The following is a 57,671-nucleotide window of genomic DNA, read 5'->3' as shown; positions in this document are numbered from 1 at the left end:
AAGCGGTGACGATCGGGCCGGTACGGGTTGCTGCGGGGGGTGCCCCCGCGGTTACGGTCGACCTCGGAACAGGCGCCGTCCGGCTGGGCGGCGCCCAGCGCCGGGACCCGGCCCGCACAGCCTGCGACGCGCAGCGGCGGGACCGACGGCGCCCCAGCGGAGCGATGTCCTCCGCACTCCTGGATCTGCGAACCCCGGACCGGGCAGGCGACGCCTGCGCCGGTCCTCGCCCTGCCCCCGACGAGAGGACCAGCTGCCTGTGCTGCACGCACGAGGTCTGTACAAGGTGTTCGGCCGACGGCCCGAGGACGCCGTCCGCCGGCTGCAGGAGGGCGCGACCGTCGCCGACGTCCGGGACGACGGGGCGACCCCCGCCGTGGTCGACGTCGGCTTCACCGTCCGGCCCGGGGAGATCTTCGTGGTCATGGGCCTGTCCGGGTCGGGGAAGTCGACCCTGCTGCGGATGCTCAACGGGCTGCTGCCCCCGACGGCGGGCAGCGTCACCCTCGACGGCGAGGAGCTCACCGAGCTCGACCGCGCCGGGCTGCGACGGGTCCGGCAGGAGCGCATGAGCATGGTGTTCCAGCACTTCGCGCTGCTGCCGCACCGGTCGGTGCTGCAGAACGCCGCCTACGCCCTCGAGGTGCGCGGGGTCGACCGGCGCACCCGCAGCGACCGCGCCCGCGAGGCGCTGTCGCTGGTCGGGCTCGCCGACCGCGCCGACGCCTCACCGGCCCAGCTCTCCGGCGGCATGCAGCAGCGGGTCGGGCTGGCCCGCGCGCTGGCCGCCGACACCGACCTGCTGCTCATGGACGAGGCGTTCAGCGCCCTGGACCCCCTCATCCGGCGGGGCATGCAGGACCAGCTGCTGGACCTGCAGCGCGACCTGGGCAAGACCATCGTCTTCATCACCCACGACCTCAACGAGGCCATGCGGCTGGGCGACCGGGTCGCGGTCATGCGCGACGGGCGCATCGTGCAGTGCGACACCCCCGAGCAGATCCTCACCGCACCGGCCGACGACTACGTCGCCCAGTTCCTCGCCGACGTCGACCGCTCCCGCGTGGTCACCGCCGGCAGCCTGGCCGAACCGGTCGCGGTGCTGCCGCCCTCGGCCGGGCCCGGTGAGACCGGCGCCGAGCTGGCCCGCACCGGGGCCGACCACCTCGTGCTCGCCGAGCCCGGTGGCCCGGTGCACGGGGTGCTGGCCGCCGCCGACGCCGGGAGCGGCTCGGCGGGCCAGGCGGCGCCCCCCGCCGCCTGCGTCCCGGCGGACGCGCCCCTGGCCGACCTGCTGGGCCCCGCCGCCGCCACCGGGCACCCCGTCGTGGTGGTCGACGAGGCCCGGCGGCCGGTGGGCGTGGTCCCGGTGACCGCGCTGCTGGCCGCGCTCAGCCCGGCTGCCGGCGAGCCCGGCGCGCACGACGGCGTCCCCGCCGGCGCCCCCGACGCCGAGCTCGCGGACAGGCGCGCCGGCGACGACCACGACGACCGCCACGACGACGACAGGGAGGTCGCCGGTGTCTGAGGCCACCGTGCACGCCGCCGATGCGCTCGACGACCTGCCCCGCATCCCGCTCGGGGACTGGTTGGAGACCGCCTTCGACTGGTCCACCGACACCTTCGGCCTGGTCTTCGACGCCGTCGGCGCGGCCGTGGAGACGTCGGTCGAGGGGCTCACCGACGCCCTGCTGGCCGTGCCGGCGCTGGTGCTGTCCCTGGTCTTCGCGCTGCTGGGCCTGCTGGCCCGCTCGGCCGCCTTCGCGGTCGGGTCGGCACTGGGCTTCGCCCTGGTCGTCAGCATGGGCCTGTGGCCCGAGGCCATGGAGACCCTCGCGCTGGTCGGCTTCGCCGCCGCCGTCGCCGCGCTGGTCGCGGTGCCGGTCGGCATCCTGGCGGCCCGCCACGACCGGGTCAGCGCCCTCCTGCGGCCGGTGCTGGACTTCATGCAGACCATGCCGGCCTTCGTCTACCTGGTGCCGGCGGTGACCCTGTTCAGCATCGGGCTGGTGCCCGGCGTGGTCACCACGATCGTCTTCGCGCTGCCGCCCGGCGTGCGGCTCACCGAGCTGGGCATCCGGCAGGTCGACGTCGAGACCGTCGAGGCCGGGCGCGCGTTCGGCAGCTCGCCCGGGCAGATCCTGCGCGGCATCCAGCTCCCGCTGGCCCGCCCCACCATCCTGGCCGGCATCAACCAGGTGATCATGCTGGCCCTGTCCATGTCGGTCATCGCCGGCATCGTCGGCGCCGGCGGGCTCGGCCAGGCCGTCGTCACCAGCATCTCCCGGCTGGACCTGGCGCTGGGGTTCGAGGCCGGCATCTCGGTCGTCGTCCTCGCCATCTGGCTGGACCGGCTCACCGCCGCCCTCGGTGCCGGCGGGTCCCGGCTGCGCCTGCCCCGCCGCGGCGGGCAGACCACCGCCGACGCCGAGCTGACCACCGCCCCCGGCCGCGCCTGAGCGCTGCCCCACCCACCTGCCGCCGGCGCCGCCGGCGGACCACCCCCGACGAGAGGACCCACCATGACGACGTCGACGACGACCAGGACCGCCCGGCTGGTGGCCGGCGCGGCCGCCCTGGCCCTGACCATGACCGCCTGCGGCGGCTCCGACGACGACGCCACCACGTCCGCCGACGGCGCCACCACCGAGACCATCACGCTGGGCTACCTGCCCTCGTGGACCGACGGGCTGAGCACCGCCTACCTGTGGCAGCACGTGCTCGAGGAGCGCGGCTACGACGTGGAGATGCAGGAGCTCAGCGAGGCCGGGCTGCTCTACGCCGGCCTGGCCGGGGGTGACTTCGACGTCTACCCCTCCGCCTGGCCCGAGGTCACCCACGCCGACTACATGGAGACCTACGGCGACGACATCGAGGACCTCGGCGCCTACTACGACGGGGCGGTGCTGACCCTCGCCGTCCCCGAGTACACCGACATCGACTCCATCGCCGACCTGGCCGCCGACCCGGGCCGCTTCGACGGCCAGATCTACGGCATCGAGCCCGGTGCCGGCCTGACCCGGGTCACCCGCGAGGAGGTCATGCCGACCTACGGGCTGGAGGAGGACTACGAGCTGGTCGAGTCCTCGACCACCGCGATGCTCGCGCAGCTGCAGTCGGCCACCGACGCGCAGGAGGACATCGTCGTCACCCTGTGGCGCCCGTTCTGGGCCAACAGCGAGTTCCCGGTCAAGGACCTCCAGGACCCCGAGGGCGCACTCGGTGACCCCGAGGGCCTGCACGAGCTGGCCCGCGACGGGTTCACCGCCGACCACCCCGAGCTGGCCGACCTCATCGGCGGCCTGTCGCTGACCGACGAGCAGTACGGGTCGCTGGAGGACATGGTCGTCAACGAGTACGGCGACGGCCGCTACGACGAGGCCGTCGAGGCCTGGCTCGAGGCCAACCCCGACATCCGGGACACCCTGATCAGCTGACCGACCGCAGCTCCGCGGGGCCCGGCGTCCGAGCGGACGCCGGGCCCCGTCCGCGCGTGCGGGGCAGGATGGTGCGGTGAGCGACCGCCCGTACGACCTCGTCCTGTTCGGTGCCAGCGGCTTCGTGGGCCGGCTGGTGGCCGGCTACCTCGCCGAGCACGCCCCCGCGGGTACCCGCATCGCCCTGGCCGGCCGCACCCGGGCCAAGGTCGAGCTGGTGCGCGCCGACCTGCCCGAGGCCGGCCGCGGCTGGCCGGTGCTGGTCGCCGACTCCGGCGACGACGCGGCACTGGCCGACCTGGCCGCCAGCACCCGGGCCGTCGTCACCACCGTGGGGCCCTACGCCCGGTACGGCCTGCCGCTGGTGCAGGCGTGCGCCCGGGCCGGCACCCACTACGCCGACCTCACCGGCGAGGTGCTCTTCGTCCGCGACGCCATCGACGCCGCCGACGCCGTGGCCCATGAGTCCGGGGCGAAGATCGTGCACGCCTGCGGCTACGACTCCATCCCCTCCGACCTCGCCGTCGCCGAGCTGGCGCGGCGGGCCGCCGCCGACGGCGCGGGCGGGCTGACCGACGTGCAGACCGTCGCCACCGCCAAGGGCGGCTTCTCCGGCGGCACCATCGACTCGATGCGCGCCCAGGTCGCCGCGATCAAGGACCGCCCCGAGCTGCGCCGGATCGCCGGCCACCCCTACGCGCTCAGCCCCGACCGGGCCGCGGAGCCGGCCACCCGGCAGCCGCGCGACGCCGCGCCGCCCACCCGCACCGCCGACGGCCGCTGGGCCGCGCCGTTCGTGATGGCCCCGTTCAACACCCGCATCGTGCGCCGCAGCAACGCGCTCGCCGACTTCGCCTACGGCCGCGGCCTGTCCTACGGCGAGGTGATGGCCACCGGCGGCGGCATCGCCGGCGCGGTGACCGCCGGGGTCGTCACCGGTGGGCTGGGCGCGGTGCTGGCGGGCATGTCGTTCGGCCCGACCGCGGCACTGCTGGACAAGGTGCTGCCCGCGCCGGGGGAGGGCCCCGACGCCGCGGCCCGCGCCCGCGGGTTCTTCCGCATGGTCACGACGGGTGCGACGGAGTCGGGGCGGCGCTACCGCTCGGTCGCCGCCGGCCAGGGCGACCCCGGCTACGCCGCCACCGCCGTGATGCTGGGCGAGGCGGGGTTGTCGCTGGCCCTGGACGACCTGCCCGACCGGGCCGGCTCGCTCACCCCTGCCACCGCGTTCGGCGAGGTGCTGGTGCAGCGCCTGCGCGCGGCCGGGCACACCTACGAGGTCACCGAGCTGTGAGCGTCCGCTGCGCCGAGGACGCCGACCTGCCGCTGCTGGCCGCCGTCGAGCGCGCGGCCGACCAGCTCTTCGTGCCGCTGGGCATGACCGACTTCCCGCCACCGGCCACACCGCAGCAGCGGGCGGCGGCCTGGCGGGTGCTGGTCGAGGGCCGGCCGCCGCGCGGGTTCGCCGTCCTGGACCGCTTCGGCCGCCGGGCCGCCATGGAGCGCCCGGTCTGACCACGAGGTGCGGGGTTGCGGCCCTCTCGGAGCGGGATGCGGGGGCGACGACCCCGCAACCGGTGCGCGGGGCGCCGCCGCCCACCAGCAGCCGGGCGCCCCGGCGAGTACCGCGTCCTGGTGCAGCTGCGCCTGCTGGACCCCTGACCCGGCTCAACCCACCGGCGTCGGGCGACGGACGGCGGCCAGCAGGACGGCGGCCAGGGCCTCCGGGTCGTCGCCGGCGCCGTAGAGCCAGCCGTCGGGCCGCACCAGCACCGCCGTCGCACCCAGCTCGGCGAACCACCGGCCGTACGTGCCGTCGACGTCGCCCACCGTCACGACCCCGGGGGACCGGCCGCCGAGCGCGGCCACGCGCACACCCAGCTCGGCCAGGGCCGCGGCGTCGACGTCGGCGAGCGCGGCGGCGTCGCGGGCCAGCAGCACCCCGGGGCCGCCGAGGACGTCGTCCAGCAGGCTCGGCGGCCCGCCGTCCACCCGAACCCGGCCCTGCCGCGACAGCCGACCACCGGCCGGGCCGGTGTGCGCGCCGGGGCCCAGCGCCGGCCGCGGGGGCGCGGGCGGCTCCATGCCGCGGTCCCAATCGGCGGTCATCCGGGCATCGCGCGCGGCCGCCTCGGCCGGGTCGGAGATGCAGATGACCCGGCCCAGCTCCATCGAGAACCGCACGAACGCCTGCACGTGCGGCAGTCGCTCGCTGCCGTAGCTGTCCAGCAGCTCCTCACCGGCCGCCCCGCGCAGCACCGCGTCGAGCTTCCACGCGAGGTTGGCAGCGTCCCGCACGCCGGCGCCCAGGCCCTGCCCGGCGAAGGGCGGCATGAGGTGCGCGGCGTCACCGGCCAGCAGCACCCGGCCCGCCCGCCACGCCGTGGCCCACCCGGCCTGGAACGTGTAGACCGAGTGCCGCTCGAGCTCGGCGTCGGCCGGGGTGAGCCCGAAGGGGGCGAGGAGCTCCCAGGCAGCCTCCGGGCGGTCGAGCTGCTCGCGGGTCTCGTGCGGCAACCGCATGAACTCCCACCGCCGCCGCCCCGGCCCGCCGGGCACCATCGTCGCCGGGCGGGCGACGTCGCAGGTCTGCTCGGCGACGTGCGGGAAGCGCAGGTGCGGCTGCGGCCGGACGTCGACCACCAGCCAGTCGTAGAAGTAGCCCTCGTCGTGCCACGCCAACCCGGCCCAGCTGCGCACCCGGCTGTTGGCGCCGTCCGCCCCGACCACCCACGCGGCGCGCAGCGAGCTCGAGGTGCCGTCCGTGCCGACGAGTCGCAGGGTCGCTCCGTCGTCGTCCTGGTCGAGGCCGACGGCCTCCTGCCCGCGCAGCACCCGCACGGCGGGCAACCCGGCGACGACCCGGTCCAGGGCGTCCTCCAGCGAGGGCTGGTGGAAGAACCAGGTGTTGAACCACCCCGACTCCCCGCGGCCGGTCCAGTCGACCTCGACCAGCGTGCGGCCCTCGCCGTTGCGCCAGACGTAGCGGGCGTCGTAGGGCTCGGTGACCTCGGGGATGGTGTCCGGGGGCAGCCCGACCGACTGCAGCACCCGGGCGAACTCGCTGTCGTGGGTCACCGCTCGGGGCAGCGGGTAGCCGGCCTCCTGCCGGTCGACGACCACGACGTCGTGGCCGCGGCGGCCGAGCTGGATGGCCAGCAGCTTGCCCACCGGGCCGAACCCGACCACCGCCACCTCGGCGGTCATCGCGCTCACCACGGGTTCCGCGGGGGACGGGTGTCGCGGTGCTCGGCGACGAACAGTGCCGGCAGGTCGGGGGCCTCCGCGGCGTCCTGCTCGGGGGAGAGGCCCAGGTCGGGCAGGTCCGGCCCGACGCAGGAGTGGCTGCGCCGCGCCGCCGCCACGTAGGCCTCGACGTCGGAGCACCCCGACGGGTCGGGGAACTGGACCGACGGCAGTCGCTCCCACCCGGTCTCCAGCGGCAGCGGCGCGGGGTCCAGCAGGGCCCCGACCTCGTGCAGTTCCACCCTCGGCTCCTCCGGGTCGGTGTCGTGTGGGCAGCAGTCCAGCCCACGGTGTGGCTCGCGTCACTGCTTCCGTCCCGGGAACCGGGACGGCGTTGTTCCCTCGGTCACAGCCGACTCCCACGATGACCGCCACCTGCCGCACCGACGCGGCGCCGAGTCGCCAGGAGACCCCATGTCCGCACCTCCCACCCCCCGCGCGCACCCCGCGGTCATCGCGCTGTGCATGGTCATCACGGTGATCGAGGGCTTCAACCTCATCGTGTTCGGCTCGGTCGTGCCGCTGCTGGTGGCCGATGCCGGGCTCGGCATCAGTGACCAGCAGATCGGGCTCATCGGGGGCTTCGTCTACATCGGGGCGATCCTCGGCGCGCTGCTGGCCCCGGCCCTGGCCGAGCGGGTGGGCCGCAAGCGGGTGCTGCTGCTGGCCATCACGGTCTTCGCCGCCGGTGCGCTGCTCACGGGGTCGTCGACCAGCGGCGGGATGCTGGCCGTGGCCCGCTTCCTGACCGGGTTCGGCGTCGGTGGGGCGCTGACCACCGCGATGACCGTCGCCCGCAACAGCGCGCCGCCGCAGCGCGGGTCGCTGGTCGTCACGATCACCATGGCCGGGATCCCGCTCGGCGGGGTGGTGGCCGCCCTGCTGGCCATCCCGGTGCTGCCGGCGTTCGGGTGGCGGCCGATGTTCTTCGTGGGCGCGGGGCTGGCGCTGGCCATCGTCGTCGCGGTCGCCGTCATGACCATCCCGACGGACACCCCGCAGGAGGTGGCCAACCGGGCCTGGTCGGGCCGGGACAAGCTCCGGGCGCTGTTCGCCGGCCGGGGTGCCGTCGTGGCGGTGGTGATCGCCGTCTGCGCAGTCGCCAACATGGTCGCCTGGCAGGGCCTCAACGTCTGGGCCGCGCAGGCCATGGTGGACCTGGGCTTCCCGCTGACCACCGCGCTGCTGCTCACCTTCGTGCTCACCGCGGCCGCCGTCCTGGGCTCCTTCGCCACCGCGTCGGCGGCCGACCGGCGCGGCTCCGCCGTGGTCTCGGTGGTCACGAGCGCCTGCACCCTGGCCGGCCTGGTCGCGCTCCTGCTGCTGCCGGTGTCGCTGCCCGGCGTCGTGGTCGCGGTGGCCCTGATGGGCATCGGCGGGCACTCGACCATGAACCTGGTGCACACGACGACGTCGGACATCTACCCGCTGCCGGCCCGGGCCGCCGCGCTGGGGTGGTCGAACGGCACCTCGTTCATCGGCGCGTTCCTCGGCCCGGCGCTGGGTGGTGCGGCGATCGCCGCCGGGGGCGCCCGCGGGGTGTTCTCGACGTTCGCCGTCGCCGCGGCCGTCTGCCTGGTCGCCGTCGTCGCGTTGTGGGCCGCCGACCGGCGGGCCACCGCCGGCAGCTTCCGGGTGCCGGCGGGGGCTGCCGACGTCCCGCTCGTGCCTGCCTGACCTGCGCCCCCCGGGACCCGGGCCACCGAGCGTGGCCCGGGTTCAGCGCACCCGGGGGTTGATGCGGCGCAGGCCCTCGACCGCAGCCGGCAGCTTGGCGCGGAACCGCTGCGTCGGCACGACGACCGCCACCGCCTGCAGTGCCCCGGTGGGCCCGGTGAACCCGGTGGCCACCGCGCAGATGCCCAGGTCGTGCTCCTCCTCGTCGACCGCGACACCGGTGCGGCGAACCTCGGCCAGCTCGGCGAGCACCGCGGCGTGGTCGGTGACGGTGTGCTCGGTGAACCGTCGGAGCACCGGGGGCAGCAGCTCGGCGATGCGCTGGTCGGGCAGCTGGGCCAGCAGCGCCATGCCGATGCAGCTGGCGTGCAGCGAGAACGACCGGCCGACCTTGGTGACCCCGCGCAGCCGCTCGGGGGAGGCGATCTGGTCGACCACCACGACCTCGCGGCCGCTGAACACGGCGAGCTCGACGTTCTCGGCGACCTCGCGGGCCAGGGTGGCCAGCGCCGCCCGGTTGGCCGACAGCAGCCGCAGGTGGGCGTTCATGCCGAACTTGAGCAGGCCGGGCCCGAGCACCCACCCCGGCCGCTCGGGCACGCGCACGACGTAGAGCTCGCGCTCGAGGCCCTGCAGGGCGCGGTGCACGGCCGAGCGGGGCAGGCCGGTGCGGCTGGTCAGGTCGGTGACGGTGAGCGGGCCGCGGCTCTCCGCGAGCGCGTCGAGCACCTGGGTGGCGCGGCCCAGGTCGGTCACGCCTGCGCAGCCTGCCACTGCCGCACCCAGGCGCGGCCGTAGTCGTTGCCGTGCGGGGTCCGCAGCACGGTGTGCACGTGGAAGGGCTGCGGGGTGCGGTAGTCGAGGAAGACGCCGCAGTGGTGGTCGAGCTCGGCGATGACCACCGGTGACTGCAGCCGGGCGTAGAAGACGTCGTCGGGCCCGTGGCCGCCGATCCAGCTGAAGGTGGTCTCCGCCCAGTGCGCGGCGATCTCGCGCATCCGGGCCGCGCGGGGCCCCTCGGGCAGCAGCGCGACGGCGGTCGCCGCGACCGCACGGGCGGCGTCCTGGGGGGCGTCGGGCAGGTCGGCGACCCGCACGCCCTCGACCGGGATGACCCGGTTGTCCTGGAAGGCCCCACCCAGGTGCCGCTCGTCGCCGGGGTGCACCCGGCCCGGGGGCATGGCGGGGTCGACCATCTCGGCCCAGACGGTGGCCGCGGCGCGCTGCTCGGCGGTCATCCCGGCCATGACCGCCCGCCACTCGGCGATGCGGCCGGCGAAGGCCCGCGGCGAGGTGTACGGGCCGTCGTCGATCACGTCGGGCTCGGCGCCCAGGAACACCGGCGACACGACCATGCGGCCCTCGACCACGAGGCAGTTGACCGCGCAGTGGTGGCCGAACAGCTGCCAGCCCCACGGCGCGTGCCGGTCGGGCTCGCCGTAGAGCGCGATGTTGTAGCTGAACTCGCCCAGCACCTCGGGCAGGCCGACGACCTCGCCGAGGAAGCCGTTGATCCGCATCATCAGCTGCACCTGCGCGAACCCCTCGGGTGACAGCGACGCGGCCATCAGTGCGAGAGCGGCCCGGCGCACCTCGGCGGGCTGGAACTCCAGCCGCAGGCCGGTGTCGAACTGCATGAACTCCGGGTTGGCCCAGGTCTGCCACTCCACGGCGTCGACGTCGTGCTGCACCCGGGCGCGGTCGTCGGCGGGGAGCAGGTCGACCAGCGCACGGGCGGCGTCGACCATGGCCGCCACCGGTGCCTCCTCGCCCGGTTCGGCGGGGGTGAGGTCGTACAGGCCCGCGCGGAGGACGCCGTCCTCGGTGATGCCGCGGAAGGGCTGCCGGTACAGCGGGGTCCAGCCCTCCACCAGACCGCCGGTGAAGGTGCCCGGGGTGCGGGCGTGCTCCCGGTAGGCGTACGGGTCGAGCCCGGCGACCTCGGTGAGGCGCGGGTGGTCGGGCGGGAAGAGGTACTGCCGGAACTCGGACATCGTCGTCCCCCTCAGTCGTTGTGCCGGGCGACGGCCGCCCGGACGGCGGTCTCGTCGCCGCCGGCGATGGCCTCCACCAGATCGCGGTGCACCTGGACCCGGCGCTCGCGGTAGGCCGCGTCGGGGTGGGCGGCGACGTCGTCGGGGCGGGGGTCGGTGGTGTCGAGCTGGCCGAGCGTCGCGGTGTAGACGGCGCGGGCCATGGCGTTCGGGCAGATCGCGGCGATGCGGGCGTGCAGCGCCCAGTTCGCGTGCAGGAACGCCGGCCAGTCGGGGGCGGCGGCCAGCTCGTCGACCAGGGCCCGCAGCTCGGCCGTGTCGCCCGCGGTGCGGCAGCGGGCGGCGCCGAGGTCGACGAGTTCCTCGAGGTGCTGGCGCAGCTCGACGGCGTCGGCGACCGCGGTCGGGTCGTCGCCCACCCCGAGCAGGGTGTGCCGCAGCCGGACGACGGGTCCGCGGTCGGCGACGAACAGCCCGCCCCCGCGCCCGGGCCGGATCTCCAACAGGCCGCGGTCGCGCAACAGGCGCACGGCCTCGCTGACCGTGGAGTAGGCGTAGCCGGTCTCGGCGCGCAGTGACTCGAGGGTGCCCACCGGTTCGCCGGGGCCCATGGCGCCCACGCGCTCGCCGAGGGAGAGCGCGAGCTGCTCGGCGCGGGTGGGCACGAACGCTTGTACCGCACCGGGTCGCCGTGCCATGGTGCGCAGTGAAGCGCAAACCTCCGAACCTTTCAAGGGTTCCGACCGAAGGGTTCTCCGTGCGACTGGTGGGCATCGCGACAGACGACGGCGTGATGGTCGGCACGCTCACGGCCGACGGCGTGGGCGTGCAGGTCATCGCCCCGCTGGCCCGGTTCTGGGCGGACCCCTCTCGGCACCTGGCGGCCGGGGCCACCGGCCCGCAGTACGCGGTGGCCGACGTCGAACTCGTGCCGCCGGTGCTGCCCGCCGCGCGGGTGCTGTGCATCGGCCTGAACTACGCCGAGCACGTCGCCGAGGGATCGTTCGCCGGGGCGGGGATGCCCGAGCACCCCACCCTCTTCGCGCGGTGGACTGCGTCGCTGTCGGCCGGCGACGGCACGGTGCCGGTGCCCCCCGACGAGGCCGGGCTCGACTGGGAGGGCGAGGTCGTGGCCTGGGTGGGGGAGACCCTGGTCGACGCCACGCCCGAGCAGGCCCTGGCCGGGGTCCTCGGCTACTCGACCTTCAACGACCTCACGGCCCGCCGGGCGCAGAAGCTGACCAGTCAGTGGATCCTGGGCAAGAACGCCGACCGGTCGGGCCCGCTCGGGCCGATGGTGCCCGCGGCCGAGGTCGGCGACCTGCGCGACGGCCTGCGGATCAGCACCCGGGTGAACGGCGAGGTCGTGCAGGATGCCCGCACCGACCAGATGGTCTACGGCGTCGGCGAGACGCTGTCACTGGTGTCCCGCACCCTCACCCTGCGCCCCGGCGACCTGCTGGCCACCGGCACGCCGTCCGGGGTCGGGTACGCCCGCGACCCCCAGTGGCTGCTGCAGCCCGGCGACGTCGTCGAGGTCGAGGTCGAGCGGCTCGGCGTGCTGCGCACCACGGTGGTCGCCGACGACCGGGCGGGCGCCCCGCACCGCTAGGTCCGCCGGTCAGGGGGGTGACCGGCGCGGCGCGGACGGGGCAGCTGACCACCGCCCGACGGTCGGCAGACCTACCCCGCTGAGGACCCGGCGACGATCGACTGCGGGGTTCCCGCCCCCTCGACCGGCCCGCAGAGGGCGAGAACCCCGCACCCTGGCGTCAGAACCCGGTGGATCGGGCGCGCCACCCAGGAGGCCCCGGTGGACGGCGTCCGCTGACGGCCGGCGGGCGTGGGTCGCGGGGCATCGGGCAAGGTCATGGGCATGGCCTACGAGGCGGCGCAGAACCGCTACGACGACATGACCTACCGCCGCACCGGGCGCAGCGGCACCGACCTGCCCGCGATCAGCCTGGGGCTGTGGCACAACTTCGGCGACGACGTGCCCTTCGACCGGCAACGCGACGTGCTGCGCCGGGCCTTCGACCTGGGCATCACGCACTTCGACCTGGCCAACAACTACGGCCCGCCCTACGGGTCGGCGGAGACCAACTTCGGCCGGCACCTGCGTGAGGACTTCCGCCGCTACCGCGACGAGCTGGTCATCTCCACCAAGGCCGGCTACGACATGTGGCCGGGCCCGTACGGCCAGGGCGGCGGCGGGCGCAAGTACGTGCTGGCCAGCCTGGACCAGTCGCTGCAGCGGATGGGACTGGAGCACGTCGACGTCTTCTACAGCCACCGGCCCGACCCGACCACACCGCTGGAGGAGACGATGGGTGCGCTGCACACCGCCGTCACCAGCGGGAAGGCCCTCTACGCCGGCATCTCCTCCTACGGGCCCGAGGACACCCGGCGGGCCGCGGCGATCCTGGCCGACCTGGGCACCCCGCTGTTCATCCACCAGCCCAGCTACTCGATGCTCAACCGCTGGATCGAGACCGAGGGCCTGCTCGACGTCCTGGCCGAGGTGGGCGCCGGCTGCATCGCCTTCTCCCCGCTCGCCCAGGGCATGCTCACCACGAAGTACCTGGACGGCATCCCCGAGGGCTCGCGGGCCAGCCAGGACAAGTCGCTGTCGCCCGACCTGCTCACCGACGAGGCGCTGGACCACGTGCGGGCGCTGAACGCGATCGCCGAGGGCCGCGGCCAGACCCTCGCCCAGCTCGCGCTGGCCTGGGCGCTGCGCGACGAGCGGGTCACCACGGTGCTGATCGGGGCCAGCAGCGTCCGCCAGCTCGAGGACAACGTGGGCGCCCTGCAGAACGTGTCGTTCGGCGAGGACGAGCTGGCCGCCATCGACCGGCACGCCGTCGACTCCGGCATCGACCTCTGGGAGGCACCCCGCACCGCGGCGGGTTGAGCGGTCACCCGGTACGGCGAGGTGGGGGCAGCAGCACCCGTGCGCACGCCATCAGCCACACCCCGCCCAGCACGTAGCCGGCCAGCACGTCCGAGGGGTGGTGCGCCGCGACGTACAAGCGCGCGGTGCCCACCCCGAGGGCGACCAGCACCGCCAACGCCGGCACCGCCCAGCGCCACCGGCCGCGGGCACACCGGAGGACCAGCAGCGCCAGCGCACCGTGGACGGCGACCGCGGCGCCGGCGTGCCCGGACGGCCAGCCGGCCCCCACGGGCAGCCCGGTGGTCAGGTCGACGACGTCCGGGCGGGCGCGGCCGACCACCTGGGACACCACGAGGTAGAGCAGCAGCTCGCCGGCCACCGCCACGAGCACGAAGACGGCCGGGCGCAGACTCCGGGTGAGGGCCACCGCCAGCGTCGCGGTCGCCACCGAGACGGCCACGAACACCTGGGTGCCGGCCAGCGAGCCGACCAGGTCGGCCAGCACGGTCCGGTCGCCGGTCCGCTGCTGCACGAACCACGCCGCCACGGCGTCGTCCGCCTGCAGCAGCGGGGTGCCCTGCAGGGGCCCGACGACAAGCAGGCCCAGCCCGATGAGTGCGCCGCCCAGCAGCACCGCGACCGGGCCCAGACGGCGGGCGCTGGGCCACACCGCCGGTGCCGTCGCGGCCGGCACCCGCAGCTCCCGGGCCTGCCGCCGGTCGACCTCCAGGCCGTCCCACGGCTCCCGCGACCGGCGACCCGTGTCGTGCTGCCAGCCGCGGAACGCCAGTGCGGTCGCGGCCAGCCAGCAGGCCCCCAGGGCCCACCCGGCGAGCACGTCGGAGACGAAGTGCACCCCCAGGGCCAGCCGGGTGACCCCCACGGCCACCACGACGACGGCCAGCACCGCCACCAGCCACGGCCGCGCCCGGCGGTGCACCACCGGCAGGGCGACCAGCGCCACGACGCCCCAGGTGACCAGCGACGCCATCGCGTGGCCGCTGGGGAAGCTGGCGTTGGCGGGCACCGCGACGACCGGGACGTCGACGACCGGCCGGGCCCGGTCCACCACCGCCTTGGTGAGCGGCACCAGCACCCACAGCCCGAGGCCGGTGACCGCCACGAACGCCGCCAGCCGCCGCTGGTCACGCACGAGCAGGGACGCACCGGTCAGCAGGAGCACGACGACCGACGTCCCGGTCCCGCCGAGGTCGGTCGCCGTCCGCAGCACGTCGACCGTCCCCGGGGACCGGCGCACCACCTCGTTGAGGCCGGCGGCGACGTCGCCGTCCAGGGCACCCAGCGGGGCCCAGGCGCGGACCACCAGCAGCCAGAGCACGCCGAAGACGGCCGCCAGCCCGACCACCGAGCCCCAGCCCAGGGCGACCCGGGTGCCGAACCGGGCCCCCGCGCCCCTCACGGGTCCTCGCCGGTGCGGACCTGGGCACGGCGGACCATGAACCGGTAGCCGACCAGCAGCACGGCGTTGCCGATCAGCAGCCAGAAGGCCAGCAGCACCAGGGTGGCCAGCGAGCTGGCGCCGTACCGCTCGGTGAAGTCGGCGAACCAGGTGAGGTAGCCGAGGTAGACCCCCGTGCTCAGGCCCACCAGGCCGGCGGCGACGAGGGCGCCCAGCACGACGTCGTCCCACCGGGTGTCCCGGACCTGGAACAGCCAGTAGAGCAGGCTGATGATCCCCACCAGGAGGACGAGGACGCCCAGGGCGAGCAGGACGGTGAGCTGCCACCCGGAACCCAGCAGCCGCGGGACGACGAACAGCGCGGCGAGCCCGGAGAACACCGCCACGGGCAGCACGGCGATGACCGCCAGGGCCAGCAGCCTGCCTCGCAGGCCCCGGATCTTCTCCTTGGTCTGCGGCGTGACCTGGCTGAAGGCGCGGGCCAGTGCCGCCCCGTAGGCGGTGGCCGGCCAGACGGCCGACAGCACCGCCACCGGCCCGACGCGGGAGGCCACGTCGATCAACCCCCGCAGCACCGCACCGACCGGCAGCTGGTCCGGGGTCCGCCCGGAGACCTGGTCGCCCAGGCCCTGCAGCGTCGCGTCGTCCACCACCAGCCCGGCGACCCAGAAGGCGATGAGCACCATGGGCGGCAGCGAGATCAGCGAGTAGAAGGCCAACGCGGCGCTCACCGTCGAGAACTCCGGGCTGGTGAGCCACCGGCCGAAGGTCACCACCGGTCCGGGCAGGCGGCCGACCGCCGTCCGCCACCGTCGTCCGGCCCGGTCCAGCCCCCGATGGAGCGGCCGGGTGGCGGTGGCGAACCGCGCGCGGTCGCTCAACAGCTGGGTCCGTCCTGCCCCGCCGCCACCAGCGGCTCGGCCGGCGGGGTCGTGCGGGCCACGGCCGGCCGGTCCGACCCGGCGGTCCGGCCGAACTCCTGGGTGGCCCACACCGAGCCGTCGGCGGCGCACACGACCCCGATGCCCAGCCGGTCCCAACCCGGGTCGAGCAGGTTGGCGCGGTGCTCGTCGGACCGCATCCACTCCACGTGCACGGTGCCGGCGGGGACCGGGCCCGACGACGTGAAGATGTTCTCGCCCAGCGCGACCAGGCCCGGCAGCCGGTCACCCTGCAGCACCGGACGCAGGTCCTGGTGGACGAACTCGCCCGAGCCGGCCATCTGCTCGCTCCAGTCGCGGGCGAGCGTGGCCAGGCCCTCGTTCCACGACACCTCGGCCAGGCCGCGTTCGACCCGCTCGGCGTTGACCCGGTCGAACACCGCTCGGGCGATCTGGTCCTCGGCGGGGGCGTCGGGCCCGGCGGCGGGAGCGGACTGGGGGGCGGGTGCTGCACCGGGGTCCGCGCCGCCGGGGGCCGGTGCCCGGGAGACCGCGCAGCCGGTGCCCATCAGCACGGCCAGGACGAGCGGTGCAGCGCAGGGGGCGAGTCGTCGCATCGGGTCGGGCTGCCCGGGCCCACGGGGGTCCGACGCGTCGGCGGGCGGATCGTCACCGTTCTGCGACCTGCCGACGGCGTGACCCGCGTGACGGGTTCGGGACCCGCGCCCGCGGGCAGGTCATCGACGGACCCGCACCCGCACCGCAGAGGAGAACCCCATGAGCCGCCCCCGCATCGTCGTCGTCGGTGGTGGCTTCGCCGGCTACCACGCCCTGCGCCGGCTGGAGCGCACCCTGCCCGCCGAAGCCGCGGAGCTGGTCCTGGTCAACCCCAGCGACTACCTGCTGTACAGCCCGCTGCTGCCCGACGTCAGCGCCGGCGTCGTCGAGCCCCGCCACATCGCGGTCAGCCTCCGCCAGCAGCTGCGCCGCACCCGGGTGGTGCTGGGCAGCGCCACCGACGTCGACCACCAGGCTAAGACCGTCACGGTCCGGACGACGGACGACGGCGGGGCCACCGAGGAGGTCGTGACCCTCTCCTACGACCGCCTCGTGCTGGTGCCGGGGTCGATCACCCGGCAGTTCGACATCCCTGGTGTGGCCGAGCGCGCGCACGGGGTGAAGACGCTGGTGGAGGCCCAGTTCCTGCGCGACCACCTGCTGCGCCAGCTCGACCGCGCCGACGCCCTGCCGGCCGGCCCCGAGCACGACGCCGAGCGCCGGGCGCGCATGACCGTCGTCGCGGTCGGTGCGGGGTACACCGGCACCGAGATCGTCGCCCAGCTGCAGTACTGGCTGGGCACCATCGCCGCGCGCTGGTCGACCGTGCGCCCGGAGGACATCTCCTGGGTGCTGGTCGACCTGGCGGAGAGCGTGCTGCCCGAGCTCGGTCCGGAGCTGGGGGAGCGGGCCCTGGGCGCGCTGCGCCGCCGCGGCATCGACGTCCGGCTCGGCGTGACCGTGAAGGAGGCGAGGGAGGGCGAGACGGAGCTGACCGACGGCTCGACGATCCCCAGCCGCACGCTGGTGTGGGGCGCCGGCGTCGCGGCCAGCCCGCTGGTGGAGACGCTGGACCTGCCCCTGCAGAAGGGCCGCCTCGTCGTCCGCCCGGACCTCTCGGTGCCCGGTGCCGACGGCGTGTTCGCCGGCGGCGACGCGGCCGCCGTGCCCGACCTCACCCAGGAGGGCGCCCCGCTGACCCCGCCCACCGCGCAGCACGCCCAGCGGCAGGGCACCGCGCTGGGCCGCAACGTCGCCGCCAGCCTGGGCTTCGGGACCGCGAAGGAGTACCGGCACCACGACCTCGGCCTGGTCGCCGACCTGGGCGGGCGCGATGCGATCGCCAAGCCCCTGGGCCTGAAGCTGCACGGCCCGCTGGCCAAGCTCGTCGCCCGTGGCTACCACCTCTACGCCCTGCCCTCGGTGGCCAACCGCGTGCGGGTGGGCACCGACTGGCTGCTGGCGGCGCTGCTGCCGGCCCAGTCGGTCGAGGTCACCCGGATCCGCCCCGACCAGGCCCTGGTCAGCACCGCCCAGCAGTCCGCGGCGCACCTGCGGGACTGAGGCCGCCGCCCGGCGGTCAGCCCGCCGTCGCCACCGGCCCCACGAGCAGCTCGCCGGCCCGGTCGGCCGGCAACGGACGGCCGAACCACCAGCCCTGGGCGTGGTCGCACCGCTCCTCCTGCAGCCGCCCCAGCTGGTGGACGTCCTCGACGCCCTCGGCGACCACGGTGAGGCCGAAGGTGTGCGCGGCCTTGATCATCAGGGCCACGAGCTGGTCGTGGCCGGGTTCGGTGGAGGCCACGAAGCTCCGGTCGATCTTCAGCGTGTCCACCGGCAGGCTGCGCAGCTGGCCGATCGAGGTGTAGCCGGTGCCGAAGTCGTCGATGGCGATCGAGACCCCTAGCCCGCGGAGGGCGGTCAGGTGCTCGGCGGCGACCGGGTCGTCCACCAGGACCGTCTCGGTGACCTCCAGGACCAGCCGGTCGGCGGGCAGCCCGGCGGCGGCCAGGGCGGCGGCGACGTCGTCGACGACCCGGCGGTCGGTGAGGTGCCGGCCGGACAGGTTGACCGCCACCGTCACGTGGTCGGCCGCCCCGCCGGCGGCGGCGCGCCAGGCGGCGAGCTGGCGGGTGGCGGTGCCGAGCACCCAGCGGTCCAGGTCGCAGATGAGGCGGGTGGACTCCGCGACCGGGATGAACTCGTCCGGGGGGACGAGCCCGAGCCCGGACCGGTTCCAGCGGACCAGCGCCTCGTAGCCGGCGATCGACGCCGATCCCACCTCGACCACGGGCTGGTAGTGCACCTCGAACTCGCCGGCCCCCAGCCCGGTGGCGATGGCCCGCTCCAGGGCGGCCTGGGCGAGCAGCTGGGCGCGGAGCGCGTCGTCGAAGACCTCTGCCCGCCCGCGGCCGTGCGCCTTGGCCCGGTAGGCCGCGGTGTCGGCCTCGGCGAGGAGCGCGTCGGCGTCCACCGCGGCGTCCCGGCTGACCCCGACGCCGATGCTGGCGCCGACTGTGATCCGGTGGCCCTGCGCGGTGATGGGCCGGGACACCGCCTCGATCAGCCGCCCGGCGAGCTCGACGAGGTCGGCCTCGAGCTCCACCGGCTCGACCAGGACGACGAACTCGTCGCCGCCGAGCCGGCAGACCACGTCCCCGCCGCGCAGCTGCCCGCGCAGTCGGCGGGCCACCTCGCGCAGCACCTCGTCCCCGCACGCGTGCCCGTAGCCGTCGTTGACGGCCTTGAACCCGTCGAGGTCGACGAACAGCAGACCCACCATGTCCCCGGACCGGCGCCCGCGGTTGAGCGCGGCGGCGGTCAGCGCCAGCGCCTGGGCCCGGTTGGGCAGGTCGGTGAGCGGGTCGTGCGCAGCCTGGTGGGCCAGCGCCGACTGCAGTTCCTCCCGCTGGCGGACCGAGCTCACGATCTGCTGGACCGAGGCGTGCACCACCGCGCCCAACGGGCCGGGCAGCGGCTCCTCCAGCAGCACGTTGGTCAGGTCGCCCTCGGCCACCGCCTGCGCCTGGTCCTGGATCCGGCGCAGGCTGCCGACCGCCGTCCCCAGCGCCGCACCGACCGTGCGCACCTCCCGCGGCCCCCGACCGCCGACCTCGACCAGCGCCCCCTCGCTCACCTGCGCGGCCTGCGCCGCCAGCCGGCCCAGCGAGCGCCCGATCGACCGGGCGAGCAGGACGGCGCCGAGCGCGGCCGCGGCGACCAGGGACCCGGCCAGCGCCAGGGTGGTCGTGGAGCGGTCGCTGGCGGCGTCGGCGTCCTGCGCGGCCAGCACCTGGGCGTGCGCGAAGGTCCCGCCGACCAGCTCCGCGGTGGCCACGTCCCGGGTCGTGCGCTGGGTGACCAGGGAGACCACCTGCAGCACGGTGGGCACCGCACCCGGCGCCGTGGCTGCGGGGTCGAGCGCGGCGTCCAGCCCCAGGACGACGGGGAGCACCGAGAACTCGCGCCACCGGGCGACGTTGACGGGGTCGGCCAGCTCGTCCAGCTGGGCGCGGGCCCCGGTGTAGGTCAGCCAGCCGGTCTCCCACCCCAACCGGGTGCCGATCGTCGAGCCGGCCTCCTGGTCGATGAGCGATCCCAGGTAGAGCGGCAGCTGGCGGCTCGCCGACTGCGCGTACTGCGCCACCAGCGCGGCGTCGGCGACGGCGGCGCGGGTGGGGGCGGGGGTGCCGTCGGCCAGGGCCGCGGCGGTCGACTGGCGCTCGGCGGCCCACAGCTGGTCGGACAGCTCGACGTAGTCGAGGAACAGGTCGTTCAGCCTCGTGGCGCGGGCGTCGGCGATCGCGCGCGCCTCCTCGAGGGCGCCGCGCGCGGACCGGGCGAGTTCCGGCCGGCGTGCGGCCAGGCCGGCGAACGCGGCGTCGGTGGCCTCGCGGTAGCTGGTCCGCAACCCGTCGATGAGCGGACGCTGCGCCTGCACCTGCGCCGAGGGGAGCCCGATCCCCTCGATGATGACCGGGTCGTCCATGGCCCACAGCAGCAGCGACCAGACGACCTCGTTCTCGGCGGTCCGCCGCGCCTGGTCCAGCAGGACCGTCTCCTGGACGGCGTCCGCGGCCCGGACCGCGCTGCGCGCCTCGGCGCGGCGGGTCTCGACGATGATCGAGCTCAGCGCGACCACGCCCACCAGCGGGACGCCGACCAGGGCGGTCAGGTACACCCACAACGGCACGCCGCGGTGGGGTGCGCGGGTGCGGTGCAGGAGGGTGTCGAGGGTCGGCACCGGACCTCCGGGGGACGTCGGACGGGCCCGCGCTGGGCGGCCCGCCCTCCCCATCGGGCAACGGAACCAGATCGTCCACCCCAGGAGGCGCTGACCCCTCCTTCCGGGTGAGGCCGCCGCTGCCACCCCGGGCACGACCGGCGCGACCTGCGTGGTCGTGCCCGGGGCGCCAGACTGGACGGGTGACCGACCTCCGCTTCTGGTTCGACCCGGTCTGCCCCTTCGCCTGGCTCACCAGCCGGTGGGTGGAGGAGGTGGCACGGCAACGCGAGTACACCGTCGAGTGGCGGTTCATCTCGCTGCGGCTGCTCAACGCGCACGTCGACTACGCCAGCCACTTCCCGCCGGAGTACGAGGCCGGCCACACCGCCGGCCTGCGCCTGCTGCGGGTGGCCGCCCGGGTCCGCGACGAGCACGGCACCGACGGCGTCGGCCGCTTCTACGCCGCGGTCGGCACGGAGATCCACGACGCCGAGCCGGTCGGTGGCACCCCCGGGCACGACCGTCGCGGCACTGCCGACTTCCTGGCACCGGTGCTGTCCGGGCTCGGGTTCGCGGGCGACCTCGCCGACGCGCTCGACGACGACACCCTGGACGCCGGCATCCAGGCCGAGACCGACGAGGCCCTGGCGCTGGCCGGCAAGGACGTCGGCACGCCGATCCTGCAGTTCGACCCGCCCGACGGGCTGGCGTTCTTCGGGCCGGTCATCAGCCGGCTGCCCGCGCCCGAGGACGCCGTCGCGCTCTGGGACCACGTCATCGGCCTGGCGTCGTTCCCGGGCTTCACCGAGCTGAAGCGGTCGCTGCGCGAGCGGCCGCAGCTGCGCAGCTTCGGCGTCGCCCCCGGTGAGGTGGGGCAGACCGAGGACTGGCACGGGGGCAGCCGCCGCCAGAAGCGCTGACCGCTCGGCGGGACCCCGGGGGCCGACCCCCGGGCTCACGACCGGGCGCGAGTGGTCAGCCCCGCGACCCGGTGCCCTGCTCGGCGATCTGCTTCAGGGCGGCCAGCGTGGCCGGGATGCCGGTGCGGGCGGCCTCCTGCCGGGTGCCGATCTCGTGCTGGGCGTCGGCGCCGTACTTCTCGGCCATGAACGCGAGGCCGGCGTCGGCGAACTCCCAGGACTCCGTCAGCCGGGTGCCGCCCTCGACCGCCTCGAGGTCGTACCGCCAGAACACCTTGCGGTCGTTGACGCTCCACGCGAACGCCCGCGGCCGGTCGGCCTCCTCCACCCGGGACCTGGTCTCCCAGGTGCGCTCGGGCGTCTCCTGCCGGCCGCCGAACACGTCACCGACCGCGCCCGTGGCGCCGGCCTCCCACCAGCACGCGCGGCACTGCGGGCTCCACTCGCCGGTGCGGGTGACGTCGGAGACCAGGTCGTACACCTCCTCGGGGGAGGCGGCGACGACGATGGAGTCCGACAGGCGCAGGCTGCTCACGCCCCGAGTGTGGCTGCCCGCACCCCGGCGGGCGAGGCCACCCTCCGCTGGACCGCCGCCGCGCCGCCGCTGGACCGCTGCCGGTCAGGCGACGGTGCGGTCGGCAGGTGCGTCGATGCGGACCGGGTCGGCTGCCGACCCGTGCAGGCCGCCGGTCTGGGCCACCTCGAAGTCGGGGCCCAGCTTCTCCAGCGCCAGCCGGCCGTAGACCTGCTGCTGGGTGGCCACCCGCTGGGCCCGGCCCTTGCCGAGGAAGGAGACGACCCAGCTGAAGGTGGTGGTGAGCCGGCTCTTGAAGCCCACGATGTAGACCAGGTGGACCAGCAGCCACATCGCCCAGGCCAGGAAGCCGGTGACCTTGATCTTGCCCAGGTCGGCGACGGCCTTGTAGCGGCTGATGGTGGCCATCGAGCCCTTGTCGAAGTACTCGAACTTCTCCTTGTGCTTGCGACCGGAGACCGTGGCGGCGATGCGGTCGGCGGCGAAGCGGCCACCCTGGATGGCCACCTGCGCGACGCCGGGCAACCGGTCCAGGCTCATCATGTCCCCGACGACGAACACCTCGGGGTGCCCGGGCAGCGTGAGGTCGGGCTGGACCTCCACCCGGCCGGCCCGGTCGACCTGCACGTCGCACTGCTGGGCCAGCAGCGCGCCCAGCGGGCTGGCCTGCACGCCGGCCGCCCAGATCTTGGTGGCCGCGGTGATCCGGCGGGTGCTGTCGCCCTCCTTGACGTCGAGACCGTTGGCGTCCAGGCCGGTGACCATGGCGCCGAGCTGGATCTCCACGCCGATGCCGCGCAGCTGCTCGGCGGCGTTCTTCTGCAGCTTCTCGGCGAAGGGGGGCAGCACGACCGGGGCGGCGTCGAGCAGGATCACCCGGGCCGACTTGGGGTCGATGTTGCGGAAGTTGTTCTTCAGCGTGCGGCGGGCCAGCTCGGCGATCTGGCCGGCCATCTCCACGCCGGTCGGGCCGGCGCCGACGACGACGAAGGTGAGCAGCCGGTCGATCTCGGCCGGGTCGGTGGCCGCCTCGGCCATCTCGAAGGCGCCCAGGATGCGGCCGCGCAGCTCGAGGGCGTCGTCGACGCTCTTCATGCCGGGGGCGAACTGGGAGAACTGGCTGTTGCCGAAGTAGGACTGCCCCGCACCCGCGGCCACGATCAGGTGGTCGTAGGCGTGCACGGTCTCGCGACCGAGCAGCCACGAGGTGACCGTCCTGTCGGCGAGGTCGATGTCGACGACCTCGCCCAGGATGACGGTGGCGTTCTTCTGCTTCTTGAGGATGTCGCGGGTCGGCGGGGCGATCTCGCCCTCGCTGATGATCCCGGTGGCCACCTGGTACAGCAGCGGCTGGAAGAGGTGGTGGCCGGTCTTGGCCACGAGGGTGACGTCGACGTCTGCCTTGCGCAGCCGCTGCGCGGCGAAGAGGCCACCGAAGCCGGAGCCGATGATGACCACGCGGGGACGGCGGGGGGCGGTCGGGGTCGTCGTCACAGCAGCAGCTCCGGATGTCGTCATGATGTCTCCATCGTCCCACGCCGGTCGCCGGCCGCGGCGCACTGCCCGCGCGCGTCGTCGCCGGTGCCGCCCAGCCTGCCCGCCCCGGCCGGGCCCCGCCACCGTGCAGCCGCCGACCCGGCCCGACCGGCCCGGCGGGGTCAGCCCGAGGTGGTCGCCGGGCGCTGCTGCTGGTGCCGCTTGACCGCGGGTCCCTGGGCGCGGTTGCGGCGCAGGAAGAAGACCAGCACCAGGACGCTGGTGAAGGCCGCCCACACGCACCAGATCGAGGCGAAGGCCTCGGCGAGGACGACGAGGGTCGCGGTGAGGCCCACGGCGTTGACGACGCCGAAGGCGATGATCGACCGGTAACCGGCCAGCAGCGCGGCGCCCACCGTCGCCAGCACGTAGCCGACCGCGGCGACGCCGAGCAGCGGGGCGTGCGCGGTGTAGGCGATGGAGTGGTGCACCTGCTCGTAGTCCACCGGGTGGGCGACCGTGGCCCAGAACAGGTACACCGACGTCACGACGCCGACCACGACGAAGGGCACCATGTGCAGCCGTCGGCGGCCCGGCGGCTCGATCAGCAGCAGGGCCGCCGGGACGAGGAAGGGCAGCAGCCCGTAGGCGAACAGCGCGTAGAGCCAGGCGGCGACGTCACCGACCCCGGTGGGCACGTGGCCCTCCAGGGCCAGCCACACCCAGCCCTCGGTGAACTGGTGCGCGGCGAACAGCATCGGCAGCGAGGCGAAGGGCACGTCCCGCCGGGTGCGCACCTGGGTCAGTGTGGCGACGCCGACCGGGGCGAGCACCCCGGCGGCGACGAAGTCGGCCGTGGCCGAGAAGCACACGGGGGCGGGCTACTTCGCCCGGCGGTCGCGCACGGCCTGGGTGAGCAGGCCCAGGCCGATGCCGAGCATCCACACGTCCTTGGAGACCGGCAGACCGTCCTGGGTGGGGGCGACGGACCTGCCGGGCTTGGTCAGCCCGGGGGTGCGCAGGTACAGCCCGAGCAGGCCGCCGGCGAACCCGGTGAGCGCCGCACCGGCCACGGCGGTGGGCACGAACGGGGTGAGCAGGGCGGCGCCGATGGCGATCTCGGCGGTGGACAGCGCCTTGGCGAACGATGCCGGGGAGGTCCTGCCCAGGAACGGGTAGGCGCCGGAGGCGAACCCGTGCAGGCCGGCGGCGGTGGCCTCGTCGGCGTTCCGCTTGCCCAGCCCGGAGTTCAGGATGAACGCCCCGGTGGCCAGGCGCGGCGCGATCTCGGCGGGGGTGATGGGCAGGCGCATGGGACCTCGTTCGTCGGTGCGGGTGGGGGAGGGTTCGATCCTCCCCCACGGCGGAGCGGTCCGCCCGGGGGCCGGTGCGGCCCCCGGGCAGACCGGTCAGCGACCGCTGCTGCGGCGCGGGCGGGCCGGCTGCTGACCCGCCCGGGCGGCGAGCTCGGCCCGGGTGCGCGCCGGGCCGGTGGAGCGGCCGGTGCCCGAGGTGGCGCGGGCACCGCCGCCGTGGGCGCCACCCGTGGTGCCTCCGCGGGAGCCACCGGTGCCGCCCCCGGCCCGGCCGGCGCCCCGGCGCCGTCCGCCCCCGGTGCCCTGGGGCTGCTCGACGACCGGCGCCGGCTCCACGTACGGGGCGGCCGGGCCGGTCAGCGCGGTGATCTCGCGGGCACCGGGCTTGATCGCCGACACCTCGGGGGTGATCCCGGCCTGGCGGGCCAGCAGGCGGACCTCGCCGGCCTGGTCGGGCGTGGCGATGGTGACCACGGTGCCCCCGGCCCCGGCGCGGGCGGTGCGGCCCGAGCGGTGCAGGTAGGCCTTGTGCTCGGCCGGCGGGTCGACGTGGACGACGATCGCGACGTCGTCGACGTGGATGCCGCGCGCGGCGATGTCGGTCGCGCACAGCACCCGGGTGGAGCCGGTGGTGAACGCCTCGAGGTTGCGCTCGCGGGCGTTCTGGCTGAGGTTGCCGTGCAGGTCGACGGCCGGAACACCGCCGGCCGTGAGCTGCTTGGCCAGCTTCTTCGCCTGGTGCTTGGTGCGCGTGAACAGCACGACCCGCTCCAGGCCCGACGCCAGCTCCTTCACCACCTGGGCCTTGTCGGCGGCGTCGACCCGGAAGACGTGGTGGGTCATGGTCGCGACGGGGGCGACGGCGGGGTCGACCGAGTGGGTCGTCGGCCGGTCCAGGTAGCGCTGCACGAGCACGTCGACGCCGTTGTCCAGGGTGGCCGAGAACAGCAGCCGCTGGCCCACCTTCGGCGTGCGGTCCATCAGGCGCTTGACGCCGGGCAGGAAGCCCAGGTCGGCCATGTGGTCGGCCTCGTCGAGGATCGTGATCTCGACGGCGGACAGGTCGCAGTGGCCCTGGCCGATGAGGTCCTCCAGCCGGCCGGGGCACGCGATGAGCACGTCGAGGCCGCCGGCCAGGGCCTGCACCTGCGGGTTCTGCCCGACGCCACCGAACACGACGGCGGTCTTCATGCCCACGGAGGTGGCGAGCGGGGTGACGACCGCCGCGACCTGGTTGGCCAGCTCACGGGTGGGCACGAGCACCAGCGACCGCGGCTTGCGCGGCTGGCGCCGGCTGTCGGAGGCGGCCAGCCGGGCGACCAGCGGCAGGGAGAACGCCAACGTCTTGCCCGACCCCGTCCGTCCCCGGCCGAGGACGTCCCTGCCGGCGAGGGTGTCGGGCAGCGTGGCGACCTGGATCGGGAACGGCGCGGTGATGCCGCTGGCCTCGAGCGTCTCGACCAGGGGCGCGGGGACGCCGAGCGCGGCGAACGTCGTGTCGGTCGCCAGCACGGTGGCCGGGGCCTGCGCGGGGACCACCGCCGGGCGGGGCGCCGGGGTCGCCGCGGGCGCGGGGGCGGACGCGGTCTGCGCCACGGCCTGCTCGACCGGCTGCCCGGCGGTCTGCTGCTCGGGGCGGGGGCCGTAGCCGCGGCCGCGGCCACCGCGGCGGCGGCGCCGTCCGGTGCCGGGTTCACCCGGGGTCTCGGGCCGCGGCGGCTCGTGCCGGGTGACCAGCGGCTGGGCGGGGGAGCCGGCGCCCGGGGCGCGGAAGGCCGGGGCCTGCCGGCTGCCGCCGGGCCCGGCCGGGCTGGTGGCCCGGCGGCGGGGGCGTGCGGGGGTGTTCGCGGGGTCGTGCTCGGTGCTCACGGGTGTCCTCACCAGGTCGGTGGCCACCGTTCATCGCCAGGGCGGGGCCCGGGGAGGGCCGCACCGTCCGGTCGGACGTCGGGTCGCCGGCGCGCCTCTCTGGCGCTGCCACTGCGCCGACGTCGGGTCCACCCGCTCCGGACGAGCGGGGGGCGGCGCCGGTGATCACCACTGTGCCACGCCGGGGGTCCAAGGACGGCGACCGGAGGGGAGTTGGTCGTCACACCGCGCGGCGATGTTCCCGCGATGTTCCCGCGAGCGGTCGGTGGGGTAGGGCGAACCTCCGTGACTGCCGCGTGACCGCCACCGACCGGCGCCCCGCCGCCGACGACACCTACGAGCCCGACCCCCGCCGCTGGCGCGCGCTGTCGGTCACCCTGGTCGCGGGGTTCATGACCCTGCTCGACGTCAGCATCGTGTCGGTCGCGCTGCCCTCCATGCGCGAGGCGCTGGGCACCACCCCGGCCGGGGTGCAGTGGGTGGTGTCGGGCTACGCGCTGACCTTCGGCCTCGTCCTGGTGCCCGCGGGCCGGCTCGGCGACGCGTTCGGCCGCCGCCGCATCTTCCTGGTCGCCCTCGCCGGTTTCGTGCTGGCCAGCGCCGCGGCGGGGGCCGCACCGAACATCGAGTCGCTGGTGGCGGCCCGCCTGGTGCAGGGCGTGGCCGCGGGCTTCCTGGCCCCGCAGAACTCGGCGCTGATCCAGCAGCTGTTCCGCGGCGCCGAGCGGGGCAAGGCGTTCGGGCTCTTCGGTGCCACGGTGGGCCTCTCGACCGCCACGGGGCCGGTGGTCGGCGGGCTGCTCATCGGGCTGTTCGGCGAGGACCTCGGCTGGCGGGCCATCTTCTTCGTCAACGTGCCGATCGGCGTGGTCGCCCTGCTGCTGGCCGCCCGGCTGCTGCCGAAGGGGCGGCCCTCGGGCACCAGCACGGACATCGACGTCGTGGGCACGCTGCTGCTGGGCGTGGGTGCCGTGCTCGTGCTGCTGCCGCTGGTGCAGGCCGAGGCCGGTGGACTGAACCGGTTGTGGTTCCTGTTCCTGCTCGGGGCTGCGGCGCTGGCCGCCTTCGTGGTGTGGGAGCGCCGGGTGGTCGCCCGGGGCAGGGAGCCGGTGTTCGACGTCCGGCTGCTCACCCGGACCCGAGGCTACGGCGCCGGCGTCGCGGTCGGCACCGTCTACTTCATCGGCTTCAGCGGGATCTGGCTGGTGTTCGCGCTGTACTTCCAGACCGGGCTGGGCTGGACGGCGCTGCACTCGGGGTTGTCGGTCATGCCCTTCGCCGTCGGCGCGGCCGGCTCGGCGGCGGTGGCGGGCCGGCTGGTCAGCCGGTTCGGCCGGCTGCTGACCGTGGTCGGGCTGTCGGTGGTGTCCACCGGACTGCTGCTGACCGCCTTCCTGGTCGCCACCCTCGACCCCGGCACGCTCACCTGGGCGGTGCTGCCGGCGCTGTTCGTCGCCGGCCTGGGCGGCGGGTTCGTGATCAGCCCGAACATCACGTTGACCCTCCGCGACGTCCCGGTGCGGATGGCGGGCGCGGCCGGCGGGGGCCTGCAGACCTCCCAGCGCTTCGGCGCCGCGCTGGGGTCGGCCGTCCTGCCCGGGTTGTTCTACGTCGTCCTCGGCGCCACCGAGGAGGACTACCCCACCGCCGCGGGGGTCGCGATCGGCGTGGCGGTGCTCGGGGCGGTGGGCGCGCTGGTCATCGCCGTCCCCGACTGGTTGCGCGACCGCCGTAACGACCGCGGTGACGACCCGGACGACCGGGAACCCGCCGGGCACCACGGGCACGCGGCGCTGGACTGAGGGTCCCCGGCCCGGCCGGGGCGCTGGACCGGCAGCGAGGTCAGCGACGCCCGCCGCGGCGGGCGTCCCGGCGGGCGCCCCGGCGGCGGGAGTCGATGAACTCCCCGCCCTTGCACAGCGCGCGGGACAGCGTCGTCGGGCCGGTGCGGCGCTCCAAGGAGCTGCCCACCCGCTGCAGCAGCTTGGCCAGCAGCGGGGCGCCCACGCTCAGCAGCAACCACATGCGCAGGCGACGGGTGAGGAACAGCCACACGGAGAGCCTCCAGGGAGTCGGGGAGTGCCCACTCTGCCGGTGACCGGGCCACCCCGCTCGCCGACGCTCACCAGGGCACGGGACCGTCGTCGTCCGCCCGGGGCGTCAGGCCGGGACGGCGGTGCGTGCGCCCAGCTCGGCCCGGATGAGCTCCGCGGCGCGCTCGGCGATCATGATCGTCGGCGCGTTGGTGTTGCCGCGGACCAGCGTCGGCATCACCGAGGCGTCGACCACCCGCAGGCCCTCGATGCCGCGCACGTGCAGCCGCGGGTCGACGACCGCGGTGTCGTCGGTGCCCATCCGGCAGGAGGACACCGGGTGGTACAGCGACTCCATGGTGTCGCGCACCGCCTGGCGCAGGCCCGCCCGGGTCGACACCGTGCCACCCGGGGACCACTCCGCACCCAGCACGCCGGCCAGCGGGCCCACCGCGGCGATGTCCCGGGCCATCTCGACCCCGGTGACCAGCGCCTCCAGGTCACGGTCGTCGGTGAGGTAGCCGGCGTCGATGGCCGGCGCCCAGGTCGGGTCGGTCGAGCGCAGCCGCACCGACCCGCGGGACTCCACCCGCACCAGGACCGCGCAGGCGGTGAACGCGTCGACGTCGGGGTCGACCCGCGCCTGCTGCCAGTACTTCACCGGCAGGAAGTGGAACTGCAGGTCCGGCTCGGCCAGCGCGTCGTCGGACCGGGTGAACAGCCCGGCCTCGGCCAGGTTGGACGTCAGGGGTCCGCGCCGGGCGCCGAACCACTGCGCGTAGCCCGCCGGGGACTCCCCGCGGAACAGCGACCTGCCGCTGCGGACGTCGAAGATGGTGGGCACCAGCGGGTGGTCCTGCAGGCCCTCGCCGACGCCCGGGAGGTCGTGGGCGACGTCGACGCCCACCGAGCGCAGGTGGTCGGCCGGTCCGATGCCCGACAGCTGCAGCAGCTGCGGGGTGCCGATGGCGCCGGCGCTGAGCACCACCTGGTCGGCGTGCACCTGCTGCAGCCTGCCGTCGGCGAGGTACTCGATGCCGGTGGCGCGGTCGCCGTCCAGCAGGACCCGGGTGACGTGCGAGCCGGTGCGCACGGCCAGGTTGGGCCGGCCGGCGGCGGGGTGCAGGTAGGCGTCGGCGGCCGACCAGCGGCGGCCGCGGCGCTGGGTGACCTGGTACATCCCGACGCCCTCCTGCCGGGCACCGTTGAAGTCGGGGTTGCGCGGGTGACCGGCCGCGACGGCGGACTCCACGACCGCGCGGGTCCACGGGTGCGGGGAGCGCAGGTCCTCCACGCGCAGCGGGCCGCCGGTGCCGTGGTAGGCGTCGGCGCCGCGGGCGTTGTCCTCCATCCGACGGAACAGCGGCAGCACCGACTCGTAGGACCAGCCGGGGTCGCCGGTCAGCTGCGCCCACTCGTCGTAGTCGGCGGCAGCCCCGCGGATGTAGATCATCGCGTTGTTGGAGCTGCAGCCGCCGAGCATCTTGCCGCGCGGCCAGAACACCCGACGGTCGGCGGCGGCCGGCTGCGGCTCGGTGGCGTAGTTCCAGTCGCGGCGGGTGCGGAAGGTCTTGTAGAGCGCCGCCGGGATCTGGACCTCGAGCACCTTGTCCGAGCCGCCGGCCTCCAGCAGCAGCACCCGCAGCGACGGGTCCTCGGTCAGCCGCCCGGCCAGTGCGCACCCGGCCGAGCCGGCCCCCACGACGACGACGTCGAAGGCGTCGGCGCCGCTCACCGGTGACGTCCGTGCACCAGGCCCATGACGCGGGCGAGGGCGTCGGCTGCCTTCTCGGGCCGGGCGAAGCTCATCAGCGGCACCGGCAGGGCGAAGCGCTGGCGGGTGATCGCCTTGGCGCGGGTGAACTCGCGCAGGCCGTCCTCCCCGTGGATGCGGCCGAAGCCGCTGTCACCCACCCCGCCGAACGGGAGCGAGGGCACGCTGGCGAAGGTGATCACCGAGTTGATGCTGGTCATGCCGCTGCGCATGCGCCGGGCGAGGTCCATGCCGCGCCTCGCCGAGCCGGTGAACACCGAGCCGCCCAGGCCCAGCGACGTCCCGTTGGCGAGCTCGAGGGCCTGCTCGGCGTCGTCGACCCGCGTGATGGTGATGGTCGGCCCGAAGGTCTCCTCCTGCACCGCCGCGGAGGTCTCGGGGACGTCGAGCAGCACGGTCGGGGCGACGTAGCCGTCGGTGAGGGTGCCGCCGGTGGCGGCCCGGCCGCCGTCGGCGGTGGCGGCGTCGAGGTGCCGGCGGACGACGTCGGCCTGCGACGGCATCGTCATCGGACCGTAGGCGGCTGCCTCGTCCGAGCCCGGCCGCAGCGCGCTGACCTTCGCGGTGACCGCGGCGACGAAGGCGTCGTGCACGGCGGTCGTGGCGTACACGCGCTCGATGCCGATGCAGGTCTGCCCGCCGTTGCTCATGGCGCCCCACACCGCGGCGTCGGCGGCGGCGGCCACGTCGGCGTCGTCGTCGACGATCATCGCGTCCTTGCCGCCGCACTCCATGAGCACGGGGGTGAGGGTCTCGGCGCAGGTGGCCATGACCTTCTTGCCGGTCGCGGTGGACCCGGTGAAGGCGACCTTGCCGACGCCGGCGCGGCAGAGCGCGGCGCCGGTCTCGCCCAGGCCGGTCACGACCTGCAGGGCGTCGGGCAGGTCGGGGACGGCGGCCGCCCACGCCTCGGCCAGCCACATGCCCACGGCGGGGGTGAACTCGCTGGGCTTGAACACCACGGCGTTGCCGGCGGCCAGCGCGTACGCGATGGAGCCCATGGGGGTGAACACGGGGTAGTTCCACGGGCCGATCACGCCGACCACGCCGAGGGGCTGGTACTCCAGCACCGCCTGGTGGTTGGCCGCGAGCAGGCCCGGGGCGACGGAGCGGGGGCCGAGGGTCTTCTTCGCGTGGGCGCCGGCCCAGGCCAGGTGGTCGACGGCGAGGGTGATCTCCAGCAGCGCGTCGGCGTGCGGCTTGCCGTTCTCCCGGTGCACCAGGTCGGCCAGCTCGTGCATCCGCCGGGCGAGGTAGCCGCGGTAGGCGGCCAGCCGGGTGCGCCGACCGGAGAACCCGAGTGCGCCCCAGGCCTGCGCGGCCTCGCGGGCACGGGCCACCGCGGCGGCGACGTCGTCGGCGGTGTGCACGGGCAGCTCGGCGACGAGCGAGCCGTTGGCCGGGTCGGTGGAGTGGAAGGTGTCGGCGGGGGCGACGGTGCCCCGGTCCTCGACGAGAGACATGGCGCGGATCCTACCCGCCGGTAACGGTTGTCTGTAACCGGAGTTGACACGCACACCGCCGTCGATGATCACGGACTCCAGGACACCCGTGGACGGCGTGTCCCGCGCACGAGTCCGTGATCATCGGGAGGGGGGTGCTCAGGACCAGCGCGGCGAGCTGTCACCCGCTCCTGCGCGCCTCCCGCTGCGCCTTGCGGGCCTGGGCCGCCTCCCAGCGGGCCCGGTCCTTCGCCCGCTTGTCGGCGTTGGCCTCGTACTTGGCCTGGCGGCGGCGTGCCCGGGCCAGCTCGCGCTCCTCGAACGTCGTGCCCTCGCCCCAGTGGCTGGCCAGGTGGGCGACCACGACGAGCACGCCGCCGAACAGCAGCACGGCCGACCCGAGGATGGGGCCGACCAGGAACGCCGCTGCCGTCAGCAGCACCCAGACCCCGGCCCCGATCAGTACCCGCTTGTCCACGCCCCGAGTATCCGCGCGGCTGCGGGTGGTGCCCCGGTGGGCCACGATCAAGGGATGAGCACCCCATCCCCGGACGGCCCGCCCTTCCGCGCCGACCACGTCGGCAGCCTGCTGCGCCCGGAGTTCCTGCTCACCGCCCGCGAGCGCTTCGCCGCCGGCGAGCTCGACGCCGACGGCCTCCGCGCGGTGGAGGACGAGGCGGTCGACGAGGTCGTGCGGATGCAGGCCGACGTCGGGTTGGCCACCGCCACCGACGGCGAGTTCCGCCGGGCCTCGTGGCACATGGACTTCATCTACGCGATCCAGGGCATCGAGAAGGTCGCCGAGAACATCACCGTCCACTTCCGCAACGCCGACGGCTCCCTCGACTACACCCCGGCCGGCCTGCGCGTCACCGGGCCGCTGTCGATCGACGAGCCCGTCTTCGCCGACGACTTCGCCCACCTGCAGGGCGCGGTGCAACCGGGCCAGACCGCGAAGCTGACCATCCCGTCGCCGTCGATGGTCCACTACCGGGGCGGGGCGGCGGCCATCGACCCGGCGGTCTACCCCGACGAGGACGCGTTCTGGGACGCCCTCAGCGCGGCCTACCGCCAGCAGGTCCAGGGCATCGCCGTGCAGGGGTGCCGGTACCTGCAGCTCGACGACACCTCGCTGGCCTACCTCAACGACCCGGCCCAGCGGGCGCAGCTGGCCGCCCAGGGCCGTGACGCCGAGCACCAGCACGAGCGCTACATCCGCCAGATCAACGCCGCGCTCGCCGGCCGGCCCGAGGGGCTCACCGTCACCACCCACATGTGCCGGGGCAACTTCCGGTCGTCGTGGGCGGCCGAGGGCGGGTACGACTTCGTCGCCGAGGCCCTGTTCGGCTCCCTGGAGGTCGACGGGTTCTTCCTGGAGTTCGACGACGCCCGGTCCGGTGGCTTCGAGCCGTTGCGGTTAGTCCCGCCGGGCAAGCGCGTCGTCCTCGGGTTGGTGACCACCAAGCGCCCCGAGCTCGAGAGCGCCGACGACCTCAAGCGCCGCATCGACGAGGCCGCGCAGTACGTGCCGCTGGAGCAGCTCGCGCTCTCCCCGCAGTGCGGGTTCTCCTCGACCGTGGAGGGCAACGCGCTGACCCGCGACGAGCAGGTCCGCAAGCTCGAGCTCGTCGTGGAGACCGCCGCCGACGTCTGGGGGTGAGGATGCGGGGGTGAGCACCCCTCCGTCGCTGCCGCCGCACCTGTCCGCCCTCGCCGACCGGCTGGCTCCCCTGCTGGGTCCGCCGGCCCGGGAGGTCGGGCTGGACGTCGCCCGGTCCCGCTTCGGCGAGGTGCTGGCGCTCGGGCTGGCCGGCGCGCCGGCGGTCGAGGTGGACTCCGTCGAGCTGGGCGACGGGCTGACCGCTGAGCGGCACACGCCGCCGGCCCCGGGTGGGGCGACCGTGGTGTTCCTGCACGGCGGCGGGTGGACGGTGGGGACCGCGCGCGAGTACGCCGGGTTGGCCGCGCGCCTGGCCGTGGGGTTGTCCGCCGTCGTCCTCGCCGTCGAGTTCCGCCGCGCCCCGGAGCACCCGTTCCCGGCCGCGGTCGAGGACGCCGTCGCCGCCGTCCGATGGGCGCTGGCGCACGCCCCGGACCCGGCGCGGGTGGTCGTCGCCGGGGACAGCGGGGGAGGCAACCTGGCGGCCGTCGCGTGCCGGGAGCTGCGCGCCGCCGGCGGCCCGCAGCCGGCCGCCCAGCTGCTGCTCTACCCCTCGGTGGGGGCCGGGGTGGACTGGCCCTCGGTCGTGGCGCACGGCGCCTCGCCGTTCCTCGCCCTGGCCGACATGGGTTGGTACACCCGCAGCTACGTGCCCCGCGGCCACCCGCTGACCGATCCGCGGATCAGCCCGCTGGAGGACGACGACGGCCATGCCGGGCTGCCCCCGGCGCTCGTGGTCACCGCGGAGCTGGACGCGCTGCGCGACCCCGGTCGGGCCTACGCCACCGCGCTGGCCGGTGCCGGGGTGCCGGTGACCGCGCTCGACCTGCCCGGGGTGCCGCACGGCTTCGCCCACCTGGTCGCGCTCGACGAGGCCTGCGTCGCTGCCCTCGGGCGGGTGCTCGAGGCGGCGCGGGGGTTGCCGGTGTTCAGCTGAGCCGAACACAGCCGGTCCGGTCGTAACGAGCGGATAACGAAACACCGCATCGGATGCCGAAACGTCCTTCGGCTCTTCCGCTGGCTCACAGGTGGCCCCTAGTGTCCCGGATCACGCCGTGGCTGTGAGCTGCCTCACCGTCGTTGGCGTGCGCAACCTCCACCGGCGAAGGGCGGCACGTGCTCGCGGTCAGCAATCTCGAGGTCGTCTACGACGACGTCGTGCTGGTGCTCCGGGGGGTGAGCCTCGAGGTGCCCGACGGGAAGATCGTGGGCCTCCTGGGTGCCAACGGCGCCGGCAAGACGACCCTGCTCCGGGCGTTGTCCGGGCTGCTCGGCATCCACCACGGCGCGGTCACCCGCGGTCAGATCACCCTCGACGGCGAGCGGATCGACCACCTGGACCCCCAGCAGGTGGTGGCCCGCGGCATCAGCCAGGTGCTGGAGGGCCGGCGCGTCTTCGGCGAGTTCTCCGTGGAGGAGAACCTGCGCGTGGGGGCGCACACCCGACCCAAGGAGCGGGCGGCGAACCTGGAGCGGGTCTACGACCTGTTCCCGCGGTTGCTGGAGCGGCGCACCCAAGCCGCGGGCTACCTGTCCGGTGGCGAGCAGCAGATGCTGGCGATGGGCCGGGCGATGATGAGCTCCCCGCGCTACCTGCTGCTCGACGAGCCGAGCCTGGGCCTGGCCCCGCAGCTGGTGGGCAGCATCCGCGACCTCATCAGCCAGATCAACGAGCAGGGGACGACGGTCCTGCTGGTGGAGCAGAACGCCTCCATGGCCCTGTCGATCTCCGACCACGGCTACGTGCTGGAGACCGGTCGGGTCGTGATGGACAAGCCCGCGGCCGAGCTGCTCGACGACTCCGACATCCAGGAGTTCTACCTGGGCCTCGGTGGCGAGGGCGAGCGCAGCTTCCGCGACGTCAAGCACTACAAGCGGCGGAAGAGGTGGCTGTCGTGACCGCCGGGTCCCAGCACGCAGCAGCGAGCGCACCCGTGCTCGAGGTCGAGGGCGTGACCCTGCGGTTCAAGGGCGTCACCGCGATCAACGGGGCGACCTTCACCGTCGGCGAGCGCGAGCTGTTCGCCATCATCGGCCCCAACGGTGCGGGCAAGACGTCGGTGTTCAACGTGCTGTCGGGGGTGTACCGGCCGCAGGAGGGCTCGGTTCGCTTCCGCGGCGAGGACATCCTCGGCCAGCGGCCCAACAGGATCGCCGCCAAGGGCATGGCCCGCACGTTCCAGAACATCGAGCTCTTCGAGAACCTCACCGTCGTCGACAACCTCATGCTCGGCCGGGCCCACCAGGTCCGCTACGGGATGTTCGCCGCGATGGCCTGGCTGGGCCCGGCCCGGAAGAGCGAGCTGGCCGACCGCGCGGCGGTCGAGGAGATCGTCGAGTTCCTGGAGCTGGAGCCCTACCGGCGCTTCCCGGTCGGCCTGCTGCCCTACGGGGTGCAGAAGCGGGTCGAGCTCGGGCGCGCGCTGGCCATGGAGCCCACGCTGCTGCTGCTGGACGAGCCGGTGGCCGGGATGAACCTCGAGGAGACCGAGGACATGGCCCGGTTCATCCTCGACATCCGCGACGAGCTGGGCCTGTCGATCCTCATGGTCGAGCACGACATGGGCCTGGTGATGGACCTGGCCGACCGGATCATGGCCGTCGACTTCGGCGTCCCGATCACCACCGGCACCCCGGCCGAGGTCCAGCGCCACCCCGACGTCATCAAGGCCTACCTGGGCGAGGACCACGACACCGGTGGTCGTCGCAAGAAGCGCACCGCGGACGAGGGGACGCCGGCATGACCACCACGCTCGAGCCGAGCACGCAGGGCACCGGGACCACCACGGTGGTCACCCGCGTCCGCGACCGGGCCCGCGACACCCCCACCGGGGTCGCGATGCGGTCCAAGGAGAAGGGCCTGTGGCGGGAGACGTCCTGGTCGCAGTACTGGGACGACGTCCTCGACGTCGCGCATGCCTACCTCGACCTGGGCATCTCCCGCGGTGACCGGGTGGCCATCCAGTCGGAGAACCGCAAGGAGTGGCTGGTCGCCGACCTCGCCGCCGTCGCCGTCGGCGCGGTGACCGTCGGGCTCTACCCGACCAACCCGCCCGCCGAGGTCGTGCACGTGCTGCGCGACTCCGGAGCCCGGTTGCTGGTCGCTGAGGACCAGGAGCAGCTGGACAAGGCACTGGAGGTCTCCGCCGAGCTGCCGGGCCTGGAGCACCTGGTCTACCTGGAGCCCCGCGGCATCCGCGGCCGCTACACCGACGGCCGGCTGCTCTTCTGGGACGACCTGCTCGACCGCGGGCGGGCGCACCGCGCCGCCCACCCGGGTGCCGTCGAGCAGGCCATGGCCCAGACCCAGCCCGGCGACCTGATGACGCTGATCTACACCTCGGGGACGACGGGGGCGCCCAAGGGCGCCATGCTCACCGTCGGCAACGTCGAGGCCACCATCGCCTCGCTCACCGGCCCGGCCGGGCTGCTGGACCCGCCGGCGGGTCCGAAGGACCTGTCGCTGTCCTACCTGCCGCTGTGCCACGTCGCGGAGCGGATCTTCACCACCTGGAACAACGCCGCCACCGGCATTCAGGTCAACTTCGCCGAGTCCATCGACACCGTCCCGGAGAACCTGCGGGAGATCCAGCCGACCTTCTTCTTCGCCGTCCCGCGGATCTGGGAGAAGCTGCTAGCGACCGTGCAGGTCAAGCAGTCGGCGGCCAGCACCCTCAAGCGCAACGCCGGCAACCTGGGCCTGGCGCTGTCGAGCAAGGTGGCCGCGACCATGGAGGCCCACGGCGGCAAGCACACCGCCGGCAGCCGGGTGCTGCACGGCATCGCCTGGGTGCTGGTCGTGCGAGCGCTGCGCGACCGGCTCGGGCTGCGCCGGGTGCGGTGGGCCGGCTGCGGCGCCGCACCGGTCTCGGTCGACGTGCTGCGGTTCTTCATGGGCATCGGGGTGCCGGTGCACGAGGTCTACGGGATGACCGAGAACACCGCCTCGGCCACCGCCAACCGGCCCGGCCGCATCCGGCTGGGCACGGTGGGGGAGCCGCACGACTCGGTCGAGCTGCGCATCGACGAGACCACCGGCGAGGTGCTCACCCGGGGGCCGGCGACCTTCGCCGGCTACTGGAACCGGCCCGACGCCACCGCCGAGGCCATCGACGCCGAGGGCTGGCTGCACACCGGCGACGTCGGCGTGCTGGAGGACGGCCGGCTGCGGATCACCGACCGGATGAAGGACATCATGATCACCGCCGGCGGCAAGAACGTCGCGCCGTCGGAGATCGAGAACGCCGTCAAGGTGTCGCCGCTGATCAAGGAGTGCGTGGTCATCGGGGACCGTCGTCCCTACCTGTCCGCCCTGATCGGCATCGAGCCCGACACGGTCGGGGACTGGGCGCAGAAGCAGCGGATCGCCTTCACCACCTACCGCGACCTCACCGAGCGCGCGGAGGTCAAGGAGCTGGTGCAGGGCATCGTCGACGGCGTCAACGCCGGCCTCAACCCGGTCGAGCAGATCAAGACCTTCCGGTTGCTGCCCAAGCTCCTCGACCACGAGGACGGCGAGCTCACCGCCACCCAGAAGGTCCGCCGCTCGGCGCTGGCCGAGCGCTACTCCACCCTCGTCGAGTCGATGTACAGCAAGGGAGCCCGCTCGTGAGGGACGTCCTGCTGACCGTGGTGCGCGGGCTGGGCTTCGGCTCGGTCTACGCGCTGCTGGCGGTCAGCTTTGTGATCATCTACAAGTCCTCCAAGGTGGTCAGCTTCGCCCAGCCGGCGCTGATGCTCGCCGGCGCGGTGGCGGTCAGCTACCTGTCCGGTCCGGTCGGGTTCTTCCTCGCCGTCCCGCTGGCCGCGATCGCGATCGCCATGCTCGGGTGGGGGCTGGAGCGCACCACCATCCGGCCGATGATCGGCCGCCCGGTGTTCGTCGTCGCGATCATCACCCTGGGCCTGGACATCGCCATCCGCGTGGTGGTCAACGTCTTCATCGGGCCCGACGTGCGCAACGTCGGCGACCCGTGGGGGCTCTCGACCGTGGACCTGTTCGGGCTCCCGGTGCAGGAGCGCTACATCGCCATGGCGGTGGTGCTGCTGGTGGTCGGGGCGGGGCTGTTCGCCTTCTTCCGCTACAGCCGGTACGGCCTGGCGATGCGGGCGTCGTCCCTGGACCAGGAGACCGCGCTCGTGCAGGGGGTGCCGGTCGGCAACATGACCGCGCTCGCCTGGGCCATGGCCGCGGGCATCGCCGCGGTGGCCGGCGCGTTCGTGGGCACCGGCGGCGGCGTGGACCAGTCCACCTGGGTGATCGCGCTCAAGGCGCTGCCGGCGATCATCATCGGCGGCCTGGACTCCATCGGCGGCGCCGTCGTCGGCGGCCTGCTCGTCGGCCTGGTGGAGAGCTTCTTCGCCACCTACCAGGGCGAGTACCTGCCCTTCCTCGGCCAGAACTTCTCGCTGGTCTCCCCGTACGTCCTCCTGCTGGTCGTCCTGCTCGTGCGCCCCTACGGGCTGTTCGGCACCCGAGAGGTGGAACGCGTGTGACCGCCGTCCGAGAACCGTCGAAGTCCCCGTCGGGGTCCACGGCCCCGGCGCAGACCCCGGCGCCGGCGGAGGCCAAGGGCCGCCGGCCGCTGGGTCGGCCGATGCTCTACACGGCCTACGGCCAGGACATGGCACTGCTGAACACCGGCGCCAAGAAGGTCGCCGTCGGCGCGCTGCTGGTGGTGGCGCTGCTGCTGCCGTTCCTGCTCGAGGACGACCTGCTGCGGCTGCTGGCCACCGGCTGCGTGCTGGCCATCGGGGCCATCGGGCTCAACCTGGTCACCGGCTACGCCGGGCAGGTGAGCCTGGGGCACGCGTTCTTCCTCGGCATCGGCGCCTACACCGCCGCGGTGGTGTCCGGCGACCCCGACGACGACCGGCTGTACGGGCTGGGCATCACGTTCCTGCCGGTGTGGCTGCTGGCCGGCGGGCTGGTCGCCGCGCTCGTCGGGCTCGTGGTCGCGCCGCTGGCCAGCCGGCTGCGCGGGCTGTACCTGGCCATCGTGACCCTCGGCCTGGTGTTCCTGGGCACGCACGTCTGGAACGAGTGGGACGCCGTCACCGGCGGCGTCGGGGTGGGCCGCCCGGCCGCGGACCCGGTGCTGTTCGGGGTCGACCTGTCCCGGCGCACCGAGTCCTTCAGCGCCGACCAGCAGCTGTACCTGCTGATGTTCGTGCTGCTGTGCGTCTTCGCGCTGCTGGGCCGCAACATCGCCCGCTCGGCCATCGGGCGCAGCTTCGCCGCCGTCCGCGACCGGGACATCGCCGCGGAGGTGACCGGCGTCGACGTCCGCAAGGTGAAGCGGCGCGCCTTCGTCATCAGCGGGTTCTACGCCGGCTGCGCCGGGGCGCTGCTGTACTCCATCACCGGGTACCTCGATCCCTCCAGCTTCGGTCTGCTGGTGTCGGTGCAGTTCGTCGCGATGGTCCTCATCGGCGGGGTGTCGACGATCTCCGGGTCGATCATGGGCGCCTTCTTCATCGCCCTGCTGCCGCGGCTGACCCGCGAGCTGCCCGAGTACCTGCCGTTCCTGTCCTCCTCGGCGACGCAGACGCCCAACGTCTTCCAGGTCGAGACCCTGCTCTACGGGTTGCTGATCGTCGCGTTCCTGCTGCTGGAACCGCGGGGGCTGTTCGGGCTCTGGATCCGCATCCGCAACTACTGGAAGGCGTGGCCTTTCAGCTACTAGACGGACCCCCTCGCCCTCGGCGAGGAGGCCGTCCCACCACCTTCCGTTCGACGACGAACGGGATCGCCCGCCCGGCACGGGAAGCCGGCACGAAGGGAGCACCACGGATGAGCAGCACACGCACGCGACGGCGGGTCGCGGCGGCCGGTCTGGCCGGTCTCGCGGTCTTCGCCGCGGGCTGCCGCGGCGGCGGCGAGGACCCGGCCGACGGCGGCAGCGGCGGCGGCGACGGCGGGATCGCCACCGACGTCGGCGTCACCAGCGACCCCTGCCCGGAGGCGGTGAACCCCGACAACGGCTGCATCTACCTGGGCACGCTGTCCGACCTCACCGTCGGCCCGTTCGCCCCGGCCGGCCCGGTCATCGTCGCCGGCCAGGAGGCCTTCTGGCAGCGGGTCAACGAGGACGGCGGCATCGGCGGCTACGACATCAACGTCACCGAGTACGTGCGGGACAACCAGTACAACCCGCAGGTCACCAACCAGGTCTACCAGGAGATCAAGCCCGACATCCTGGCCCTGGCCCAGACCCTCGGCTCGCCCCCCACCGCCGCGATCGTCGAGGACCTGGAGGCGGAGAACATCGTGGCCGCCCCGGCCGGCTGGACCTCGCTCTACCTGTTCCAGGACGCCATCCTGGAGTCCGGCCCGACCTACTGCGCCGAGGCCATGAACGGTGTCGACTACGCCGTCGAGACCAACGGTGCCGAGTCGGTCATGGCGGTGCACTACGCCGGTGACTACGGCGGCGACGCCGCCGCCGGCGCCAAGGTCGCCGCCGACGCGAACGGCATCGAGTTCACCAACGTCGAGACCACCGCCGGTACCGACAACCAGGCCTCGGCCATCGCCGCGATCCGCGACCAGCAGCCCGACGTCGTGATCATCTCGACCGGTCCGGCCGACATGGCCACGATCGTCGGCCAGGCCGTCGCCGGTGGCTTCACCGGCAAGTTCCTGGGCTCGTCGCCGACCTGGAACGTCGCCCTGCTGCAGAGCCCGGCCGCGCCGGCGCTGCAGGCGTCCTACCAGCTGCTGGGTCCGTGGGCGCCGTTCGACGCCGACACCCCCGGCCACGAGGCGATGCGGGCCGCGGCCGAGGCGTCGGGCACCAGCCCGAACGAGTTCTTCACCTCGGGCTGGGTGTGGTCCTACCCGCTGAAGGCCGCCCTCGAGGCTGCCGCGGAGAACGGTGACCTGACCCGTGAGGGCCTGTACGAGGCGGCGTCGGGCCTGTCCTCGGTGGACTACGAGGGCATGCTGCCCGAGGGGTCCGGGGACTACGCGGACGGTGCGGACTCCGCCGCCGTCCGGGTGACCCAGCTGTCCAGCCCTGACCCGAACGCCTCGACCGGCATCTCCGTCGCCGAGGCCGACCTGGAGGGCTCGACCGCGCAGGACTACGAGTTCACCGCTCCCTGCTACGAGGACGTCGAGCTCTGACGCCCTGAGCACCCCGGCGGCGGCCGGTCACCCTCCCCGGGTGACCGGCCGTCGTCGTGTGCGGGGCGGCCGGGGGGCGCCGGCACGCCGGTCACCACGGCTTCGCGGAGCGGGCGCGCTGGTGCACGTCGGTCATGGTGCCGGGGCCGGCCGCCCGGCTGCGAGCGGGTCGTCGGCGCCGCGGGCGGCGACCCGCCGGTCGGCGTCGGAACGCTCGAGGGCGGGGGAGAACAGCCACCCCTGCGCCGAGCGGCAGCCCTCGGCGAGCAGGTGGTCGCGCTGGTCGGCGGACTCGACGCCCTCGGCGACGACGTCCAGGTGCATCACCCGGGCCAGCTCGAGCAGCCCGTCGACCACCGGGGCGGCCGACCGGTCGGCGCCGAGGGCGGCGACGAAGGACCGGTCGATCTTGAGGACGTCGACCGGGAAGCGCCGCAGGTGCGACATCGACGAGTAGCCGGTGCCGAAGTCGTCGACGGCGATGCGCACGCCCAGGCCGCGCAACCCCCGGAGCACGAGCGCGGCGTGCTCGGCGTCGACGACCAGGGCGGTCTCGGTCAGCTCGAGGCACAGGGCCCCGGCCGAGAGCCCGGTGGCCGCGAGCACCGCGGCGACGTCGTCGACGAGGGCCGGGTCCTGCAGCTGGCGCACCGACAGGTTCACCGACACGGTGAGGCCGGCGCCCGCCGGCTGCCGTCGCCAGCCGGCGGCCGCGGTGCACGCCTCGCGCAGCACCCACCGCCCGATGGCGACGATGTCGCCGGTCTCCTCGGCCACCGGCACGAAGACGCTGGGCAGGACGGTGCCGAGGTCGGGGTGCGCCCACCGCAGCAGGGCCTCGAAGCCCTGCAGCCCGCCGTCGTCGAGGTCGACCACGGGCTGGTAGACCACGCGCAGCTGGCCCGCGGCGCGTGCGGCGGGCAGGTCGTCCACCAGGCGGGTGTGCAGCAGCAGCTCGGAGCGCATCGTCGGTTCGAAGACGGCCACCCGTCCCTTGCCCGCGTCCTTGGCGCGGTAGAGCGCGGTGTCCACGTCGCGCAGCAGGGCGGCCGACGTCGAGGAGCCGTCGCGCTCGGCGCGCACCAGCCCGATGCTGACGCCCACCCGGACGGTCCGGCCGTCGAGCTCGTACGGGTGGCCGAGGGCCTCCACCAGCCGCTCGGCGAGGGCGACGGGCTGGCCGGGGTCGTCGTCGCGGTGCGGTTCGAGCAGGACGGCGAACTCGTCCCCACCCAGCCGGGCGACGGTGTCGGCCGGTCGCACCCGGGCCAGCAGACGCGCGGCGACCTGTCGCAGCAACTGGTCCCCGGCCGGGTGGCCGAGGGTGTCGTTGACCGCCTTGAACCCGTCGAGGTCCAGGGACAGGACGACGGGGGCACCCCCGCTGCGGGTGCTGCGGGCCAGGGCGTGGGCGACCCGGTCGTCGAAGAGCGCCCGGTTGGGCAGCCCGGTGAGGACGTCGTGGAAGGCGCGGGTCTGCAGCGCGTCCCGCAGCTCGGCCTGCAGCTCGAGCTGCCGGGCCCCGCGGAGGAAGGCGAGCAGCAGGACGGCCCCGGTGACCAGGAGGCCCGGCAGCGGGTCGACCTGCTGACCGCGGGTGGTGGCGACGAGCTGGACGACGCCGGGGGCGGCCAGCGGCAGCAGCGCGACGGCGAGCTGGGTGCGCGTCACGAGGTGCGTGGGTGCGGTGGCGGCCGTCGGCGTCCCGTCGGGCCGGGCCGCGAGCGCGGCCCACGACGAGGCGGCGAGCGCGAGGCTGCCGACGCTCCAGCCGACGTCCAGCACCGAGGCGAGGTCGCGGCCGACGAGGTAGTCGAGGTCGGAGACGAACCAGGCGACGGCGGCGAGGGCGATCCAGCGGGCCTCGGCGCGCACGGCGCTGCGCACGAACCACAGGCGGACGACCAGGGCGAGCAGCCAGGCGTCCAGGACCGGGTAGGCGGCGAGCACGAGGCGGGTGGTCACGGACGTGCGGTCGTCGGCCACGGCGTCGCCCAGGACCAGGACCCACTCCAGGTACACGACGACGAGGAAGACCGCGGCGGTGTCGACCAGCCGGTCCAGCCGCGATGCCCGGGAGGCGCGCGCGAGGAGCCGGCGCACGCCGACGCCACCGGCCAGGTAGGCCGTCAGGTAGAGCGCGTCGGCGGGGGACACCGCGCCGGGTGGCATCCCGCCCCAGACCAGCAGCTGCCACAGCACGTCGCCGAGGGCGGCCAGGGTGGCGGCCGAGGCGACCCAGGTGCCGGCCCGCCACCCGGCGGCCACCGCCCACCACGCCGCCGCGGACGCGGCCAGGGCCACCACGCCGTAGGCGACGTCGCTCAGCAGGCTCTCGGGCAGCAGCAACCGGCCGAGGGCCACGACGGCGAGACCGACGAGCACCCGGCGGGCGACGGTCGGGCTGGCGGAGCGGGGCACGGCAGGGCTCTCCGGGATGGGTGGTCAGCAGGGTTCCCCTCCCATGTCGGCCGCTCGCCGGGCGGGTTGACGGCCGCTCCCCACGACGGGGGAGGGACACGCCAGCGCGGCTATTCACTAGATGACTACTCGTGGTGCACACTCCCTGTGTGTCCTTGCCCGAGCTGCACCTGGCGCTGCTGGTCGGCGAGCCCCGGCACGGCTACGACCTCAAGCGCGAGCACGATGCCTGGTTCCCCGACACCCGACCGCTGCCGTTCGGGCAGGTCTACGCGACGCTGGCCCGCCTGCAGCGCGACGGCCTGGCTGAGGTCGTGGGCACCCAGGCCGGCAACGGTCCCGAGCGGACGGTCTACGCCCTCACCGCCCAGGGCGAGCAGCGGTTGCGGGCATGGCTGGCCGAACCCGCCGAGGCGACCGCCTCCGGGGCCGAGGAGATCGTCCGGAAGACGGTGGCGGCCCTGCACACCGGCATCGACGTCGACGGCTTCGTCGCCCGCCAGCGCGCACACCACCTGCGGCGCATCCGGGAGCTGCAGGCGCACCCGCCCGGGTCCAGCCCCGCGGAGCGGTTGGTGCGTGAGCACCTCGTGGCCCACCTGGACGCCGACCTGCGCTGGCTCGAGCACGCCGCCGAGCTCGCCCCCACCGATCGAGGAGACCAGTCGTGACCGACCAACCCCTGCTCGAACTCGTCGATGTCGGCTTCTCCCACGAGCGGACCCGGGCCCTCGGCGGGGTGTCCCTGACGGTGGCCCCGGGGGAGGTGGTCGCGGTGACCGGTCCCTCGGGGTGCGGCAAGTCCACCCTGGTGATGCTGGCCGCCGGTGTGCTGCGTGCCGACGAGGGGCAGGTGCGCATCGCGGGTCAGGACGTCGGCTCCCTGGACGACGCCGCCCGGGCGCGACTGCGGCGCCGACGCGTGGGCCTGGTGCTGCAGTACGGGCAGCTCGTGCCCGACCTCCCTGTCCTGGACAACGTCGCGCTGCCGTTGCTGCTCGAGGGCGTCCGGCCGGCGACGGCCCGGGCGCGGGCCGCCGAATGGCTGACGCGGGTCGGGGCGGACCTCACGGGGGAGGAGTGGCCGGGCGAGCTGTCGGGCGGGCAGGCCCAGCAGGCCGCCGCGGCGCGAGCCCTGGTGGCCGGCCCGTCAGTGCTGCTGGCCGACGAGCCCACCGCGAGCCTCGACGCGCGCGCCGGCAGCGCGCTGCTCGACGTCCTCCTGTCGTCGACCCTCGAGGTGGGTGGTGCGGTGGTGGTGGTCAGCCACGACAACGTCGTCGCGGCACGTGCGGACCGCGAGGTGCGGCTGCGCGGCGGGCGGGTCGCGCACTCGGTGCAGCTGTCGTGACCAGGGGAGAGTTCGCTGCGGCCCGGGTGCTGGCTGGCGTCAGGACGCCGTCGCGGCGGTCGCGGGAGCGCGTGGTGGCCGCCGGCAGTGCGGTGGCCGGCGGACTGCTGCTGGTCTCCCTGGGAATCGGTCGCACCCCCGCTCGCCCAGTGCCCACCTCCGGTGGCCTGGTGGTGTCGGAGTACTACGACCCGCGCTTCTCCCCGCTGGTCACGAGCGCCGAGATCCGGGTCGGGGTGCTCACCGGGGTCCTGCTGCTGGTCGCCGCAGCCGTGGGCCTGCTGGTGCAGGCCGTGTGCGCCGGCGGGGTCCGGCGCCGCGACACCGCGCGCGCCCTCCACGTGGCCGGGGCCGCCCCCGGTCAACTGCGCACGGTGCAGGCCCTGCAGGTGGGGCGGGCGGGTGCGGCCGGCGGGCTGCTGGCCGGTCCGGTGTACCTGGTGCTGTGGTCCGTGCTCGGCCCGGCGGTCGACCCGGTGGTGCGGCTGCTGCCCGATCTCGGGTGGGCCGACCTGGTGGGGTGGGCGGCAGTGGCGATCGGATGCGCCGCAGGCGGTGCCGCCATCGGTGCTCTGACCGGTGCGGTGGCCGGCAGGCCCGCCCGCCGGGTGCGCGGCGACGCCGTGGCCATCGGCCTCGTGGTGGTTCTGCTGGGCGCGGTCGCCGCCGTGCCGGTCGCCGGCAGCTGGGACCGACGGGCAGGTGTGGCCGCCCTCGGGGTCGTCGTGGCGGTGCTCCTCGGCGCCGCCGTGGTCGCGGGGGCGGGGTGGACGCGCGTGCGGGCTGCCCGCCTGCGGCGGTCGGGGTCGGCCGACGCGGTGCTGACGGCGGCCGGGCTCTCCGCGGCCGCCGGGCCGATCGGCACGGCGTCGGCGGTCAGTCTCGTCGCCGGGGTGGTGGTCGGGGTCTGTGCGCCACTGGCGCTGGTGGCGTCACCGGACCGGTTCGCCGGGGACGTACCCGGCCTCGCCCTCGCCGGGACGGCGGCCCTCCTGGGCTTGCTCGTCGCCTTGGCCACGGCCACCCTGGGAGCGGTCGACGACCTGGCGACCCATCGACGCAGCCTGGCCGCGACCGCGGCGCTGGGCGTCGAGCTGCGGGTCCTGCGGCGGGTGCAGGGCCGACGACTCCGCCTCGCGACCGTGGGCCCGGTCGCCACGGGCACGGTGCTGGGCACCGTGATCGGCACCGGGGTGACCGGTGCCGATGCCGCGATCGGGGTGGTCGCGGGCGCCGGCTGCGCCGTCGTCGTGGTGGGCGTCGTCTGGACGGCGACGCTCGTCATCGGGTGGTCGTTGCACGGCCGGTTGGCCGACGCGGTCGACCCCGGCGCACTGCGGGCGGCGTGACCGTGGACGGCCTGCACGACCTGCTGCTGGCCTGCCTGCACGACGGCGCATTCCTGCCCCTGCTCGCCCTCGGCGTGGCGCTCGACGGGCCGGTGCCCGTGCTGCCCACCGAGGTCGTCGCGATGTCGGCGTCCCTGGCTGCGGGGGCCGGTCATGATGTCGCTGCCCTGCTGGCGCTGTGGGCGTCGTCGGCGGCGGGATCGGTGGTGGGCGACCTGGGCGTGTTCGTGGTCGCACGCCGTCGCCGTCCCCGGAGGGCGTGCTCAGGGGTCCGGCGGGCGCAGCTGCTGGACCGGGTCTCGCGGACCCCGGTGCGCACGCTGCTGGGGCTGCGGTTCCTGCCGGCTGGTCGACTGCTCGGGGTTCTGCTGTGCGCCGCGGCGGGTACCGACTGGCGTGTCTTCGTCGCCGGTGCCGTTGCGTGCGCGGGCGTCTGGGCCGCCTGGGTCGTCGTGATCGGTCTGCTGGTCGGACCTCTGGTCGGCGCGTCGCTGTGGAGCGGCATCGCGGTGGCGCTGCTGGTGACCGGGGGGATCGGCCTGGTCGCCGCGGTGCGCGGCCGGCTGACCGCCCGCCGTCCGGCCGCTGCGTGAGAACCCGTCGTCGCTGTGGTCGCGGGTGGTCCGGACCCGGGGTGGTCCGATCGTCGGGTCGGTCGCGGTGGGTCTCGTCCTGCTGCGGGGCTGCTGGTCGCCGCATGCTCCGCGTGGCCTGTGACCGGTCCGCAATCACCGTGCGTCAGCATGCGGACACCGCTCTGACCTGCGCCTTCGTCTTGCTCCCATCGGCGCGGTCCAGTATGCTTCGATCAGGTGTTCGAACAGATCGAGGAGGTCGGTGTGGCCACGACGTCGCTGGGCCCCGACCTCGATGTCGACACTGGGCACGACCTGGATCTGCTCCTGGACGACGTCGAGGACCTGCACCACCTGTCGTCGGTGCAGGTGCTGGAGCAGCTGCGCGACCTGACGACCGAGCGGAACCGGCTGGATGCGGTGATCGCCCGATTGGCCCGGCATGCCGAGCTGACGCAGGCCGTGGAGGTCGACGGGTTGGTGTCGGTGCGGTCGTGGTTGATCGGGCACCTGCGGCTGTCGGGTGCGGAGGCTTCGCGGATCGTGCGGGTGGGGCGGGCGGTGGAGCATTTCCCGGTGATGGGTGAGGCGTTCGCCGACGGGTCGGTGTCGGCGGCGCAGGTGGATGTGGTGGCCTCGGCGGTGGGGGACCGTGAGCGGGCGGCGGCGCAGCTGCAGGGCATCGACCTGGGCGTGTTCGACCGGGCGTGGACGCAGGTGGCGATGTCGTCGTCGCACCGGGCGCTGGTGACCGCGGTGCAGGCGTTCGTGGAGGCACTGGACCCCGATGGGGTGGAGCCGGACCCGGTGGAGCAGCGGTCGCTGTCGATCAGCACGCACGCCGACGGGACGGTGAGCGGGCGGTTCGACCTCGACGCGGTGGGTGGGGAGAAGGTCAAGACGGCGTTGGAGTCGATCGTGCAGGCCGACCGGCCCGACGGTGATCTGCGCTCGCGTGCCCAGCGGCAGGGTGGAGCGTTGGTGCAGCTGGCCGACAACGCCCTGGCCGCCGGTGGTCTGCCGGTGCTGCGGTCGGTCAAGCCGCACGTGGTGGTCACCATCGGCATCGAGGACCTGGTCGCCGACGGCACCGGCCCGGCGACGGCGACCACCGGGTTCGGGTCGGTGATCTCCGCGGCGCGGGCCCGGTGGTTGGCCTGCGATGCAGGCGTCACCCGCGTCGTGATGGGCCCCGAGGGCACCCCGCTGGACGTGGGCCGCACCCACCGGGTGGTCACGCCGGGGTTGCGGCGGGCGGTGGTGGCCCGGGACAAGACGTGCGTGTTCGCCGGCTGCGGCGCCCCGCACCACTGGTCCGACGTGCACCACCTGGTGCACTGGGCGCACGGCGGGGAGACCTCGCTGGCCAACTCGGCGTTGCTGTGCGAACCCCACCACACCAAGGTCCACCACGGCTTCCGCGTCGAACGCGACCCCGGTGGGCGATGGCGCACCTACCGCCCCGACGGCACCGAGATCATCACCGGCCCACGCATCGAGTGATACCGGCACGCCACGAGCCGCCCGCCCCACGGCGAGGCGGCCAGTGGTGCGTGGCCGGGACCCGGGAGCCAGTGGCCGGGAGCCGGGAGCCGGGAGCCAGGGGCCGGCCGCCGTCGTCGTGCCGGGGCCAGGAGCCCGGCGGCTCCCTCAGGTGGCGGGGTCGCGGTCGGGGTAGCGGGCGCGGGCCAGGGCGTAGACGCCGAAGGCGGCGAAGCCGGCGGCGACCGCCGTGAGCAGCCACTGGCCGGTGGGCACCGCGCCGATGGTGTTCAGCGCCCCGTCGAGACCGGTCGCGGTGGACACGTCCGACGTGACGGCTGCCCACACCACCAGTCCGCCGGCGACCGCGAACGCCACCGCCTTGGCCAGGTAGCCGACCCGGCCCACCGCGGCGATCACCGGCTCGTAGCGGTCGGGGGCCGCGGCGAGGTCGATGTCCTTCATGAAGCCGGCCGTCCACCCCCGCCAGGCCAGGTAGCCCCCGACGCCCACCACCGCGAGGCCGCCGGCGACCAGCAGCACCGCTCCGCCGGGCACCTCCAGCAGGTCGTCGGTGAGCTCCTGCGTGCTCTCGGTGGCGTCGTAGTGGGCACCGACGGCGAACACGAGGGCGATCCCGGCCAGCGCCCCGTACACGACCGCCTTCGCGATGCACTTGGCGCACACGAAGGCCGCGTGCACGCGCCGTCCTGCCCGGAGCAACCCACCCCACCAGCGCAGCACCTCACCGGCCTGCCACACCGCCAACGACAGCAGCCCCAGCCCGATCACCCCCAGCAGCACCAGGCCCCCCGGGCGCTCGGCGAGCGTCCGCAGGGCACCGGCCTGGTCGGCGTCGGCGCCGGATGTGCCGGGGGACAGCCGCCACGCGATGGTGAACGCCAACCACCCGATGAGCAGGTGCACGACCCCGTAGGCGACCAACCCCACCTGGGCCAGCCGTTCCAGCCACGGGTGGTCGGTGACGTCGCGGACCCGGTCGGCCGCGGCGCGGGCACGGTCCAGCCAGCGCCTCGGGATGCGGGACTGCGCCCGGTCCAGGACCCGCTCGACGGCCGGGGGCAGGGTCACCACGGCTCAGGTGCGCTGCGGGTAGCGCGCCCGGAAGAAGCAGAACACGCCGTAGGCGGCGATGCCGAGGGCCACCAGCGACAGCAGCCACTGCCCGGCGGGGGCCTGCAGGATGGTGTGCATGGCTCCGTCGAGCCCGGAGGACTTCGACGGGTCGAAGGTGAGGGCCGCGTAGCCCACCAGACCCCCGACGACGACCAGCGCGGCCCCCTTGGCCACGTAGCCCACCTGGCCCAGGCGGGTGATCACGCGCACCTGCGTCGGCGAGGCCTCCGACGTGTCGATCTGCTCCAGGAACTTCTTCGTCACGCCCTTGACGACGTGGTAGCCGCCCACACCCAGGACGACCAGCGCCGCGATGCCGACGAGGAACCGCCCGCCCGGCCACCCGAGGACACCGGAGGTCGTCTGCTGCTGCTGGTCCGAGCTCGACGAGCCGGCCCCGACGGCGTACTTCAGGGCGGAGTACGCCAGGAACGCGTAGACCACCGCCTTGGCCACGCACTTGCCGACCTTGGCTGCGGCCTTCTTCCGCTCGTCGCCGGAGCCCGACAGCGCCCCCGTGTACCGCAGCACGTCGGCGAGCTGCCACAGCGCCAGGGCGATCAGACCCAGACCCACGACCCACAGCAGCGGGGAGCCGAACGGTTCCTCGGCGAGGGTCTGCAGGGCGCCGGACTGGTCGGCGGACTCGCTGCTGCCACCCCAGGCCAGCTGCAACGCGATCCAGGCAATGAGCAGGTGGACGACCCCGTAGGCAACCAGCCCCACCCGGGCCAGCCGTTCGAGGGCCTGTGACCGGCCGATGCGGTCGGCGGTCTGCTGCGCGGTCATGCAGGACTCCTGGCGGTGTAGGTGTGCGGTCCGACCCCGTCGGGCGAGCGTGTCACACGGGCGACCGGTCCGCCCGACGGATGGGGGACACTGGCCCGGTGACCGCGTCCGCCCCCGCATCCGCCGCCGCATCCACCGCCCGCGTCGTCTCCCCGGAGCAGGCCCGCAGGTCCTGGCCGTGGTCGGCCCTGCAGGGCGTGGTGTTCGTCGTCCTCGCCGTGCTGGCCGTCGTCGTGGCCGACACCGGCGTCCGCCTGCTGGTCGGCGGTCTGGGCGTGCTCGGCGTGGTGCGCGGGGTGGCCGCGCTGCGGGCCGCCCGGGCCGGGCAGGTCGACCGGTCGGCCGCGGTCGCCGGCGCCGGCGCGGCCTGGTTCGGCGCGCTCGCCGTCGGGGTGGCCTTCTTCCCCCCGGTCGTGGCCGCGTGGGCCTGCGTCGTGGCGGTCGCGGCCGTGCTCGCCGGCCTCGTGGTCCGCGCGGACCGGCGGGCCCGGGCCGGTGCGGCGGTCGCGGTGGCGGTGGCCGCGTTCGCGCTGGGCGCCGTGCTGGCCGGGCCGGGGTGGCTGGCCGCCGCCGCCGTCCTCGCCGTGGCCGTCGCCGTCCTGGCGCTCGGCATCGCGTCGGTGCTGGCCGCCCTCGCCGCCCGCAGGCTCGCCGCGCAGCCGGCCCCCGCCGCGGCCGGCTGCGCCGGGTGCGCGTGCAGCGCCGGCGGGTGCGGCAGCCTGCCGCGCGACTGATCGGCGCGCGACCCTCGCCGGGATGCAACGGCGAGTTCATCGAGACGTCATGATGTCTCGGTAGCGTTGCCCCCGTCACACCCGACGACCCTGGGGGAACCGCCATGCTCCACCTCGACGCCCGCACCACGGCCCCGGCGCCCACGCGCGGCGCCTGGACCTGCGCCAACTGCCCGACCACCAACGAGGCGCACCGCAAGCGCTGCACCGACTGCGGCACGACCCGCCACTGAGGCCCACCGCACCGGGCAGCACGGCCGTGACGGGGGAGGTGAGCCCGCACCGCGGCGGGCCCACCTCCGATCAGCGCCGCTCCTGATCGGCGCGCCGCAGCGCGGACCCTGCTGGGCTGTCAGCCGAGGGTCCAGAGGACGGCGCTGCCGTCGCAGGTGCCGGCCACCAGCACGGTGCCGTCGCCGGGCGCGGCCACCGCGAGGGCGTCGCCGTCGCCCGCGCACAGGGTCAGCACCCGGGTGCCGACGACGACGGTGGGGGAGCCCTGGTCCTGGAAGGCGACCACCGGGGTGCCGGCGACCACCGCCGCACCGCTCACCCGTGCGCCCAGCTCGTCGGTCACCTCCGCACCGCCCACCCGCACGGTGCCGTCCCGGTCGGCGGTGACCGGGGTGCCGTCGGCGGTCAGCGCGAGCAGCTCGCCGTCGGTCGCCTGCGGGTCACCGGCGGGCTCCAGTCGGTCGTCCAGGGTGACCAGCCGGCCGGTCGTGGTGCCGTCGGCCCCGCGCACGGACACGCCCGCGACCACGTCGTCGTCGGTGGCGGCCAGGCCGACCAGGTCCACCGCGACCGCGCCGTCCCCGAGTTCGACCTCGCCGTCGGCGGTCACCGCACCGGTGCCGGGGTCCACGGCCAGCACGTGCGCGCCGACGCCGTCGGCGTCCTCGGCCAGCAGCAGCACCGCGTCGCCGTCGGCAGCGGCCAGCACCGGGATCCCCCGCGGCGCGGTCTGCCGCGGGTCCAGCTGCACCGCGCCGGCGGTGGTCCCGGCGACCGGCACCACCCCCAGGACGGGGTCGGCGGCGACCGGGTCAGCGGCCAGGGCCACCGCCACCGGTCGGCCGGCGACCAGCACGACGTCGGTGGGCAGCGCGTCGCGGACCGCGGTGGCGGTGTCTGCGGTCACCACGGTGGAGGTAGGGGAGCCGACGAGCAGCACGGCGCGGGCGTCGCCGTCGGCGGCCAACCGTGCCGTGGCGACCCCGGTGGCGCCCAAGCCGACCTCGTCGACCACCCGCAGGTCCTCGGGCACCGCGGACGCGGGAGCCGTGGTCGAGGGGGCCGTGGCCGAGCTCCCGGTGGTCGTCGAGCTGCCCGACGGGTCGGCGGCCTCGGTGAAGGAGGTGCAGCCGGTCGCGAGGAGGGCGGCGGCGGGCAGGGTGATCAGTCGTCGGCGCACACCCCATGGTCGCCAGCACCGGGGCTCGGCGCGAGCCGGCGGGGTCCAGCCGACAGGCAGCTCAGTAGGACGTCGACCCACCGGCGCCCTCGGACTCGGGGACCTCCTCGCCGGCCGCGACCGGCCCCGGCGGGGTGCCGTCGCCGAAGGGGGAGCCGCCGAGCTCCTCCCGGTGGTGCGGGGTGAGCCAGACCGAGGTGTCCGGGCCGACCGGGACGACCTGGGTCGGGTTGATGTCGGCGTGCACGATGTAGTAGTGCCGCTTGATCTGCGGGAAGTCGGTGGTGTCGCCGAAACCGGGGGTCTGGAAGAGGTCGCGGGCGTAGGCCCACAGCACCGGCATCTCGGTCAGCTTCGTGCGGTTGCACTTGAAGTGGCCGTGGTAGACCGCGTCGAAGCGGGCCAGGGTGGTGAACAGCCGGACGTCGGCCTCGGTGATGGTGTCGCCCATGAGGTAGCGGCGTGACCCCAGCCGCTCGCTGACCCAGTCCAGCGCGGTGAACAACCGGTCGTAGGCCTTCGCGTAGGAGTCCTGGTCGCCGGCGAACCCGCAGCGGTACACGCCGTTGTTGATCTCGGTGTAGACCCGCTGCATCACCTCGTCCATCTCGTCCCGCAGGGCGTCCGGGTAGAGGTCGGGGGCGCCGTCGCGGTGGAACGCCGTCCACTGCGTGGAGAAGTCGAGGGTCATCTGCGGGAAGTCGTTGGTGACCACGGCCTTCGTGGGCAGGTCGACCATCGCGGGCACGGTGATCCCGCGGGAGTACTCGGGGTCGCGGGCGAAGAAGGCCTCCTGCAGCCGCTCGTAGCCCAGCACCGGGTCGCGGCCGCCGGGGTCGAGGTCGAAGGTCCACGACCGCTGGTCGTGGGTGGGCCCGCAGATGCCCATCGAGAACGCGTTCTCCAGTCCCAGCAGCCGCCGCACGATGACCGCGCGGTTGGCCCACGGGCAGGCCCGCGCGACGACCAGGCGGTACCGGTCAGCCTCCACCGGCCAGCCCTGCGAGCCGTCGGCCAGGATGCGGTCGGTCAGGTAGTTCGTGTCGCGCTCGAAGGACTTGCCGGGCTCCACGTAGCCGTTCTCGTTGCTCACGGGCACAGCCTGGCTCACTCGGCGTCGGGCCGCTGGTCGAGGTGCTCCTCGCTCACCGCCCACAGCCGTTCGGCGTTGCCGGGGTCCAGGGCCCAGGCGCGGACGCCGTCGCGGGTCCGCTCGTCGTCGCCGACGGTGCGCGCCTCCTGGCAGTCCTCCAGGTAGTGCCCGCCGGTGGCGAACTCCGGCGCGACGGCGGCGACGAGGGTGGTGGCCGCGCCCTGCTCGGGGGTCTTGAAGGTGGCCCTGCCCTCGCGCTGCGCCCGCTCCCAGCCGTCGATGACGTCCTGGGAGACGTGCCGCTGCAGGTTGGTCATGATCCCGCCGGGCATGAGGGCGTTGGCGACGACGCCGTCCTCGGCCCAGCGGCGGGTGGCCTCGACCGCGAGCAGGACGTTGGCGGTCTTGGACTGGCCGTAGGCCTGCCAGGGGTCGTACTCGCGGTGGGCGAAGTGCAGGTCGTCGAAGTGCACCGGGCTGGCCAGGTGACCGGTGGAGGAGACCGAGACGATGCGGGCGCCCTCGGCGGCGGCCAGCGCCCTGTGCAGCCCGGTGGTGAGGGCGAAGTGGCCGAGGTGGTTGGTGGCGAACTGGGTCTCCCACCCGCGGTCGGTGAGGGTGAGCTGCGGCAGCGCCATGACCCCGGCGTTGTTGACCAACAGGTGCAGCGGGCCGTCCCAGTCGGCCACGAACGCCGCGACGGAGTCCAGGTCGAGCAGGTCCAGGTGGGCCACCCGCAGCGTGGTGTTGCCGGTGGTGCCGACGACGTCCTGCGCGGCCCGCGCCCCCTGCTCGGGGTCCCGGACGGCGATGGTGACCTCGGCGCCGGCGGACGCGAGTGCGCGCACGGTCTCCGTGCCGATGCCCGACGCGCCGCCGGTGACGACGGCGCGGGTGCCGGTGAGGTCGTGCCCGGCGACGACGTCGGCGGCGGTGGAGGTGGCGTCGAACGCGGTGGTGATCAGCGGCATGGGGTCAACTCTGCGGCAGCTCCCGGCCGGGGGCGACCGCGTGGGTCAGCCGCAGCCGGGTCACCGGCCCCTCAGGCCCCCGACTCCGACCCCGACTCCGCCTCTGCCTCGCCGCGCTCGGACTCGATGAGGTCCTTGCTGCGGACCAGCCGCAGCAAGGTCACCACGACCAGGCCGCCCACGACGTTGGCCAGTGCGGTGTACCAGAACCAGGCCAGCCAGTCGCCGTAGCCGAACGGTGCCCCGGCGATCAGTGCGGCGAAGACCAGCAGCGAGTCCAGGACCGAGTGGAACAGCTGCAGCCCGGCGAGCAGGAACGCCGCGGCGACCGCGGCGACGATCTTCGCCGGGTCGGACTCCGTGCCGTGCTGCATGCGGGTCATCAGGGTCAGCACGCTGCCGGCGAGCAGACCCAGGCAGATGGACTGCAGGTCCAGGGGTGCGTCGACGAAGTGCACCGCGGACTCGACGGCGGTGGTGCCCAGGTCGGGCAGGGCGTGCACCACCAACCACATGACCAGCCACCCGCCCACCAGGTTGGCCAGCAGGGTGCCGCCCCAGAGCTTGCCGAGCTGGCGGACGCTGGCCCGCTTGGCCACCACCGCGGTGACGGGTACCAGGAAGCCCTCGGTGAACAGCTCGCTGCGGGCCAGCAGCAGGGCGACCAGGCCGATGCTGAAGGCCAGTCCGGACAGCAGGTGACTCCCCGTCTCGGCGTACACCGCCAGCAGGGCGAGGACACCCGTGCCCACCTCGAGCCCCCCGGCCAACCCGGTGGTGAGGACCTCCCGCCAGCTGCGGTGCAGCCGCTGTGCGCCCTCGGCCACGATCGCGTCGAAGGCCTCGACCACGTCGTCCTCGGCCGGTTCGTCGTGCTCACCGAGGTCTGCCCGGGTGTCGCTCATGCCCGCTCCTCGCTCATGACCGCTCCTCGCTCATCGCCGCTGTTCGCTTGTGGCTGCTCCGCAGGGGGCAGGTGAGGGGTGCGGGGCGCCCGGCTCGCGGGGGGCCGGGCCTGCCCGGCGGCCCCAGGGTCAGACGTCGATCTCGTGGACGTCGAAGTGCACCATCGTGGCGCCGCCCGTGGCGAAGGTGCCGACGTCGGTGCCCGCGGCCCGGCCGGCCTCCGAGGACATCCCGGCGGCCATCGCCTCGGCGGACTCGAAGTCCAGCTCGGCGACCAGGTAGGCCGGCGACGGCGAGCCGTCCATAGTGTCGGCGTGCCCGGTGGAGAACCGGACGAGGCCGGGGATGGCCTGGGCCAACCCGGTGTGCACGTCGCGGTAGTGCGCGTCGAAGGCGGCGGGGTCGGTGGGCTGGCCGTAGGTGACGAGCAGGCGGTGGGTCATCGGGGCTCCTCCGGTTGCGTCCCGGGCTGCGTCGCCCGGGGTGGGCTGCATCAGACCACGGCTCAGGGACGCCGGCGCAGCAGCGCCGAGGCACCCGCGAGCAAACCCGCGCCGGCCACCGCGGCCACGGCGCCGTGGTACCGGCTGGCCCAGATCTGGGCGTCCCAGGTCCACTGCTGGTCGGAGAACCGGCCCTCGGCGCCGAAGTCGCGCCCGCCGTCGCCGTCGGCGGGTTCGTGCAGGTTGACCGGGTCGTCGGCCGAGGCGTCGACGTCGGTGAGCTGGCCGTCGATGCCGTTGCGGGAGAGGTACCAGTCCATGAACTGCGGCCACACCTCGGCGCCGAGCACGGTGTAGACGGTGGGGGTGCCGATCCACCATGCGCGGCGGCGGGGGTGGTCGGCGGCGTGCACCATCGCGCGACCCATCAGCTCGGGGGCGTAGATGGGGGCCACGGGCTGCGGGCGCTTGGGCATCTTGTTCAGCACCCAGCTGAACTGCGGGGTGTTCACCCCGGGCAGGTCGACGCGGGTGATGTGCACGCCGCTGCCCTCGGCCTTGAGCTCGGTGAGCACCGACTCGGTGAAGCCCTTGATGGCGTGCTTGGCGCCGCAGTAGGCGCTCTGCAGCGGGATGCCGCGGCGGCCCAGGGCCGAGCCGGTCTGCACGATGACCCCCCGGTCGCGGGGCCGCATGCGGCGCAGCGCGGCCATGGTCCCGTGCACGAAACCCAGGTAGCTGACCTCGGTGACGCGGGCGTACTCGGCGGCGGTGAGTTCGTGGAACGGGGCGAAGGCGGCGGTGAACGCGACGTTGACCCAGACGTCGATCTCGCCGAGCTCGGCCTCCACGCGGTCGGCGGCGGCCTCGACGGCGTCGGCGTCGGCGACGTCCACCGGCACGACGAGGGCCGTGCCGCCGGCGGCACGCACCTCGTCGGCGGCGGCGGCCAACCCGACCTCACCGCGGGCCAGGAGCGCGACGCGGTCGCCGCGCCGCGCGAACTCGACGGCCGTGGCCCGCCCGATCCCCCCGCTGGCTCCGGTGACGACGACGGTGCGGGGGGTGCGAGGGCTGGGCATGCGGTTCTCCTGCGGGCGGGCGGATCGGGTCGACGCCCGCCTACCCCCGGCTGCGGGGGGTTCACGCCCCCCGCAGCCGACTCACAGCGGGTCGGGGTCGTTCGGCCCGGCGCGCCGGCCGGTGTCGTCGAGGACCTCTCGGGCGTAGGTGCCCTGCTTGGCCCCGGCGTGCGCCTCGGCGTGCAGTCGTTCGCGGAGGTGGGGGTAGTGCAGCTCGAAGGCGGGGCGTTCGGAGCGGATGCGGGGGATCTCCAGGAAGTTGTGCCGGGGCGGGGGGCTGGAGGTGGCCCACTCCAGGGAGTTGCCGTGACCCCAGGGGTCATCGCGCAGGGCCAGCTGCCCGTACTTCCAGGACTTCACCACGTTGTACAGGAACGGGATGGTGGAGGCCCCCAGCACGAACGACCCGATCGTGGAGATCGTGTTCAGGGTGGTGA

Annotated in this window: 53 protein-coding genes and 1 pseudogene; 26 read left to right on the top strand and 28 right to left on the bottom strand. The window is 74.7% G+C overall.

Features of this window, described 5'->3' with window-relative positions:
• Positions 1–259: 259 nt before the first annotated feature.
• From TEK04_RS13005 to TEK04_RS12985, 5 genes are all read left to right on the top strand, one after another.
• Positions 260–1,528: a quaternary amine ABC transporter ATP-binding protein gene (locus TEK04_RS13005; protein ID WP_336404773.1), complete on the top strand. Its 1,269-nt coding sequence runs from the start codon at positions 260–262 to the stop codon at positions 1,526–1,528.
• Positions 1,521–2,459, top strand: coding sequence for an ABC transporter permease (locus TEK04_RS13000; RefSeq protein ID WP_336404772.1), 939 nt, complete (start codon positions 1,521–1,523; stop codon positions 2,457–2,459). Before TEK04_RS13005 ends, TEK04_RS13000 begins: the two co-directional genes overlap by 8 nt.
• Positions 2,460–2,522: 63 nt before the next feature.
• Positions 2,523–3,437 (top strand): glycine betaine ABC transporter substrate-binding protein, encoded by a 915-nt coding sequence (locus TEK04_RS12995; protein WP_336404771.1) that lies wholly within the window; start codon positions 2,523–2,525, stop codon positions 3,435–3,437.
• Between the two features lie 76 nt (positions 3,438–3,513).
• A complete protein-coding gene (locus TEK04_RS12990; RefSeq protein ID WP_336404770.1) occupies positions 3,514–4,731 on the top strand; it encodes a saccharopine dehydrogenase family protein in 1,218 nt (405 codons plus the stop codon).
• On the top strand, positions 4,728–4,952 hold the full coding sequence (locus TEK04_RS12985; RefSeq protein ID WP_336404769.1) for a hypothetical protein: 225 nt from the start codon (positions 4,728–4,730) through the stop codon (positions 4,950–4,952). Before TEK04_RS12990 ends, TEK04_RS12985 begins: the two co-directional genes overlap by 4 nt.
• Before the next feature lie 153 nt (positions 4,953–5,105).
• Here the strand turns inward: TEK04_RS12985 and mhpA are convergent, their stop codons facing one another.
• Positions 5,106–6,644: a bifunctional 3-(3-hydroxy-phenyl)propionate/3-hydroxycinnamic acid hydroxylase MhpA gene (gene mhpA / locus TEK04_RS12980; RefSeq protein ID WP_336404768.1), complete on the bottom strand. Its 1,539-nt coding sequence runs from the start codon at positions 6,642–6,644 to the stop codon at positions 5,106–5,108.
• A 5-nt stretch (positions 6,645–6,649) separates the two neighbouring features.
• A complete protein-coding gene (locus tag TEK04_RS12975) occupies positions 6,650–6,925 on the bottom strand; it encodes a hypothetical protein (RefSeq protein ID WP_336404767.1) in 276 nt (91 codons plus the stop codon).
• A 172-nt stretch (positions 6,926–7,097) separates the two neighbouring features.
• Between TEK04_RS12975 and TEK04_RS12970 the strand changes: the two genes are divergently transcribed.
• Entirely contained in the window at positions 7,098–8,360 is a 1,263-nt protein-coding gene (locus TEK04_RS12970) for an MFS transporter (RefSeq protein WP_336404766.1), read from the top strand.
• Positions 8,361–8,402: 42 nt separating this feature from the next.
• On the opposite strand, the gene TEK04_RS12965 is transcribed toward TEK04_RS12970, so the two are convergent.
• The 3 genes from TEK04_RS12965 to TEK04_RS12955 are packed head-to-tail and all read right to left on the bottom strand — an operon-like array spanning position 8,403 to position 11,052.
• Entirely contained in the window at positions 8,403–9,116 is a 714-nt protein-coding gene (locus TEK04_RS12965) for an IclR family transcriptional regulator (protein WP_336404765.1), read from the bottom strand.
• Positions 9,113–10,354 (bottom strand): DUF3500 domain-containing protein, encoded by a 1,242-nt coding sequence (locus TEK04_RS12960; protein ID WP_336404764.1) that lies wholly within the window; start codon positions 10,352–10,354, stop codon positions 9,113–9,115. The genes TEK04_RS12965 and TEK04_RS12960 overlap by 4 nt, the downstream gene beginning before the upstream one ends.
• Before the next feature lie 11 nt (positions 10,355–10,365).
• Positions 10,366–11,052 carry a FadR/GntR family transcriptional regulator gene (locus TEK04_RS12955; protein WP_336404763.1) on the bottom strand — a complete coding sequence of 229 codons (687 nt, stop codon included), beginning with the start codon at positions 11,050–11,052 and terminating at the stop codon, positions 10,366–10,368.
• Positions 11,053–11,120: 68 nt separating this feature from the next.
• Between TEK04_RS12955 and TEK04_RS12950 the strand changes: the two genes are divergently transcribed.
• Positions 11,121–11,966: a fumarylacetoacetate hydrolase family protein gene (locus tag TEK04_RS12950; RefSeq protein ID WP_336404762.1), complete on the top strand. Its 846-nt coding sequence runs from the start codon at positions 11,121–11,123 to the stop codon at positions 11,964–11,966.
• A 264-nt stretch (positions 11,967–12,230) separates the two neighbouring features.
• Positions 12,231–13,268 carry an L-glyceraldehyde 3-phosphate reductase gene (gene mgrA / locus TEK04_RS12945; RefSeq protein ID WP_336404761.1) on the top strand — a complete coding sequence of 346 codons (1,038 nt, stop codon included), beginning with the start codon at positions 12,231–12,233 and terminating at the stop codon, positions 13,266–13,268.
• Between the two features lie 4 nt (positions 13,269–13,272).
• Here mgrA and TEK04_RS12940 read toward each other — a convergent pair whose 3' ends face one another.
• The 3 genes from TEK04_RS12940 to TEK04_RS12930 are packed head-to-tail and all read right to left on the bottom strand — an operon-like array spanning position 13,273 to position 16,168.
• The gene (locus TEK04_RS12940) at positions 13,273–14,670 is read right to left on the bottom strand and encodes a phosphatase PAP2 family protein (RefSeq protein WP_336404760.1); all 1,398 of its coding nucleotides are present in this window, start codon (positions 14,668–14,670) and stop codon (positions 13,273–13,275) included.
• Entirely contained in the window at positions 14,667–15,551 is an 885-nt protein-coding gene (locus TEK04_RS12935) for a YihY/virulence factor BrkB family protein (RefSeq protein ID WP_336404759.1), read from the bottom strand. The genes TEK04_RS12940 and TEK04_RS12935 overlap by 4 nt, the downstream gene beginning before the upstream one ends.
• Positions 15,548–16,168 (bottom strand): CAP domain-containing protein, encoded by a 621-nt coding sequence (locus TEK04_RS12930; protein WP_336404758.1) that lies wholly within the window; start codon positions 16,166–16,168, stop codon positions 15,548–15,550. Before TEK04_RS12930 ends, TEK04_RS12935 begins: the two co-directional genes overlap by 4 nt.
• A gap of 160 nt (positions 16,169–16,328) precedes the next feature.
• Between TEK04_RS12930 and TEK04_RS12925 the strand changes: the two genes are divergently transcribed.
• Entirely contained in the window at positions 16,329–17,672 is a 1,344-nt protein-coding gene (locus tag TEK04_RS12925; RefSeq protein ID WP_336404757.1) for an NAD(P)/FAD-dependent oxidoreductase, read from the top strand.
• 16 nt (positions 17,673–17,688) lie between these two features.
• Here TEK04_RS12925 and TEK04_RS12920 read toward each other — a convergent pair whose 3' ends face one another.
• Positions 17,689–20,352, bottom strand: coding sequence for a putative bifunctional diguanylate cyclase/phosphodiesterase (locus TEK04_RS12920; protein ID WP_336404756.1), 2,664 nt, complete (start codon positions 20,350–20,352; stop codon positions 17,689–17,691).
• 182 nt (positions 20,353–20,534) lie between these two features.
• Here TEK04_RS12920 and TEK04_RS12915 point away from each other — a divergent pair, with 182 nt between their 5' ends.
• On the top strand, positions 20,535–21,254 hold the full coding sequence (locus TEK04_RS12915; RefSeq protein WP_336404755.1) for a mycothiol-dependent nitroreductase Rv2466c family protein: 720 nt from the start codon (positions 20,535–20,537) through the stop codon (positions 21,252–21,254).
• Between the two features lie 55 nt (positions 21,255–21,309).
• Here the strand turns inward: TEK04_RS12915 and TEK04_RS12910 are convergent, their stop codons facing one another.
• The 5 genes from TEK04_RS12910 to TEK04_RS12890 form a co-directional block, all read right to left on the bottom strand.
• On the bottom strand, positions 21,310–21,789 hold the full coding sequence (locus TEK04_RS12910; protein WP_336404754.1) for an SRPBCC family protein: 480 nt from the start codon (positions 21,787–21,789) through the stop codon (positions 21,310–21,312).
• 84 nt (positions 21,790–21,873) lie between these two features.
• On the bottom strand, positions 21,874–23,283 hold the full coding sequence (locus tag TEK04_RS12905) for an NAD(P)/FAD-dependent oxidoreductase (RefSeq protein ID WP_336404753.1): 1,410 nt from the start codon (positions 23,281–23,283) through the stop codon (positions 21,874–21,876).
• Positions 23,284–23,447: 164 nt separating this feature from the next.
• Positions 23,448–24,137 carry a DUF6629 family protein gene (locus tag TEK04_RS12900; RefSeq protein ID WP_336404752.1) on the bottom strand — a complete coding sequence of 230 codons (690 nt, stop codon included), beginning with the start codon at positions 24,135–24,137 and terminating at the stop codon, positions 23,448–23,450.
• 9 nt (positions 24,138–24,146) lie between these two features.
• Positions 24,147–24,578 carry a hypothetical protein gene (locus TEK04_RS12895; RefSeq protein ID WP_336404751.1) on the bottom strand — a complete coding sequence of 144 codons (432 nt, stop codon included), beginning with the start codon at positions 24,576–24,578 and terminating at the stop codon, positions 24,147–24,149.
• 96 nt (positions 24,579–24,674) lie between these two features.
• A complete protein-coding gene (locus tag TEK04_RS12890) occupies positions 24,675–26,450 on the bottom strand; it encodes a DEAD/DEAH box helicase (RefSeq protein WP_336404750.1) in 1,776 nt (591 codons plus the stop codon).
• Positions 26,451–26,746: 296 nt separating this feature from the next.
• On the opposite strand from TEK04_RS12890, the gene TEK04_RS12885 reads away from it, so the two are divergent.
• Positions 26,747–28,252, top strand: coding sequence for an MFS transporter (locus TEK04_RS12885; protein WP_336404749.1), 1,506 nt, complete (start codon positions 26,747–26,749; stop codon positions 28,250–28,252).
• 40 nt (positions 28,253–28,292) lie between these two features.
• Here the strand turns inward: TEK04_RS12885 and TEK04_RS12880 are convergent, their stop codons facing one another.
• The 4 genes from TEK04_RS12880 to TEK04_RS12865 all read right to left on the bottom strand — a co-directional run bounded on the left by TEK04_RS12880 (position 28,293) and on the right by TEK04_RS12865 (position 32,177).
• Entirely contained in the window at positions 28,293–28,505 is a 213-nt protein-coding gene (locus TEK04_RS12880; RefSeq protein ID WP_336404748.1) for a hypothetical protein, read from the bottom strand.
• Between the two features lie 105 nt (positions 28,506–28,610).
• Positions 28,611–30,218, bottom strand: coding sequence for a GMC family oxidoreductase (locus tag TEK04_RS12875; protein ID WP_336404747.1), 1,608 nt, complete (start codon positions 30,216–30,218; stop codon positions 28,611–28,613).
• Complete coding sequence (locus TEK04_RS12870; RefSeq protein WP_336404746.1) at positions 30,215–31,720, bottom strand: aldehyde dehydrogenase family protein; 1,506 nt, start codon at positions 31,718–31,720, stop codon at positions 30,215–30,217. The genes TEK04_RS12875 and TEK04_RS12870 overlap by 4 nt, the downstream gene beginning before the upstream one ends.
• Before the next feature lie 160 nt (positions 31,721–31,880).
• Entirely contained in the window at positions 31,881–32,177 is a 297-nt protein-coding gene (locus TEK04_RS12865) for a hypothetical protein (RefSeq protein ID WP_336404745.1), read from the bottom strand.
• A gap of 54 nt (positions 32,178–32,231) precedes the next feature.
• Here TEK04_RS12865 and TEK04_RS12860 point away from each other — a divergent pair, with 54 nt between their 5' ends.
• From TEK04_RS12860 to TEK04_RS12825, 8 genes are all read left to right on the top strand, one after another.
• Positions 32,232–33,359, top strand: coding sequence for a 5-methyltetrahydropteroyltriglutamate--homocysteine S-methyltransferase (locus TEK04_RS12860; RefSeq protein WP_336404744.1), 1,128 nt, complete (start codon positions 32,232–32,234; stop codon positions 33,357–33,359).
• Between the two features lie 10 nt (positions 33,360–33,369).
• On the top strand, positions 33,370–34,296 hold the full coding sequence (locus tag TEK04_RS12855; RefSeq protein WP_336404743.1) for an alpha/beta hydrolase: 927 nt from the start codon (positions 33,370–33,372) through the stop codon (positions 34,294–34,296).
• Between the two features lie 179 nt (positions 34,297–34,475).
• Positions 34,476–35,258: an ABC transporter ATP-binding protein gene (locus tag TEK04_RS12850; RefSeq protein WP_336404742.1), complete on the top strand. Its 783-nt coding sequence runs from the start codon at positions 34,476–34,478 to the stop codon at positions 35,256–35,258.
• Positions 35,255–36,103, top strand: coding sequence for an ABC transporter ATP-binding protein (locus TEK04_RS12845; protein ID WP_336404741.1), 849 nt, complete (start codon positions 35,255–35,257; stop codon positions 36,101–36,103). Before TEK04_RS12850 ends, TEK04_RS12845 begins: the two co-directional genes overlap by 4 nt.
• A complete protein-coding gene (locus TEK04_RS12840) occupies positions 36,100–37,971 on the top strand; it encodes an AMP-dependent synthetase/ligase (RefSeq protein WP_336404740.1) in 1,872 nt (623 codons plus the stop codon). The genes TEK04_RS12845 and TEK04_RS12840 overlap by 4 nt, the downstream gene beginning before the upstream one ends.
• On the top strand, positions 37,968–38,855 hold the full coding sequence (locus TEK04_RS12835) for a branched-chain amino acid ABC transporter permease (RefSeq protein ID WP_336404739.1): 888 nt from the start codon (positions 37,968–37,970) through the stop codon (positions 38,853–38,855). Before TEK04_RS12840 ends, TEK04_RS12835 begins: the two co-directional genes overlap by 4 nt.
• Entirely contained in the window at positions 38,852–40,045 is a 1,194-nt protein-coding gene (locus tag TEK04_RS12830; RefSeq protein WP_336404738.1) for a branched-chain amino acid ABC transporter permease, read from the top strand. The genes TEK04_RS12835 and TEK04_RS12830 overlap by 4 nt, the downstream gene beginning before the upstream one ends.
• Before the next feature lie 107 nt (positions 40,046–40,152).
• Positions 40,153–41,487 carry an ABC transporter substrate-binding protein gene (locus TEK04_RS12825; protein ID WP_336404737.1) on the top strand — a complete coding sequence of 445 codons (1,335 nt, stop codon included), beginning with the start codon at positions 40,153–40,155 and terminating at the stop codon, positions 41,485–41,487.
• A 132-nt stretch (positions 41,488–41,619) separates the two neighbouring features.
• On the opposite strand, the gene TEK04_RS12820 is transcribed toward TEK04_RS12825, so the two are convergent.
• Entirely contained in the window at positions 41,620–43,908 is a 2,289-nt protein-coding gene (locus TEK04_RS12820; protein WP_336404736.1) for a putative bifunctional diguanylate cyclase/phosphodiesterase, read from the bottom strand.
• Positions 43,909–44,057: 149 nt separating this feature from the next.
• Between TEK04_RS12820 and TEK04_RS12815 the strand changes: the two genes are divergently transcribed.
• From TEK04_RS12815 to TEK04_RS12795, 5 genes are all read left to right on the top strand, one after another.
• A complete protein-coding gene (locus TEK04_RS12815; protein ID WP_336404735.1) occupies positions 44,058–44,579 on the top strand; it encodes a PadR family transcriptional regulator in 522 nt (173 codons plus the stop codon).
• Positions 44,576–45,259: an ATP-binding cassette domain-containing protein gene (locus tag TEK04_RS12810; protein ID WP_336404734.1), complete on the top strand. Its 684-nt coding sequence runs from the start codon at positions 44,576–44,578 to the stop codon at positions 45,257–45,259. Before TEK04_RS12815 ends, TEK04_RS12810 begins: the two co-directional genes overlap by 4 nt.
• Positions 45,260–45,333: 74 nt before the next feature.
• Positions 45,334–46,608 (top strand): hypothetical protein, encoded by a 1,275-nt coding sequence (locus TEK04_RS12805; RefSeq protein WP_336404733.1) that lies wholly within the window; start codon positions 45,334–45,336, stop codon positions 46,606–46,608.
• Positions 46,605–47,201 carry a VTT domain-containing protein gene (locus TEK04_RS12800; RefSeq protein WP_336404732.1) on the top strand — a complete coding sequence of 199 codons (597 nt, stop codon included), beginning with the start codon at positions 46,605–46,607 and terminating at the stop codon, positions 47,199–47,201. The genes TEK04_RS12805 and TEK04_RS12800 overlap by 4 nt, the downstream gene beginning before the upstream one ends.
• A 219-nt stretch (positions 47,202–47,420) precedes the next feature.
• Positions 47,421–48,686, top strand: a complete 1,266-nt coding sequence (locus TEK04_RS12795) for an HNH endonuclease (protein ID WP_336404730.1) — start codon at positions 47,421–47,423, stop codon at positions 48,684–48,686.
• A 147-nt stretch (positions 48,687–48,833) separates the two neighbouring features.
• Here TEK04_RS12795 and TEK04_RS12790 read toward each other — a convergent pair whose 3' ends face one another.
• Together TEK04_RS12790 and TEK04_RS12785 are read right to left on the bottom strand one after the other, a co-directional pair.
• Entirely contained in the window at positions 48,834–49,757 is a 924-nt protein-coding gene (locus tag TEK04_RS12790) for a DUF1206 domain-containing protein (protein ID WP_336404729.1), read from the bottom strand.
• Between the two features lie 6 nt (positions 49,758–49,763).
• Positions 49,764–50,591, bottom strand: a complete 828-nt coding sequence (locus TEK04_RS12785) for a DUF1206 domain-containing protein (RefSeq protein WP_336404728.1) — start codon at positions 50,589–50,591, stop codon at positions 49,764–49,766.
• Positions 50,592–50,689: 98 nt separating this feature from the next.
• On the opposite strand from TEK04_RS12785, the gene TEK04_RS12780 reads away from it, so the two are divergent.
• Positions 50,690–51,325: a hypothetical protein gene (locus TEK04_RS12780; protein ID WP_336404727.1), complete on the top strand. Its 636-nt coding sequence runs from the start codon at positions 50,690–50,692 to the stop codon at positions 51,323–51,325.
• A gap of 104 nt (positions 51,326–51,429) precedes the next feature.
• The gene (locus tag TEK04_RS12775) at positions 51,430–51,558 is read left to right on the top strand and encodes a hypothetical protein (protein WP_336404726.1); all 129 of its coding nucleotides are present in this window, start codon (positions 51,430–51,432) and stop codon (positions 51,556–51,558) included.
• A gap of 119 nt (positions 51,559–51,677) precedes the next feature.
• Here TEK04_RS12775 and TEK04_RS12770 read toward each other — a convergent pair whose 3' ends face one another.
• From TEK04_RS12770 to TEK04_RS12740, 7 genes and pseudogenes are all read right to left on the bottom strand, one after another.
• Positions 51,678–52,739 carry a hypothetical protein gene (locus TEK04_RS12770; RefSeq protein WP_336404725.1) on the bottom strand — a complete coding sequence of 354 codons (1,062 nt, stop codon included), beginning with the start codon at positions 52,737–52,739 and terminating at the stop codon, positions 51,678–51,680.
• Between the two features lie 61 nt (positions 52,740–52,800).
• Positions 52,801–53,832, bottom strand: coding sequence for a glutathione S-transferase family protein (locus TEK04_RS12765; RefSeq protein WP_336404724.1), 1,032 nt, complete (start codon positions 53,830–53,832; stop codon positions 52,801–52,803).
• Between the two features lie 14 nt (positions 53,833–53,846).
• Positions 53,847–54,803 carry an SDR family NAD(P)-dependent oxidoreductase gene (locus TEK04_RS12760; RefSeq protein WP_336404723.1) on the bottom strand — a complete coding sequence of 319 codons (957 nt, stop codon included), beginning with the start codon at positions 54,801–54,803 and terminating at the stop codon, positions 53,847–53,849.
• A 71-nt stretch (positions 54,804–54,874) separates the two neighbouring features.
• The gene (locus tag TEK04_RS12755) at positions 54,875–55,708 is read right to left on the bottom strand and encodes a formate/nitrite transporter family protein (protein ID WP_336404722.1); all 834 of its coding nucleotides are present in this window, start codon (positions 55,706–55,708) and stop codon (positions 54,875–54,877) included.
• 129 nt (positions 55,709–55,837) lie between these two features.
• Positions 55,838–56,152, bottom strand: coding sequence for an EthD family reductase (locus TEK04_RS12750; RefSeq protein WP_336404721.1), 315 nt, complete (start codon positions 56,150–56,152; stop codon positions 55,838–55,840).
• Between the two features lie 62 nt (positions 56,153–56,214).
• The gene (locus TEK04_RS12745; protein WP_336404720.1) at positions 56,215–57,234 is read right to left on the bottom strand and encodes an SDR family oxidoreductase; all 1,020 of its coding nucleotides are present in this window, start codon (positions 57,232–57,234) and stop codon (positions 56,215–56,217) included.
• 81 nt (positions 57,235–57,315) lie between these two features.
• Positions 57,316–57,671: pseudogene (locus tag TEK04_RS12740) on the bottom strand (cytochrome ubiquinol oxidase subunit I); the annotation flags it as partial.

The organism is Klenkia sesuvii, assembly GCF_037083825.1.
Classification (GTDB): domain Bacteria; phylum Actinomycetota; class Actinomycetes; order Mycobacteriales; family Geodermatophilaceae; genus Klenkia; species Klenkia sesuvii.
Note: the sequence above shows the minus strand (reverse complement) of the source record. Positions and strands in the feature narration are given on the sequence as shown.

Coding starts and splice junctions, on each gene's coding strand:
- TEK04_RS12995 (WP_336404771.1), top strand. CDS start 2,523: ATGACGACGTCGACGACGACCAGGACCGCCCGGCTGGTGGCCGGCGCG.
- mhpA (WP_336404768.1), bottom strand. CDS start 6,644: ATGACCGCCGAGGTGGCGGTGGTCGGGTTCGGCCCGGTGGGCAAGCTG.
- TEK04_RS12970 (WP_336404766.1), top strand. CDS start 7,098: ATGTCCGCACCTCCCACCCCCCGCGCGCACCCCGCGGTCATCGCGCTG.
- TEK04_RS12960 (WP_336404764.1), bottom strand. CDS start 10,354: ATGTCCGAGTTCCGGCAGTACCTCTTCCCGCCCGACCACCCGCGCCTC.
- TEK04_RS12955 (WP_336404763.1), bottom strand. CDS start 11,052: ATGGCACGGCGACCCGGTGCGGTACAAGCGTTCGTGCCCACCCGCGCC.
- mgrA (WP_336404761.1), top strand. CDS start 12,231: ATGGCCTACGAGGCGGCGCAGAACCGCTACGACGACATGACCTACCGC.
- TEK04_RS12930 (WP_336404758.1), bottom strand. CDS start 16,168: ATGCGACGACTCGCCCCCTGCGCTGCACCGCTCGTCCTGGCCGTGCTG.
- TEK04_RS12925 (WP_336404757.1), top strand. CDS start 16,329: ATGAGCCGCCCCCGCATCGTCGTCGTCGGTGGTGGCTTCGCCGGCTAC.
- TEK04_RS12895 (WP_336404751.1), bottom strand. CDS start 24,578: ATGCGCCTGCCCATCACCCCCGCCGAGATCGCGCCGCGCCTGGCCACC.
- TEK04_RS12870 (WP_336404746.1), bottom strand. CDS start 31,720: ATGTCTCTCGTCGAGGACCGGGGCACCGTCGCCCCCGCCGACACCTTC.
- TEK04_RS12860 (WP_336404744.1), top strand. CDS start 32,232: ATGAGCACCCCATCCCCGGACGGCCCGCCCTTCCGCGCCGACCACGTC.
- TEK04_RS12840 (WP_336404740.1), top strand. CDS start 36,100: ATGACCACCACGCTCGAGCCGAGCACGCAGGGCACCGGGACCACCACG.
- TEK04_RS12825 (WP_336404737.1), top strand. CDS start 40,153: ATGAGCAGCACACGCACGCGACGGCGGGTCGCGGCGGCCGGTCTGGCC.
- TEK04_RS12785 (WP_336404728.1), bottom strand. CDS start 50,591: ATGACCGCGCAGCAGACCGCCGACCGCATCGGCCGGTCACAGGCCCTC.
- TEK04_RS12775 (WP_336404726.1), top strand. CDS start 51,430: ATGCTCCACCTCGACGCCCGCACCACGGCCCCGGCGCCCACGCGCGGC.
- TEK04_RS12760 (WP_336404723.1), bottom strand. CDS start 54,803: ATGCCGCTGATCACCACCGCGTTCGACGCCACCTCCACCGCCGCCGAC.
- TEK04_RS12755 (WP_336404722.1), bottom strand. CDS start 55,708: ATGAGCGACACCCGGGCAGACCTCGGTGAGCACGACGAACCGGCCGAG.
- TEK04_RS12750 (WP_336404721.1), bottom strand. CDS start 56,152: ATGACCCACCGCCTGCTCGTCACCTACGGCCAGCCCACCGACCCCGCC.
- TEK04_RS12745 (WP_336404720.1), bottom strand. CDS start 57,234: ATGCCCAGCCCTCGCACCCCCCGCACCGTCGTCGTCACCGGAGCCAGC.